Here is a 57,671-nt window from a genome sequence, read left to right as displayed (position 1 = left end):
AGAAAGAAGCACAAGAATGACTAAATAATGTTTCGTAAGTGGGAATCCCTTCCAATTTTTCGAGGAAAAATAACTTCTGCTCATAAAGAACAGAACGTAAGATATGCCAGTGGCCAAACCGGCACCAATCGCACCATAGCGAGGCACGATGAGCACATTCAGGAACAGACAAGGGATCAGTGACAAGATACTGACCCAGATACTCAAATAGCTTTTTCGTGAAAAAACAATGCCTAAAGTCGTGGTTTCGCTGATCGTGTAAAGCACGGGTTGAAGGCAGAGTAAACCAAGCAATCCCGCAGCAGGGATATATTGTGGAGATAAGAGGAGCATCAGCTGATCTTTAAAAAAGAGAATGCCAAAGTAAAGTACAGACATTAGAAGGAGTACACTATCACTGACTTTTTGAAAATATTGAATCGGCTGCTTTTCGCTATACCACCGATATGCAGTTGGTACCCAAAAGCTCGTAAAACTGGATTGAACAACCGCCAGAATCGCAGCAATTTTCATAGCAGCCGTAAACATACCGATCGCGTAGAAACTCCCCCAACTTCTGAGCGCAAGCCGTCCTGCCGAATTAAGCAACGTAGAAGCAGATGCAGCGACCACAAGCGGCAGACCGAAGCGCACCATACGTATGAATAGTGCGCGATCAAAGCGAAATCCGCGCATGACAAAATAAGAACGGTGACGAATCATCAAATAACTGTCGCCGAGCATTTGTCCAAGCGCCGCAGAGTAGACGACAGCTAGAAAATCTCTTCGTATCATCAATACGAAGCATAATGTTGCTGCTAAGATTGCAAGCTTGATTAAAATGGTAAACAAAGAATAAGTTAGTGCCTTTTCTTCCATTCGAAGCGACAGCAAAATAAACCGTTCAAAAGTGGTGAAAATGAGCAGAATCCCAAGCAATACAGAAGCTACGAACTGATCATTTTCACCAAATAAGAATAGAGAGGTCATTTTAAGATTGAGCATAATCATGAAGAGAAGAACTAAGGAGAACAGAAGCGGCAAAATCAGCGCATGCAAAAAAAGGGAATGGCGATCCTTAACCTCATTAAATTCACGCGTATAGGCTTGATCAATGCCGAGATATTGAAAAGTCGAAAGTATCGTTAAAACAAGCGCAAACATGCTCGCCTTTCCAAATTCTGCAGGCGAGACAAAATGTGTCGTAACCGGAATTGTGATCAATGCAACCATTGCGCCGCCGGCAGGTCCAATCGAAAAAGCAAGCAGTCGCTTGATAAATGCCTTCATGGGATCCTCTTTTCATCAAAAAGTTGAATCAGTTGCTTATTCAGCTTATGAATATTGAATTGTTCATGAATCATTTCATGTGCATTTTGCGTAATCATACGCCACGATTCAGGAGATTGGATGATCTGCGCCAAGGTTTCGGCCAAAGCAGTGGTATCCTTTTCTGCAACCAAATAACCATTTTGTTTACTTTTTATCAGTTCAGGAATACCACTATGCTCCGTGGAAACAACCACCTTACACATCGCCATCGCTTCCATAAGCTGGACGGGAATACCCTCCATATCACCATCAGAAGCCGTAATACTTGGTGCGAGAACAATTTGGGCATTTTTCATCCGTGCAATCCACTCATCCTGCGTTTGCCAACCAAGCAGCTGCACGTAACGATTGAGTTTCTTTCTTTCGATCAACGTTTGTAGCTCGTCCTTCAGCGGACCATCGCCGGCAATAAAATACTGAAGAGAATATCCTTTCTTAACCAAAAGTCCAATTGCTTCAATGGCATAGTCCAGCCCTTTTTTTTCAACAAGTCTAGCTGCTGAGACCACAGTTATCGGTTTTCTAGGTTCCGAAGGATGACGATCGAACCGAAGCAAATCGATGCCCATATGATGCACAACAGTTCGTGAGGGATCAGCACCAAGCTCAAGACAACGCCTGCGCCAATAATTGCTGATCGGAAGAATGACTGCCGTTGAGTGAAACAAATCACGATAAGCCCCCGCTCCCTTTTGTTTCACGTAGCGAAGCATGTCATATCCATGGAAAGCAGTAAAAAGTTGGCCCCGCAACAAGCCAACCTCAATGCATTTTTGTGCCAAGATACCATTTGGCCCAAAGTGTGCCATAATAATTGTGCGTTCAGATAAATCGACCTGATTGAGTTTTCGAATCAGTAAAATCAGGTTGGGATGACGCAGCAAGATTCGTAACGGTACTGCACCTTTATATCTTCTTTTTAAACACCGTGCGATGAGATGCGAACCTAAGGCTTTGGCAAAAGATAACCCCTTTTGCAAACGGGTTTCTGTAGCTGAATCGCCATAATAGATCACACGATTCAGTAGTTCATAACGCAGAACATCCGGATGGACCTTGTGTCCCTCACCGCTTTTTTTCGCCAAGATCATGACGTCGTGCCCAGCATCGATCATACCGGTTATTTGATTCAAAATGAAAGTTTGAGAAAGCTTGGGAAATTCACCCACAACGAACAGAATATTCATAGATTTTCTCCATTATTGATCACATCGAGACAGGGCATTGATTGCGCTCCTCTAACGGCATCGATCAATGGATCGTCTCCGGAATCACGCTTGGCCGCCCAACCGAATAATATTCAATTTGTGCTTGCTTAACATCTGAAATACTGTAGCAATTCCGACCATCGAATACAATCGGGCTTGCCATTAACCGTGCATAGGTGTCTGGTTCCATTCGCTTAATGTCCGGCCAATCTGTGATAATGATGGCACAGTCGGCCCCACTTAATGCCTTTAAAATATTTTTTGTATAGACAGCCGGCGCACTAATCCAACGTGTGCCCTGATTGGCCGCAATTGGATCATAGCAAATCACATCGGCACCCAAGTCAACAAGTTTTGGAATGATGACGAGTGCAGGAGACTCACGCAAATCATCCGTATTCGGCTTGAAAGCAAGCCCAAGTACAGCAACGCGTTTTCCTGCAAGTGATTCAAACCGAGTGATCAATTTTTCAATAAGCATCCGCTGTTGATGATTATTCACTTCAATCACAGACTTCAATAAGTTGAAATCATGATGATGATTGCCTGCAAGTTGAACCAATGCGTTGGTATCTTTAGGAAAACACGAACCACCGTAACCAATGCCCGCCTTCAGAAAAGCAGTGCCAATGCGGTGATCAAGGCCCATACCCTTAGCGACCTCCTCCACATCCGCCCCGAGTTTTTCACAGAGATTGGCAATTTCATTGATAAAACTAATCTTCGTTGCCAAAAAAGCATTGGAAGCATATTTAATCATTTCACTGCTGGAAATGTCAGTCTTCACAATAGGAATACCAAACGGTTTATAAACCTGCTCAAGAATATTGCCGGTTTCCGGATCCTCTGTACCTACGACAATGCGGTCCCCTTTAAAAGTATCACGTAAGGCGGAACCTTCTCGCAAAAACTCTGGATTCGATGCAATCCGCACCCGTATTCCCGGTGCAACATTTGCATTAATGATTTCCTTGATATGATGATTCGTGCCAACCGGAACAGTACTTTTTATCACAACAATTACAGAATCACGAAGAGTTTCAGCAATATCGCGTGCCGCCTGTTCAACGTATTGAAGATTTGCTGAACCATCTGCACGCTGTGGTGTACCCACTGCGATATAAATTACCTCCACACCATCGAGCCCTTTTGCATGTTGATCTGTGAAGAATAAACGATTCGCATTTTGATTTCTTAGCATCATTTCACCAAGTCCAGGCTCATAGATAGTCGGAATGCCTTGGTTTAATTCCGCGATTTTATTACGATCAACATCGATACAAGTAACATCATGACCGATTTCAGCCAGCGCAACCCCAGTAACCAATCCCACATAACCAGTACCAATCACTGCGATCTTCATTTACGTCCCCTCACATTCTTCCTCTATAATCACTAAAATATCCCTGGACAAGACCTTTCATGCATTGTTTTCATTATCCGGCCTGTACGTAAAGCGAATATTAAGAAACCACATAGATTACGTTAATTTTTTTCTGATTGGTTGGCACCTACCATCGTACGATCAACTTTCCCGGTCTTATGTTCTATTTCACTCTAATTGGGTTCGATTTTCCATCGATTGGGTTCGGTTTTTCTCGCGTTAGGTTCGGTTTTCTCCCTCTTAGGTTCGATCTATTCTCTTAGGTTCGATTTCCTTCTGATTGGGTTCGATTTTCCATCGATTGGGTTCGGTTTTCCCCTCGTTAGGTTCGGTTTTCTCTTTCTTAGGTTCGACCTCTTCTCTTGGGTTCGATTTTCCATCGATTGGGTTCGGTTTTTCTCGCGTTAGGTTCGGTTTTCTCCTTCTTAGGTTCGTCCATATGGGAATGTAAATTAATTTATGTGAATGAATGATTTCCTAAATCAATCAACTCAGATAAAACGGTTACCTGACAGGGGGATTGAGCGTTGTTTGCTTTTTTACGAAAAAAAGCCTCCATTTCTCACAGTTGTGAAAAATGGAGGTTAAGGTTCAATCAGCTCACCGTACTTCAGCATCCGAATGTAATAAATGAATGAGCTACTTTGCCCAATGATGTTGCTTCTTTCGAAATACACGCGCATGTCGTCTTCCGGCAGCTCCTCGAAATGCGTAATTTCTAAATTATGACGGAGTGAAAACGCGTTAACCGCATCACGAATCGATGCTGCTTCAACAATTTTCTTTGGTAACTTAATATCAACAGGCATCCTTTGCCTACCGTTATATTCTTCATAAATCGCGTATCGATTCATCTCTACCCCTCCTTATCATTCGTTATTTTTGTTATTTTCTCCCGATCATGTTGTCCTATAAGCAAAAAGTCCAAAAAATTAATGTCGCTACAGCTTGTACCCTCTGCTTTCGGATACTTTTCTTTAGACAAACAACTAAGAAGAGGTTCTTTCTACTCTATAATATACGTCCTGGAAGATAAAGCAAAAAACCTTTCACGATTTATTATTCCCTCCCAAATCCTTTTTCATGGATTCACATTTTTATCCGTATGGAAAATGTCAATTGACGGCAAAATGAAAGAGAAGTTTTAATTCTTGCTGTAGGTGGACGCATGAACACATTGATCAAAAAGTTAATTGGCTTTTCGATGGGGCCGGTCATTGGCGCGATGATTTCCTTTATCACGATTCCTGTGACCACCTATTTTATTAATCCTGCCGAATATGGAAAAGCAAGCATGTTCTTACTTTTTCAAGCAATGGTTGGAACATTTCTCTTTCTTGGGATCGATCAAGCCTATACACGCGAATATCACCCTGCTTCCGATAAAACTCAGTTGTTTCAAAATGCGTTGTTGCTGCCTTTGGCACTGGCAATGATTGTTCTGATCGCGACGCTACTCGTACCGACCCTATTTTCCAAAGTACTGTTCGGAAGCCAGCATTATATTCTCCCGACAATACTCTTTGGGATTATGACCATTTTCATGGTGCTAGAGCGTTTTCTCTTGCTCTCCATACGAATGCGCGAAAAAGCGTTCGAATATTCGCTGCAAACTATTCTTGTAAAATTGGCCGTCTTGCTGCTTACGTTATTCTTCATTTTTTTCATCCGTCGGGATTTTCTAGCCGTTGTTTATTCTGCCGTGCTGGGTCAAATTAGCGGAGATCTTTACTTATTCTGGCGTTACAGGAACTTGCTGAGGATGAAAGATTTCCATCTCGATAAGACATTGCTTGTAGCCTTAACCAAATTCGGTTTGCCCATTGTCATCGCGACCTCACTCTCTAGTCTGCTTAATGGCATGGATCGGCTAGCACTCCGTTTGTGGAGTGATTTTGATCAGATCGGTATTTTCTCCGCAACCTTGAAAATAGCTGCCGTTCTGTCTGTCATTCAAACGAGCTTCACCAGCTTCTGGATTCCCACTGCATATCGTTGGTACTCAGAGGGACGATCAATTGATTATTTTAAAAAAGTCAGTGACAGTCTTCTTCTTATGATGTCTCTGATCGCTGCTGGAATCTTCTTATTTAAAAACAGCATCATCATTCTCTTATCTGAGCAATACGGTCAAGCACAATTTCTTGTCGGCTTTCTTTGCCTCCAGCCTTTAATTTACACCGTCAGTGAAACGACATGTTTGGGGATTGTATTCACAAAGAAAAGCTATTTAAGCATATGGGTCGGATTGTTTGCGTTGATTCCTGCAGTTGTTCTTGACATTCTTCTCGTTCCACCGTTTGGTGCGGCGGGTGCAGCAATTGCCACCGCGATCGCTTATATCTTCTTTTTCATCGCAAGAACCTATTTTTCCGGAAGATATTGGCAGAAAATACCCGTATTGAAGCATTATGCTGTTTTGTTATTACTCATTGTCGGTGCATTTGTGAATCTCTTCCCACTTTCCAATATGCTACTCATCAACATATGCTTAATCGCCTTGATACTTATTGTCCAGCAAAGCACCTTACGTCAGCTCTGGCTGCTTTGGAAAAAAGGTGTGTTCACGAATAATGGGGGAATCTAAGTGAAGATTGCAATCATTTGTACGGAGAAACGACCGATTCCGGCCGTTCAAGGCGGCGCCGTCGAGACATTGGTTGACTTATTAATCCGCGATAATGAAATGGATCACAAAGCGTCGATTGATGTGTACTCGATTGAGAACAACAAAGCCAAACGTGCTAGTCGCTCCTTGCAGCATACTCAATGCATATACATGGCACCAACAGATACTTGGCAAACCTTGCGTAATTTCATCAATCGCTTTTGCTTTAAAACACATCTTCCGTTCTATACCCACACGTTCTTAACACAAACAATCCGCAAACTAAAGCACAGGCGGTATGATTGGATTGTCGTTGAAAATCGACCGCTTTTTATTCCACCATTGCGTAAGCATCTGGGCAGCGCGGCACAGATCGCATTGCACTTGCACAATGACACATTGAACCAGCAATGTTACTACGCTGCTTCAGTCATTCGTCAGTGTGACTGCATTCTTTCAGTCAGCGACTTTATTAATCACCAAGTCCGTGGAGCAGCGAAAAATGTTCATGATCACACTAAAGCACATGTTCTTTATAATCGTATTGCACCCGAATTCTTTCGTCTTAAGAGAAATTATGCTCATGATCTACTGAGAAAACAATGCGGAGTCATGAGTGAGAAACAGATCGTGCTTTATTTTGGTCGTCTGAGAATCGATAAAGGCGTGCTGAACCTGATTCAAGCTTTTACGCAGGCGTTACAAAAAAATAACCATTTATTTCTTGTCCTGATTGGCAGTTTTACAAACGATGATGATCAACTGCACATTATGAGTGCTCTCGACCGACTTCCTAGTGGCACATTTTCACATCTTAACTACATCCCCCATGATCAGTTACCGAATTACCTCTCTGAGGCAGATATGATTGCACTTCCTTCAATTTGTAACGAAGCATTCGGCTTAACAATCGCTGAAGCCATGGCGCTTGGTAAAACCGTCATCACAACAGATAGCGGTGCCATCCCCGAGCTGATTGGTTCCAATGCAGGCATCATTGTGAAACGTAATCAACGGCTCAATGATCAACTGGCCAAAATAATTTTGACATGTGCTGCAAATCCAAAGCTACGCATGCGGATTGGTAGGCATGCACGCGAAACGGCGCTGCGCCGCTTTCAACCTGAAGGATATATGGAAGAAATGATGATGAAATTAAATCGGCCAGATGCTGATCCCCGCTCTATACGCCATGAAAATCGAAAAAGACATGTCGACCAATAAGCAGTCATCCACGTGATGTGTGGATTCATAGACACAAACACCCCCGGTCTCCATGTGTCGAAGTCCGAGGGTGTTCATTCAAAAAAATGATTTCAATGAATCATATTCCGTAGTTTAAGTTCACAAATTTCACATTCACGTAGTCATCAATACCTTGGTGTCCGTTTTCTCTGCCGAAGCCTGAATGTTTCACTCCGCCGAATGGTGTTTGGGTGAAGGCAACCGTGTTGCTGTTGACGCCAACCATGCCGTATTGCAAACCTTGACTGACCTTGGCAATCGTTTTTAGATCTAAGGTATAGAAGTAGCTGGCGAGTCCATAGTTGGTATCGTTAGCCATGCGAATAACCTCATCAGTATCGGAAAAAGCAATCACCGGGATGACCGGTCCAAAGGTTTCTTGATAGAAAATGTCCATTTTGTCGGTGACACCGGTAAGAACAGTTGGAGCAAAGAAATAGCCGTTACGGTACTCGCCTTCGGTTAATCGTTGACCGCCTGTAGCCAGAACAGCACCTTTCTCCACACTATCTGTGATTTGGTGCTGAATTTTTCCAATCGCGTCTTCACGAATCAGTGGACCGGCATCAACACCTTCTTTCAAGCCGTTGCCGACCTTCACCTGTTTCACAGCTGCGACGAGCTTCTCCGTAAAGGCATCCAGAATCGATTCTTGAACGAAAATCCGGTTTGGCGACGTGCAGACCTGTCCGTTATTGCGGAATTTGGCGGTAACCAGATCACGAACGACTTTATCGATCGGTGCATCTTCAAAAACAATGAATGGCGCATGACCGCCAAGCTCGAGCGACACTTTCTTCAACGTTTCTGCAGACTGTTCAAACAGCAACTTACCCACAGCAGTCGAACCTGTAAAAGTAATTTTGCGTACACGATTACTGGAGGTCAGTGTTTTACCAATTGCCGGTGCATCACCCATTACTAAGTTCACTGTTCCATCAGGAACACCGGCTTCTTGGAATAGTGCCATTAAAGCCGTTGCCGAGAGCGGCGTTTCCGGTGAAGGTTTAAGCACAATCGTATTTCCACCTGCAAGCGCCGGTGAAATTTTACGCGTGATCATTGATGAAGGAAAGTTCCATGGCGTAATCGCACCAACGACACCTAATGGTTCTTTCTGTACAAGGAAGAGATGACCATTAGGTCCCGGAATGGTTTCGCCATAAATACGCCTCATTTCCTCTGCGTACCAGCGCACACTTTCTGCTCCGCCAAGCACTTCTCCTTTCGCCTGGGCAAGCGGCTTGCCTTGTTCCACGGTCATAATCGCTGCTAACTCATCGGCATGTGTAACAATGAGATCAGCAATCTTGCGCATAATTCTTGATCGATCATCTACAGGCATCGATGACCACACCGGGAAGGCTTTCTGTGCGGCTTCAATCGCCTTCTCAGTATCAACAGCACCACCTCGAGCAACCGTTGCGATTACTGCTCCTGTTGCTGGATTGATGATCTCATCACGTTCGCCGCTCTCGGCATCAATCCACTCGCCGCCGATAAATAATTGTTTCGGTGCGTTCTCTATAAAAGCATCGAATTCTCCCATTCTGCATCCACCCCACAAGTATCTTGAATTCTTGGAATCTATTGATTTATGTAATTATAGATCAAGCATACCTGATCTTATGTATACTTTCCACCCAAATAACAGATGGAATCCGCCCGACCTTAACTGAAAAAAGAAGAAAACACCGAACGGCTCGTCCCTTCGGTGTTTTCTCTCTTATCTAGATCAATGAGCACCTTCGATAACTCGCCATCTAAATACTCAAAAGTTTATTTAGTTATCCGTTTTGCCAAAAGCAGTCTGGTTCGCCAAGAAATCCGGCATTTCGTTGCGCATGAACTTGCTAATGTTGTCTACTGTGACTTGCGCCACGCGCGCAATACTCTCACGCGTTGTTCCACCAATATGCGGAGAAACAATCAAATGGTCCAAATCAGGAACCGATTCGGGCGGTTCGGTTTCAAATACATCAAGTGCTGCGCCGGCAATTCTGTTCTCACGTAATGCCTTAAAAAGTATGGGTTCATCAATCAATGCGCCTCTTGAAATATTCACCAAGAATGCCGTCGATTTCATGAGATCAATCGCCTGCTGATCAATAAGATGATAATTCGACGCGGTCAATGCTGTACTGATTACAATGTAATCAGCTTCCGTAAGCAGCTGATTAAATGCAACAAATCGTGCACCAAGACGCCCAGCTGCCTCAACATCCTGATAGTTTCCATAAGCAATAATCTTCATTTCAAATGCACCGGCAAATCGAGCAATCTTTTTACCAATTGCGCCAAACCCAATAATGCCCACAGTTTTCCCGGATAACTCGTGACTTTCTCCCCTTGGCCAATCGCCACTTTTGGTTTTTCGATCCAGCATCGGGATCATCCTAGATAAGCTGATCATTTGACCAAACGCGAGTTCAGCGACTGAGGTTGCATTCTCTCCGGGTGCATTGCTGACCAAGATGCCCTTTTCTTTCGCATAATCCAAATCGACATTATCAAGTCCGGTTCCCGTTTTTAACACATAGTTCAATTGAGGGGCGGCATCCATCACTTCTTTATCGCAAGGCGCAATTGCTGTTATATACACTTGCGCATCTTCAATTGATTTTTTAATCAGCTCTTTATCCAATGCTTGGTCAAACATTAAGCATTGGACATGCGCCCCCATGGCTTCAAGATGTTCCACCATGCTTTGGTAAACAGGCACATAAGATTTCCCAACACAGAAAAGGATACGCATGGCTAATCCCCTCCCTCAATGATTTTATAGAGTGCTTTTATTATTTTCGGCGCTTATTTTGCATTCAATTATTAATATACCAAATGCAATGGTTTGTTCCTAAGCAAATGACTCCCTAATTAGAAAAAATTAATATGTATCGTTCGTCCGTTGAAAAAATAAAAGCATCATGCTAAATTATGAAGAACAATAAAAATATGAATATTTAGAAAGAAAGGACTCTTTTAATGGACTTAGAAATTAATGAGCAAATCGAATCAAAAGTGATGGCATTTTTCAACCACTTACATACGCATGCAGAAGTCAGCATGAAGGAGTTTGCAACCACCAGATTCATTAACGAACAACTAAAGAGTCTTGGCTTTCGGACACGAACATTTGAAGATTGTCCTGGGGTGATTGGAGAAATCGGGACTGGAAAGCCAGTGGTCGCTTTGCGTGCAGACATGGATGCACTGTGGCAAGAAGTACACGGTAACTTGCAGGCCAATCATTCTTGTGGTCATGATGCGCATATGGCGATCGTTCTTGGTGTTGCCATGCTGTTAAAGAATAAGAGCAAAACCTTTCATGGTACGCTCCGACTTGTCTTTCAGCCAGCTGAAGAAATCGGTCAAGGTGCGCTGGAGTTGAGCAAACGTGGTGTACTTGACGATGCCGACTACTTGTACGGCATCCACCTTCGGCCGGTTGAAGAAACCAAAGACGGGCGCGCCCGACCTGCGATTCTTCATGGTGCTTGTGCAACGATTCGCGGAGTAATCGAGGGTGAGGACGCACATGGCGCACGCCCGCATCTTGGCACCAACGCCATTGAAGTTGCAGCATCAATTGTAAGCGCACTGGGACATCTCCATGTCAATCCAATGATTCCAAGTTCCGTAAAGATGACCAACTTGCATGCAGGTTCCGCAACAAATATCATTCCTGGTCGTGCTGAATTCAGTCTAGATATCCGTGCACAATCTAATGAAGTGATGCACACACTTAAAGAGAAAATTGCGCAAATTATCAAAGGTGTTGCTGAGAGCTATGATGTCCGCATTACTTTAGATGGATCACATGGCAGTCCTGCAGCGGTCTCAGCACCTGAGGCAATAGCAATAATGGGCGAGGCTATTAAAGACGTTTTAGGCGAAGATCATTTCGACCCTGCCTCGAGTTCCAGCGGTGGTGATGACTTCCACCAATATGCCATTCGCAACACAAATCTTAAGTCAACAATGCTTGGACTTGGTTGTCATTTGTTGCCTGGTCTTCATCATCCATATATGACGTTTAATCATGACGCGCTGTATAACGGGGTGCTCATTTTATCCACTGCTGTGCTCAAAACTTTTGAGAAACTGAACCAGAACATCGATTAATCATCCAGTAATGAACGATTCGGGAGAAACGCGTAAAACTCGACCAAAATTCAAAAACAGGAATCTTCACGTTGTGAAAGGTTCCTGTTTTATTTTTCCCGAAAGAGAATGATACATAGTGTCTTATCAAAAAATGTAATTACACTTCAAGATTTGCCTGTTTCTTTCTTGAACAGGTATTCACAAAAAACTTGAAAAGATCAAGCATTCGCTGATCCCCACCAACAGTCATCGATTCCGGGTGCCATTGTACACCCATCACCAATCCATCATCCACCAAATCCACAGCTTCAATAACTCCATCAGAAGAATATGCAGCTGTGTGCAAACCATCACCTAGCCGATCAATCGATTGATGATGGAGGCTATTCACCATCATCGAGTCTTGACTGCTCAGCAACTTATATAATTCTGTATCAGAATGAATGCTGATCCGGTGGCTTCCTTGTTTGCGTGACACTTTCTGATCATGCTGAATAGGATGATCCACTTCGCTTGGAATATCCTGAATCAGTGTACCGCCCAATGCCACATTGATCACTTGCAGTCCGCGGCAAATACCGAATACCGGCTTACCCGCTTTCATTGATCCACGCAATAATTGGAATTCAGCCTCGTCACGATCCGTGTCAAACTCACCGCAGTTCAATGCTGGATCTTGATCAAAGAATTTCGGATTAACATCGCAGCCACCACTGAGGACAAAACCATCGAACGACTCAATATACTGATCGACACACGGACCTGGGACAATCGGCAGGATCACGGGGACCGCACCAGCTTTCATCAATGATGTGATATAATCTCGATGGCAATAGTCACCTTTTGAAAAAGCGGTAAGTTTTACAAAACCACTCGTGATTCCGATGATCGGTTTAGACACTGTCCTGCTCCTCTCATAAACTTTCTATCATTCATATTAAAGTTCAATATAGTCAACTTTCATATACACGTCAATGGTGTAAAACAATCACTTATCATTTCCGGATAAAAATTGCACCTTTATTGGCAATCCTAACTGATATTCCATTCATCTTACTCAAACAACTGTAAATCGTTGCTTCTGATGTACCACATTCATCCATCACAAGAATCATTTGTTTATTGAACTTATTTTCTTGCTTTTGAAAAGATAAGTCAATATATTTTCAGATGGAAACAGCAAAAAAAACGTGGCTTTGCCAACCTTGATCGGTTAACTAAATCCACGTTCCCGTTCCATCTTTTTTGTCAACTATAGAATTTCAAAATGCGAGATACTTATTCTGTTTGGCTACTTTGAATCAGATCTTGGATCGCCTGATGTCTGTCACTACAGTTAAATACTGCCGACCCGGCAACAAATAAAGACGCACCGGCTTGCAGACAAAGTGGAAGTGTCTCTGGATTAATACCGCCGTCAACTTCAATTTCCACAGACAGGTTCATAGACAGGATCATGTCATGTACAGCCTTTATTTTATCAATCATCGAATAGATAAAGCTCTGCCCACCGAAGCCGGGATCGACAGTCATAATGAGTACATAATCAATATCTTTAATAATGGATGCTAAGGAGGAAACCGGGGTTGATGGATTAAGAACAACACCCGCCTTTGCACCGCCATCCTTGATGATTTGAATCGCTCGATGCAGATGTTTGCAGGCTTCAATGTGAACCGATATCATATCTGCTCCAGCCTCTAAGAAAGAGGGCAACAGATCGATCGGCTCTTCCACCATTAAGTGAACATCCTGAGCAACCGTTGTCTCTTTTTTCAATGCTTGGACAACGTTGGCACCCATCGTAATATTTGGAACAAAATGGCCATCCATCACGTCAACATGAATCATGTCAACATCTTTTGCGATATCTTGGACATCCTCCGCTAAACGCGCAAAGTTGGCGGATAGAATTGACGGTAGAATTTTCATCGAACGGTTTCCCCTCCCACTATTGTAAGCGATTTCTAATCAATATAGTTTATACTACGACTTCATATTTCTCATGTCAAAGAACAAGAACGTGAATTTCGGTGCAACAGTACATCTGTTTTGCATAATTAACCCTATTCCATTATTCTAATGAGTGGATGCTTTGTAACCCATTATTCTTTCTCTAGTAATCGCTTACATAAAAGGAGGGAAACTTTATGAAGACGATTTATTTTGTCAGACACGGCCAGACACTATTTAATAAGTTAGGAAGAGTTCAGGGCATTTCTGATTCTCCTTTAACTCAGTTGGGTGAAACTGCTGCTGATCAATTAGGGACCCTATTTAAGGAACAAAATATTCGTTTTGACGTTGCTTATACAAGTGACCTTGGCCGTGCGAGACAAACAACGAAACGGATCATCGATCATTCCAATGATCCCGACACGCCAATTATGGAAGTGACCGATCTGCGCGAAGTATCTTTTGGATCGTTCGAAGGCGGTTTAAGTGAAACCATGTGGGCGGAAGCAAGTCAAGTATCAAATGGTTTGGTTGTCCGCGATGCATCCTCTGATGAAAACAAAATGAAAATACTTGCAACAATAAAAGCTATTGATACAGTTGATCTGGCTGAAAGCTTTGAAGATGCAACAGAACGCGTTAATCGAGTACTCCAAATGATTCGCACATCAAACGCTTCAAATCTTTTGCTTGTCAGCCATTGTCTTTTTATCGATTGCGTGCTTTGCGTTCTGCATGGTCAAGACTATCACGCCACCTACATTCCAAACACCAGTGTCACAAAGATTGTCTACGATCAAGGAACATTCACGGTAAAATACATCGGCGAAGTCGAACATTTTTAACCTTTCTCGATTCGACGAGTGATCTGCTTTGTTTCTCCTAACTCGCTTGGAAATAGAACTTTTACTGGCATAGCGTCGCAGTTATAACCCCTGAATTCATTCAAAATCATAGAACCGTGGTCTGCTGTAAGGACAGCGAATCACGGTTCTTCACATATTGTTTATGTTCTAATAAATAGTTTCTGCATGTTCAGGAACATATTCTTCGACGAGCTTGATTGGAACAATACGAGCGTTTTCATTTTAATTTTACAATTGCTTCGTTCAGAAATATAATGGCAATAAGAACCTGCACATATTTTTAATTGCTGATCATTTGTGCATATCGTGAGGTGTTTCTATGGATAATCAGGAGTTAAAGAAAAAATACATTCAGATCGCACAATTTTATTACGAACAAAATATGACACAAAATGAAATTGCCCAAAAAACAGGCATTAATCGAACCTCGATCAGCCGGATTCTTAAAAAGATTCGTGAGGAAGGTATTGTTAAGATAACCATTAACTATGATTTGAAGGATCTTTCACTTGCAGAACAACTGGAGAATCGTTTTCAATTAAAAAAAGCGATCGTTGTTACGGTAGAACAAGAACAATCGGAACAGGTGAAACGAACAGCTATTGGCCAAGCCACAGCGCAATTATTGAACACAATACTCGAGGATAATGATGTCATCGGGTGCTCGTGGGGCAGCAGTATGGCTTCGGTCGTAGAAGCTCTTGAGCCAACCGAACGATGGAAAAATATTTTTTGTGTGCCGATGGTCGGTGGTCCAGCAGGAAAGCTTGAGAGTCGCTACCATGTGAACACGATTTGTTTCCAGACAGCAGAAAAACTTAAAGGGAAATCGTTAATGATTGACGTGCCAGCAATCGTTGAACGCCCCTCAACACGCGATGATTTTATCCATTCACATTATTATAAAGAGATTGCTCAAATGTGGGATAAAGTAAGCATTGCATTGTTTGGTATTGGGTCAATAAATAGCACCGGCCAATCGACTTGGCATGCATTCTACGGAGAAAGTGCCGTCGAGAAGCTCAAAAATGAACAAGTCGCAGGCGATATCTGCTCTCGTTTCTACGATATCAAAGGTCATGTGGTTCGTACTCATCTTACAGAACGAACACTTTCAATGCCGCTGGATTGCTTAAAAAAGACACGCTATTCGATCGGAATAGCAGAGTCAAAGGCGAAAGTACCTGGAATCCTTGGCGCGTTACATGGCGGACATCTGAATACACTCATCACCACTGCAGACACTGCACATGAATTATTAGCTGCAAATTAACCTGAAAATAGATAAAAGATAGATTGCAGGAATGCTGCAATCTCTTTTCTCTATTATTGATTTTCATTGATGATTCATTATGTTCACAAAATCGGCAGAATTAATAACTGATTTTTGAAAATGATTTCACCATTTTGTTCAATTTTTCTGTATAGTAGTGACTAGATAGTCTTAATAGCCCAGTTCTATCCACCCAAGATCCCCCTAACATACACTTCAAAAATTTATTGAGAGGATATTGATCCATGACCTATTCCCAACACTTGAGACCAGACATTTCGAATTCGAAACAAGCCTTCGACCATTTGCTGAGAACGTGTCAACCACTCATCCGGTCATTGACAAAGAAATACGCATTTCTGCTGCATGAACGAGTCACCCACGAATTGATCCTTGAATGTCAAAGAATAATCAGGGAGGTAGATCAAATCTTTGACCCTACTCAAGTGCCAAAGGGGATCACTTCTGAACGTTACTTTTTCAATTTGCTTCGTCAGCGCATGAGAGAACAGCTTAAACACTATGTAAAGAAAAAGTTAGCGACCTCCTATTGCGACCTCGTTCAAGAAACGCAGAGTCCGTACAAGATTCGCCGCAAACACATTTCTTATCATCCAACACCTCATGTTCCACCTTTTTTCCCTTCATTTACAGAAAACCAATACACCTTTTACCGCATGCACATCATTCATGGTTACTCGATCCAACAGATTGCTGCAATGCATCGTGTTTCACAACAAACCGTTCGTCGATGGAAGCGGCAAACACAGCATGTCCTCAAAAATCATTTTCAAAGATAGAGATATTAGAAAAAAATAGTATTTATGACCTCCTTAATAGAATTATGCAGGGGCATTCAGAGAACGATCAAATGACACTTATTTCCCCGGAAATTGTCAATTTTTCACACAACAATCAATCCCGCAGGCGTCTCACATTTTCGTTGCATTTTTTATGCAATAATTTTTTACTTCCTATTGTATAAAAAAACAGCCTTCCAATTAAGGAAGACTGAGTGGGATCAATAGCGTTCATTACTTTTTATTTAATGTAAAACGGGTCACAATTTGCCGTAATTCATCTGCTAATGTTGAAAGGTTTGTTGCATTGTTTGCAATTTCTTCCATGGATGCGGATTGTTCTTCAGCTGCTGCGGACACATTTTCTGTCAGGCTGCTCGTATTTTCAGCAAATTGTGCAATATCTGCAATGCGCCTTACGATTTCACCAGTCTCTCCAAAAATCGTCTTCACTGAATGTGTCACATCGTCAGACGCTGCGGAAACTGAAGCAACAGTCTCTTCAATATTGTTAAATGAGCGTGTTGCTTCATCGGCAACTTTAATGCCTTTATCTACTTGCTCAGTGCCACTTTCCATCGATTGAACAAGTCCCGAAACTTTTTCTGAGATGGAATGCTCTATATCAGCGATCTTCTTGGTTGATTCGGACGATTGATTCGCCAACTTCTGAATTTCTTCCGCGACCACACTGAATCCTTTGCCGTGCTCTCCTGCTCGAGCCGCTTCAATAGCAGCATTTAATGATAATAAGTGTGTCTGTGCTGCGATATCATTGATGAGATTGTTGGTATATTGAATCAACTTCATTTTTTCAACCAATTCATTCAACGAACGCATAACCTCGGTATTTGTTGAACGAATCATTTTAATTTGTTCGGTCATTTGTGTTAATGAGTGCTTCCCATCAACTACTGTAGCGATTGCAGCACTTGATTTATCATGCAAGTTTGTCGCTTTTTCTGAAATGTTTTCAATTTCCTTATAGATCGCTTCAACATTTGTTCTGGACGATTCGACTTTATGGTTTTGCTTCTGCGCGTCCGTTGCAATTTCCTGAATTGAACGCGCAACTTCATCAGAGGTTGCCTTACTCTCTTCAGTTGATGCCGTTAATTCTTCCGAAGATGCGGCAACAGCAGCCGCTTTGTCATCCACATGTGTCAACACTTCGCCTAAAGAATCAATCATGTGATTAAATCCTTGACCAAGTTGTTTGAACTCGTCGAATCCATCACTTTGCGCATGTGCGGTTAGATCTTTGTCGGCAACTTTTTTCGAGACATCGATAAGATTCTTAATCGGTCGAATGATGAAGAAGACAGCGCATATGGAAATGATAACACCGATTAGTGCAGTGATGACGCCAACTAGGATCGATCGAAAAAGAATACCATTCGTATGATCCGCAACTTCGCTATGCAGAAGTGAGCCAACGATAATCCAACCGGTTTCTTTATTTGTCATGAAGATGTCCCGCTTTGGCATACCTTTGTACACCGTATCAAATGCCCCATGATCACTTTTTTTCGTTTGGGCTAATAGTTTCAGATCAGGCGCCTTTACCCCAGGTCTCAAATCCGGATGAGCAACAATATAACCTTTTTTGCTCATAATAAACGCATAGCCTTTCTTCCCCACATTAACCGCATCAGACATTTTTTGAATATCATCCAGTTTCAAATCAAGGCCGACCACACCTTTTCCATCACTTGTCGTCTCTGATAAAGACACCACATAATCTTGAACTAATTCTGAGTTATAGGGTTCATTAACGATCATTCGATAGGGTTTTTTCATCGCTGCTTGATACCAAGGACGAAGCGTAGGATTATATCCTTTTGGTTCTACTAAAGATTGTGGAGTGTAGATAAAATTGCCCTTTTTGTTCGCTGCATACACTTGTGCGAGTCCGTTATCCGATTGTTGCTGAGACAGTAGTCGATCCATCATTTCATTTTTTATTGCTCCAGTCATCTCTGCACCTGAGATATGGCTCGATAAATAATCAACCCGCGTTTTTTCCTTATTAATCATCTGTGTTATATTCTGATTCAACAACGTGACACTGTTTTTTGCGCTGTTTTCCATTTGTTCGGTAACAGCTTGTTTTGCATTAAAATAAGAAAATACACCAACGATCACAGATGGGATGATCGTGAAGAAGACTGCGCCTATGATCAGTGTTTTCCTTAAATTCAATTTCAATAAGTTCATCGGATTATACTTTTTCTTATTCGGCATTATTTGACACAAACCCCTTCTATTCGCTCTTTTCTATTTATCGGAATAAGAAGTAGACTTTGTGAGTAACGAGCATGGAAAAATTAACTGTGAAAAAGTTAACAATCAAAGGAATTCTATCTTCTATGAAATCATCATGAAACCCAACACTGCCCAGTCAATAGCCAATCAAAGATAATAAATTGATGCATTGACCTTAACACGTGGATGTAACGTTTGAATCACTTGACAGTTTTCTGCAATCTGAAAGAAAACATGTTCAATTTCTTCTCGATCATTTAAGTTCGATTTAATATAAAATTGGACATCAATCTTTGACACGGGATTGGGGTAGTATACGTCGAGTTGATACTCGAACAGCACTTTTTTTATTTCATAAGGAATCCCTCTCTCGTCCAACATACTCTCAAAGACATAGGTACTGCATGCCGCAGCAGATGCCGCTACCATCTGAACCGGGGAGAACCCTAATTCGCGATTCAGTAACCAATTTCCATTTTCGTGCACAAGTTCAAGCACGTCCGATGTTTGAACAAGTTCCATGGATTCAACCTCCTTAATTATGATCTTGAAACATTATATGGTATTGCCTAATTCATTATGTTTTTCAATACCATGATGATGTGCATCCTCATTCCCTTGTAGTTCTGAGCGAGACACCCGCTCTTCATCTAAAGGCTCAAAATAAACAAATAGTTTCCGTCATATTTTGGAACATTATATCGAAATTTTTGCTATACTGATTGAAAGGAATTGGAAAAAATCGGACGTTGGAACGATGGCTTTCCTACTTCACATTCACATTCATACGCACTGCGCAGTAAAAAGGAGAAAATCATGGCTAAGAAATTAGATCCTGTCCAGTCAAGAAGCGACTTTAGAAAAACGAGAAAAAAGCATCGGGTGCTCCGAATTTTTTTGTTAACACTGGCAATTCTTCTTGTCGGCGGCACAGCACTTGGCTTTTTTGCTTATCAGAAACTGAAGCCAACGGCCCATTTCAACAATTTGAAAGCTGTCGGTGCTTCGGGAACAAACAGTAACGTACAGAACTATAAAGAAAAAGCCGGTGTATTTAATGTGCTGCTGATCGGTTCAGATGCACGAAAAGGCGACACGGCAAGCCATACGGATTCGATGGTCTTGATTCATGCCGATCTGAATAATCATACGTATAACATGCTCAGTATTCCTCGAGACACGCGTGTTTCCATGGCCGGCTATGGACATACGAAGCTCACAAGTGTTCAATACATTTCACAGGTAAAAAAAGGAACGAAACAAGGAATCGTCGATGCGGTAACAGCCGTATCCAACTTGACCGGTGTGCCGATTCATTATTATGCAGAAACAAACTATTGGGGCTTGAAAGATATGGTTGATGCGATCGGCGGCATTCAAATGAATCTTCCGTTCAAAGTCACATTGACACACGCTTGGTATAAAAGGAATCAAGGGAAGACTTTCGCTCCAGGCGTTCATGAAGTAAATGGAGAGATGGTTGCGGAGCTTACTCATGAACGTTATTCACTTCCCGGGACAGACTATGGCCGCCAGCAGCTTCAAGAGGCTGCGTTAATAGGCATTGCCAAGAAGATGATGCAGCCTTCGAATGTCACACGTTTTCCTGCACTGTCACGTTCATTATCTAAATTCCTGGTTGCAACCAACATGTCAACCGGAGATATGGTCAGCATGGGCTTAGGCGTTAAGGGTGATTTCCATCCGGAACAACAGATCAAATATCGTCAAGTTAAAGGACGCGGGGCAACAATGTATGACGATCTGCTCAAAGCAAATAACAGCCAAGTCATTCTCGATCAAAATCAACTTCAAAGCACGATCAAGAAATACTTCTCAAATTAAGTATTCAGAAGTGAAGAAGCTATCTCATCAGTTAAACGGCTGAGATAGCTTCTTCTTATTAGAAAAAAATATAGCGGAGATGTGAGATACCAGTGAGACCTCGCAGGCTTTTGCCTGTTCGAGGAGGCTCGCGGTGCGCCCCGGCAAGCGAGCAATCAAAGCAAATTCGATGCTAGATCAAGGATCGGGCGCTTTTGGCTCGGCTTTTCTTATTTCGTTAAAATCCATAAAACCATTGAGCTGGGCAAAGCGCCAGCTCAATGGTTTATTATTAATAGATATTTACTTATTAATCATTTGAGTGGACAAGTGTTCGTAAATCATTTTCAGCCGTTCTTTTGTGATTTCCACCGGATTATTTTGCATGTTGGGTGCAAAGCTCTTGCTCACCAGTTCATCCAATCCTTCACGCGAAATGCCGGCGTCTTCAAGCGTCATCCGCAGCTGCATCATCTTTTTCATTTCGTCGATGCGATCAGCAAGATCTGCAGCATCTCGAAATCCAAGCCGTTTACTGAACGCTTGTAATCGACCGGCTTCAGCTCCTTCCGAGCTATTCATCCGCCAAAACGAAGGTAGTGTGAATGCACATGCTTCACCATGCGTAATCCCATAATCCTGAGTAAGTGGATAGGAACATGCATGTGCAGCAGCCGTTTGGGTGAGATTAAATGCCAACCCTGCGGTAACAGAGGCCTCGCCCATTTTTGACCGTGCTTCTTTATCCCCTGGTTCTTGGTATGCCTGCGGAAGATAATGGAAAACGAGTGATGCTGCACGTTCTGCAGCAAGATCCGTAAGCGGTTGATGCTTCTTTCCATAATAAGCCTCAAGCGCATGGGCTAATACATCAAGGCCACTCGCAGCAGTGACCTGTGCCGGACAAGACAGAGTCAGTTCAGGATCAACCAATGCATAGATTGGGTATAGATAACGACTAGCAAGCAATGCTTTTACGCCGCGTTCCGTGTCGGTCAATACGGATGCGGTTGTCACTTCACTCGCCGTTCCGGAAGTTGTTGGTACAGCAATCAAAGGAATTCCTGCATGATCGATCTGTTGATTTCCAGATAGAAATTCAGCCGCACTATACGGTGTGCCTGCGACAAAGCATGCCGCTTTTGCGCAATCCATGACACTCCCTCCGCCAAGCGCAATAGCAAACGCACAATGATTATCGCGCAAAATCGCTGCACATTGATCTGTATTCAATACCGTAGGATTCGGTTGAATATCAGAAAAAACGCCAATTAATCGTCCCTCTGATTGTTCCACTATGCGTTTGGCAACACCTGCACGTACCATTGAAGGCGCACTAATCAGCAGCCCTCGCTTCAAATTCAATTGCTTCAATAGTTCGGGTAACCGGCTTAACTTGCCAAAACCAAAGTCAATCGGCACCGGGTTATTATAAAAAAAGTTTTCCATATACTCCTCCTTGTTCTTTACTACATTGGATGGATATCCATTAGTTTTTTTATTAAAAATCTGGGAATCCAAGGGCATCATTAAAAAGGCCACTTCTTCTTGCCACGGCCATTGAAATTACTTTCATAGTAATTCATCCTGAACATATAACAATAGCCATGCGAATAAAAATTATTGTGCAATTGCACAAAACAGATCCTAAGCTCAAGAATAACATGGTCCTTTTGGCCATTACTTTAAAAATCTTTTCACTCATCGTCCAACATTAAGAAATCAGTGGCGCCACGCTTTTTCAATCACTCTGCAGCGATTGTACAATTTGCATGACATCATTCGGGTGATCCGCAATATAGTCCGGTTTTGCGTCACGGACATTTTCAATACTGTCAAAGCCCCACTTTGCCCAAATGACCGAAATTCCAGATTTCCGACTTGCTCGAATGTCCCGCTCTTCATCACCGATATAGAGTGCTTCTTCGGCTTTTAATTGATGTTTTTTCAGATATTTGCGCATTAATCGATCCTTTGCAAACAACTTCCTCGAGCACATAATCGTTGAAATGCAATCCGTCTCATGACTTTGAAGGAACATACGTATATTTTTTTCTTCATTCGAGGAAATAATTGCTAAATCAAAGCCCGACTTGCTAAGCTGATTAATCATATCCATGACCCCGTCCATGAGATGAATCTGCATTAATGATTGCCGATAAAGACGGGTAAGCTCACCAATCAAAAATGGAAGTTTATGCATGGGGATGCTCAGTGCTGCACAGCGTTCTTTCATCGTACATCTTCTTAGCCGATCAAACGATTCCAATGTTAAATTATGAAAATGGTGATGCGCTGCCATCTGATTATAAGCTGAAAGAAATGCTTGCTTAGAATCTACTAATGTACCATCAAAATCAAAGAGTATTGCTTTTATCATCGCCAAGAACCTCTATGTATTAAATTCCTCGCCACAAACGTCAAGCACATCGTCATATTTTCAGACTGAAGGCTGATCGTTTCCTTGGGACTTGTCTTATTCCTGAAATAAATTTGTTCAATTCTTTCTTTTAATGACTCACTTCATTGTGAATTCGCTTTTGGTTATCGTTTTCCTAACCACGGTACCAATAATCTATGATCATCAGGTTAAAATAAATAAAATCTGTTAACCTTACTATACTATACGATTCGAAAGAAATAGGTAATTCAGTAGGTTATTTTTTGGGGCATCCCATAATCTCCAAGAATCCCAAAAACAACCTGCATCCATACCCAGGCCCATAAATCGAGAACATCGAAATCAATTATTTGATTTCAATTTCTTCGCCAAATATCCCTTTGAGATGATCATCAAAATGTTCGTGGACTTTTTTGAATTTCTCATCAAATTCTTTCTCTGTAATGACTCCTTTTTCCATCAAAAGGTAAAACAGAGTCGTAATTCGTTCATAATTAAGCACTGCTTCTGATCCAAGTTCGGTCATGATCTCATCATTAGTCATTTTGAACACATCTCCTAGAGCAAATTTGATTACACGAGTTGTTTTCTCAATCTATGATGAGCCAAAAACATCAATCTTATCAAAAAAATGTTAAAAGAAGATCCAGCGATAATGCACTGATCACCGTTGTAATCAATGTACAGCTTGAAACAAATTGTGGCTTAGCGTTGAATTGAATCGCATAGAGGGTCGTATTCGCAGCACTTGGCATGGCGGCCATGACCACAATAACATTTCTAAGCAACGGATCAATCGGAAAGAGTAGACAGACACTATAGGCAATCACAGGTGATACAATCAAACGAATGCATGTTGCCCAGCTAATCCGTCCCCAATTCATGTTCGTGACCGTTACATTGGCCAGCTGCATTCCTAATATAACCATGATAATCGGAATCGTCGTGTTACTAATCAGATCAATACTTTTCAAGAAATTTACCGGAATATGAAACTGGAATTTCTGTAAGAGCATTGCAGGGAGAATCACGTAATTCATCGGCTGCTTGAGTACGGTCTGAATGGCCCTTTTCGCACCGCCTTGCCCATTTGCGGCAATGTAGATCCCGACGAATCCCATTAAAAGCGTATGAAAAATCATGAGCGGCATCGCATACGCCACCCCTTGCGTTCCAAAGGCGAAGAGGATGATCGGCACACCATAATTACCGCTGTTTGGAAAAATAGTAGAGAGCAGAAAGGCATTCATATCACTTTTGCTGTAATGCAGACATTTACACACAACAACACCAATGATGATTAAGAGCACCATAATAATCGTTGACGTGATCACAATATAGAAGAAACTCATATTAAGCGGTGTGGTGTAGAACGTATCAAAAACAAGAAACGGCACCAATAGATAGACAGCAAGTGTCGAAATAGGCTTGATATCCAGCTTGAAAATTCTCTGCAGAATAAAGCCACTGAGGAAAATGAAAAAAACAGGTAAAATAACGTCAACGAAAATACGCATGATCAGCCACTTCTTCCCCTCTAACTTTTCTCTTTAATAAGTCATGCTCCTTGTGTAAAAAAAGGGTGCCGGTTTACGCCGGACACCCGTCTATTCTACTTGTTTTTCTAATCAAAGATCAAGATAACCAGGTCTGGCGATCACATGGAACCGATCCGCTAAATCCTGTAATTCCTGATCTGTAATTTCCTGCTTGATGGCACCGCCTTGTGCCTGAACAACCGTCCAGATTTGCGCCGCTTTTTCAACGGTTTCAATAAGACCAAACGTTTCCTCAATACTCGTACCCGCCGCGAAAATACCATGATGAGGCCAGGTAACAAGATGAAATTCAGCCATTTTCGACGCAGTCGCTTCACCAATCAGGCTTGTTCCCGGTACCATCCATGGAATAACGCCTACTCCATCAGGAAAAACAACCAGCGATTCACTCTGCATTTTCCAAAGTGTTTTGGTAAGTGCCTTCTCATCAAGATCATGAGTAAAGGTCATACCGATAAAATGTGTTGGGTGACAGTGCATGATGACACGCTGCTCTTTATCATGCTTCATTCGTTCAAGATGACTCATCAAGTGTGAAGGAAATTCACTTGTCGGATTCCCTCCATCATTATATCCCCAAAGCAAACTAACGTCGCCTGATGGTTCAATCCGAACAAGACCCAAATCCCGTTCCGGTTCATCACTAATGTCACTGAAATATTTTCCTGTTCCAGTAACGAGAAAATAAGCTCCGGTGAGTTGCGTACAATCAAAATCAACCGATAACGTCCGTTTCACTTCTTGATTATCTTCAAAGCCGTGAACATCATCTTCCGTTAATCGATAACTAATATTTCCGCCATTACGCTCATCCCATCCAAGGCGATACATGTTCGCTGTTACCTTGCACATTTTCTTCACGAAAATGGAATCTACAAATTTTGTCATTAGAATGCCCCCAGTGCGTCATTGTCCTTGTTTATCGAGTGATCAAAATGCTCTTTTCAAAGTGGTCGACTTCTTTAATCCAATCTTCACCAACCGGTACATTGTTTTTCAGACAGTAGTAATCCCATACGGCACCGAATGGATAGGACTTTAATTCCTCAGTTAATGCAAGACGCTTTGTAAAATTATGCTGATTCTCCGCATCCTTCAATGCATCAATCGGAGCGAGCATCGCCATTAGCAGCGCCTTCAACGTATTTCGAGTTCCGATCACCCAAGCAGCCACGCGATTAATTGTTGCATCAAAGAAATCAAGTCCGATATTTGTCCGATCTAATAGATTGTCACGAACCAAAGAACGTGCAATCCGAATCAATGCGTCATCCATAATAACTACATGGTCGCTGTCCCAGCGTACAGGACGGCTAACGTGAAGCATCAGGCCTTTGCCAAAGAGCAAGTAGGAACTGAACTTATCAGAAATATCTTCAGTAGGGTGGAAATGTCCGGCATCGATGGTCCACAGGATATCTCTTGTTAATGCATAGAGCATATAGAATTCATGTGAGCCAACTGTGTAAGATTCCACTCCGGTTCCGAAAAGTTTACCTTCAACAGCTTCAATCGTGTAGTTCGTATCAATTTTTTCTTTAAGAATTTCATCCAGTGCTTCCATCAGTCGTTCACGTGGAGAAATCTTATCAATTGGATTATCTTTAAATCCGTCTGGGATCCAAATGTTATCAACACTTTGCTGCCCTAACTCTTCCCCGAAATAGGCAGAGATTTTGCGGCAACGCTTACAGTGTTCAATCCAAAAATCACGAATGTTTTTATCAGTACTACTCAGACTGAATCCGCTCTCAAACATTGGATGAGAGAATAGTGTTGGGTTAAAATCTAAGCCCAACCCCTTTTCTTTCGCCCATTGCACCCATGAAGCATAGTGACGCGGTTCAATGCTATCGAGATCAACCTTTTCATCCGTATCAACATAGATGGAGTGGAGATTCACTTTATGTTTTCCAGGGATCAGGCGAAGTGCTTCATCCAAATCTGCTCTCAATTGTGATGGAGTCGTCGCTCGACCGGGATAATTTCCACTTACTGAAATGCCACCAGTTAGTTCTTGCCCAGGATTCATAAAGCCGAGTACATCATCGCCTTGCCAGCAGTGAATGGAAACTTTGATTTTCTGTAGTGCATCCAAAACATGTTCTGTATCGACACCAATAGCAGCATAGCGTTCTTTTGCCAGTTCATAGTTCTTCTTTACAAATGTTTCGCTAACCATATCGTTTCCCCCCAAGTGCGTTTTCTCGTTCAAAGTTACGCTAAGTAAAAGACTTCTTTAAGATCAAGATGAACAGGGCTGTTATCCGGATTCGTTTCCATCAACGGCTCCATATACGCCCACCATTTCTTACAAATCTCTGTTTCTCCCATTTTCCCATAAACTTCAGGATCATCGACTTCAACATAGGCGAACAATTGACCGGTTTTTTCATTGAGAAAGATCGAGTAATTCTGAGCACCATGGTTCTTCAATTCTTTTTTCATTTCCGGCCACAATTCAGCATGACGTTTTTGATAGTCATCATAGTACTCCTTCTTTAAATACATCACTGAACCTAATCGAGTCCTGTTAAATGATCTCCTTTGCTTCATCATTTAGAAAGGACTGATAGTCTGCCAGCACTTTTTCCCACTTAGGATTTTGTTCCGGATGATAAACCTGAATTGGGAAGGATTCACCAATGATTTCACGGGCTTTATGCACATCGTCAATGTCTCCCTCAGCAATCATCTGCACCATCAGATTACCAATTGCAGTTGCTTCAGACAGACCCGCGTAGACGGGAATACCGGAAAGATTGGCCGTTAATTGATTCAATAAGTCGATATTACTTCCACCACCAACGATATAGAGAGCGTTTATCGGATGATTTGTAATTTGTGCGAGTTTCTTAATCTCTGACGCATAGCATAGCGCCAAATTATCATAGATACAGCGCGTGAGTTCTCCGGTTGTCATGGGTACTTTTTGTTTTTTCTTCTTACAATAGTTTTGAATCGCTTGGATCATATTACCGGGATTTGTAAAAGATTGATCATTGATATTAATGTATTGCTGAAACGGTGTAACGTCTGAAGCCATTTCCGCCATCTCAGAAAAATGATGCCGATAATCCTGACTGCGAGCAATTTCTTGGATCAGCCAAAGGCCCATAATATTTTTTAAAAATCTATAGGTACCAAAAGCGCCCCATTCGTTCGTATAGTTTTCATTAAACGCTTCATCACTAACAACCGGAACATTGCGTTCCATTCCAAGAAGCGACCACGTGCCACTGCTGAGGAAAGCCCAATGATGACCCCTTCCAGGTGTTCCTACAACTGCAGATGCTGTATCATGTGTGGCTACGGTAATAATCTTGCATTTTTCCGGCAAGTCATAGTGATTCCGCCATTCCTCCTTGATCTCACCAAGCACTGTACCTGGCTCAACAAGCTTAGGAAACTGGCTGTCTTTCACATTTACCTTCTTTAACAAATCAGAATCAAATAAACGTTGGCGAAAATTAAGCATTTGTGTTGTGGACGCATTAGTCACTTCAGCAACCATTTTCCCTGTCAATCGATAGCCAATATAATCCGGAACCATGAGGATTTTATCCGTTCGCTCAAGTGCATCCATATCTTCACAATACAGTTGGTACAGTGTGTTCAGTTCAAGAAACTGAATACCCGTTTTCTTATAAATGTCCGACCGTGACAAATCACTTGTCAGCTGATTGATTGCACCTTCTGTTCGGGCATCGCGATAACTGATTGGATCCTGAATTTTGTTCCCGTCTTTGTCAATCAAACAATAGTCCACTGCCCATGTATCAATGCCAACTGTGCACGCATCCACACCACACTTTTTGGCTTTTTCCAATCCAATCAGGACATTGTTGATAATGTCATCAATCCGCCAATGATCATGACCTTCATTTCGAACAAAACCATTTTTAAATCGATGAATTTCACGAATAACCAATTTCTTATCTTCACTCAGCAATCCGAGTATTAGCCGACCACTGGAAGCACCAATATCAATTGCGATATGCGCGGTCATAGTGATCCCTCCCTTCAATTGATCGTATTCATTAAGCGCTTACAATTATATTAAAAGCCTCTTTAAAGCCTTCATCAATATCAGATAATCTATATTTTAGTATCATTTTTACAGTTTTTTCGATCAGAGACTTGCACGACCACTCTATCGTTCTTCAGAAATTTGGGTCAGTGACTTTCCACGGGGATGCCAAACAGCTGCACCTATGACAATTCCAGTTATCAGGAATCCTGCAAGTAGCTTAACCCACTAGCACCAGCGACAATCAATCCGGGATCAAGATAGTATTCTAATGAACAGAAATCGTTGCCTTCCAGCTTTTCTGTCCTGTTATTTGGCTTAAATTTTTCCATTTTATCTTGCCACTAACATATTTCGAGTAAGCGTTTACCAATTAATTCAATCGTTTTCATAAATATGTTACACTATTAGCAGATAAGAATAATCGTATCAATAGAACAGGAGTGAGCAAATGATCGATTCACCTATTGATCAACTAAGAGAAAAATTATTTCAGCTTACTTCGATTGAAAAAGAACAGAAGGTAAAAGGAACCCATCTCCAAGACATCCCAAATTACACAACCAGTACCGCTGATGGAAAGGTGAAACTGCTCGACAAGTACTTTTTCCAAAATAAAGAGATCTATATGAGCAAGCATGATCGTTTTGCCGACTATCCTTTACACTCCCATCAATTTTTTGAAATTAATTACATGTATTCTGGGTCATGTGAGCAATTTGTCGATGGCTATCCGGTAACACTCAGGCAAGGAGAACTGCTACTGATGGATGCAGGAAGTAGTCATGAAATTAAAGCGCTCGGGGAAGAGGATATTCTCATCAATATGCTTTTCAGAAATAACAGCATAAGTATTCAGTGGCTAAACAGCGTGAAACAAAGCAGAAGCCTTCTCTTTGACTTTCTATTGAATTCGATTACAGGCGTTAATAATGTTAGAGATTATATTCTTTTTCATGTCAGCGATGTCAATCACATCCAGAACATTATGAAGCAAATGATCATCGAGTACTTTTTGTCCAAGGATTATTCCAGTGAACTCGTCGGACTTTATTTACCGATCCTTTTTACTGAACTGGTACGCAATTACACTTTTTCTGATTTTAAGGAACCCTATCCAAGCAACACAAAAATCATCTCTATTCTGCGATTGATTGAAGAAAATTATCGTGATGTCACTTTGTCCAAAGCAGCCAATCAATTAGGCTACAACAAAAATTACTTGAGTAATGTTGTCAAAGAGAAGACTGGGCTCACCTTCACACAGCTCGTTACGAAACAACGTCTTTACCGTGCCCGCCTTTTACTTGACACAACAAATCAAACGATTAGTGCCATTGCTCAAGATGTCGGTTTTACAAATAAGACCTATTTCTATGAAGCATACAAAAAAGCATTTAATCGATTACCTAGTGAAGAGAGAACAAAGCAAGGCTTATGAGAATCAAAAGGATACTAATAAAAAAATTACATTGTTTTTCTAAAAACAACGTGCTATATTGGTAGCTAAAGAAAACGCTTTCTTATAAGTTTTCTAGAACTATTAATCATGTAGCGCTTTAAAATGTAAATGCTCGTTTTCAATCTATTCCTCAATCATGCACTATTTTCATGATTGAGGAGGAACTTGAGGGTTAGACTTTTCCCTAAAAACAGAAGTCTTTTCATAGAAATTTATGTGAATTAATTCACAAGGAGGGTTTACTATGGTGAACAGAATGATTTTAAATGAAACATCTTATTTCGGCAAAGGCTCTATCGGCAAAATTGTAGCTGAAGTAAAAAATCGTGGATTTAAAAAAGCGCTGATCGTAACGGACAAAGACTTAATCAAATTCAATGTAGCGACAAAAGTTATGGATTTATTGGACCAAAACCATAATGAATACGAGGTTTTCGATGGAATTATACCCAACCCGACGTTGGAAGTTGTGCGTGAAGGACTAGCGGCCTATAAAAAAGCGAATGCAGATTATATTCTTGCCATTGGTGGTGGTTCATCCATTGATACCGCTAAAGCGATTGGAATAATCATTACAAACCCTGAACATGAAGACATCGTAAGCTTAGAGGGTGAACCAGGAACTAAGAATCCGAGTGCCCCTATTCTAGCCGTTCCTACGACATCTGGCACAGCTGCAGAAGTAACGATCAATTACGTGATTACGGATAAAGAACATAACCGTAAATTTGTTTGTGTTGACCAACATGATATTCCAATCGCCTCTTTTGTCGACAGCGACCTGATGATGGGTATGCCGAAGTCGTTATGTGCAGCAACAGGAATGGATGCCCTAACCCATGCAATCGAAGGCTATATTACGAAAGGTGCTTGGGCGCTTACCGACATGATGCATCTCAAAGCAATTGAAATAATCAGCCATTCCTTAAGAGCATCAGTACGTGGCGATCAATCAGGTCGAGAGGCAATGGCTTTAGGACAATATATAGCAGGCATGGGTTTCTCCAATGTTGGTCTGGGTCTCGTTCACGGGATGGCGCATCCATTAAGTGCATGGTATAACGTTCCCCATGGTGTAGCATGTGCATCCCTTTTACCAACAATTATGGAATACAATAAAGCATTTACCGGAGAAAAATATCGCGACATCGCAAGAGTAATGGGTGTAAAAAATGCCGATAGCTTATCACTGGATGCGGTGCGCGATGCGGCCATTGCAGCTGTAAAACAACTCGGTAAAGACGTGGGGATCCCTCAAAACATTACAGAACTAGGGGTTAAAAAAGAAGATCTGCCATCGATTGCAAAAGATGCACGGGCAGATGTATGTACAGGAGGAAATCCTCGAGACACGAATCGAGAAGAAATTATTGAACTTTATCAATCGTTATTATAAGTTTAAAGTTGATCTTAACTGAGTAATTGAGTGATCAGATTCTAATTAAGGATCAAGCTGTTGCCTATCAGCTTGATCCTCTTTATTCTAGTAAAGTAACTTAGGACAAATATTTTTCTGGATTCATGATCGCACAGAGCGTATCAAAAAGTATGTAAATAAAAATGGCCACAACGCTTAGAAGTTGCGGCCAATCTATGCCCATAACGCTTACTTTTTGTCCCGCTGCTTGACCAGAACGGTCAGTTTGTGCAGTGCCGTTACTCCCGCAGCATTAGAAACGGAATAGTTTACACGATAAATGCCCGGTTTTTTCGTGTTTATGTTATCCCCCGATACCTTCATAGCTGATGTTAGATCACCATCTTTGGGATCTTGCGCTTGAATGCCGTCTAATGCATTAAAGGGTGAACCATAGTCTAGTGCCTTGTAGCTGGGACCCATTATCGTCGGATTGTTGCCCCAGATGCTTTTAAAATGTGATCCAATCGCATTGGTGATCTTCACTTTCCCACTTCCGGCAAAGAAGGATAACTTCTTCGTATCGAGCGGATGTTCAGGATTCGGGTAGGCAACCTGCGTCAAAACTTTTTCGCCATCGTTAACAAACACTTCAATCGAGGATGCATCCACATAAGCGGTCAGTTTCACTGACGTTGGATCGCCATTTAATTTCACTTGGCTGTTTTTCCGAGGGATGTTTTCCCCGTCTGTCGTCCGGTCAATATACACCAACTGATTCCGCGGATCATAGCCCACTTCAATAAATTTTGAACCATCTTCAGATTCTCTGAGTTTAAACCCAAGGCGATTCGGTTTCTGATTGTTTTTCCAGGAGAAGTGAGCACTCACCTTATATTGTGTACCTGAGAACTCCGTAATCGGCGACGTCTTATCGAGTTTAGCCACTGCATTTATTTTTCGATCACCGAGTCGCACAGTTCCTTGACTCAGTTTATTGACTTCTTTGACCGGAGTCTGTTTCAAGACATAACCCTTTTCCCCATTCTGAACAAGAGTCAATTCACGCGGCAATGTCATTTCACCATGCCATGGTGACGTTTTCTGTTCACCGACGTAATTCCAATTGGACATCCAGCCCAACATAATCGTACGTCCTGGCGTTTCGCCAAACGTCACACCCGCATAGAAATCTTCACCATAGTCCAGCCATTGGGGATTCTTTATCGTCTCATTGGTTTCCGGAATAAACTTCTTTCCATCAAAATCACCGATAAAATACTGCATCCCCGAACCGCCTGCAGGAGCACCTTGCTGCACGCTTAGGGAAAGAACCCACTTCGTCTGATTCGTTCCCTTTACCTTCATAGGAATTAATTCGGGACACTCCCAAACTCCGTTACCGACGTCATGTTCCCGCTGAATTGCCGACTGGTACGTCCAATCTTTTAAATTGGTCGAAGTAAAGATATCGACTTCCTGTCCGGACACAAGCGGCATCACCCATTCTTTATTCGCCTCATCATAAACCACTTTCGGATCACGGAAGTTTCCGGTGTCTCCCGTCGGCACTTGAGTTACGGGGATAACGGGATTTTGGTGATTATATTTTATGAACGTTTTTCCCCCATCCGTGCTGTATGCCATGTTCTGTTCCTGAACTTCACGAATCCCTAAGAGATTTCCCCAAGGATCGTTACTATAATCATCGCCCCTAACGGCAACCTGATAGGTACTTGTATAGTAAGCAATCAACGTATTCTTCCCAAATCCTGCAACGTTGTCTTTATCTAGAATTACAGATCCGCTGAAGATATACCGTTTTCCGTTCGGGTTCCATACGTCCCAGTTGGTTGTTGGTCGCCCAATGTAATGAACCGGCTTCGCATCGTCCTTCGTCTTCATCCAGAAATCAACCCATGCATTGTCATCACTTTCCGGAATCGCAACATCCTGTTCCTTCCAATGCACCAGATCCGTACTCGTTGCGTGGCCCCAAGACATATTGCCCCATTCATTGCCGTTCGGATTATATTGATAAAACATATGGTAGACACCGTCATACTTGATCAATCCATTCGGGTCATTCAACCAATTTTGTTGCGCAGAATAATGATACTGATCCCGGTAAGCTTCCTGATAAGAAGAACCTTCCGCTTTTGCCTGGGAGGGAAGATTTGGTAATGTGATGCCGATAATCACAATGAGTGCGACACAGATTTTAATAATTTTTTTATTCACGTAAAATCCTCCTTTTTGTAAAAACGCTTACATTAAAATGAATAAGCTATTGATCGATCTGTCTACAAACTCAACCGATCACGAACGACTAGTGAAAGAAGTCATTAGTTTTCGCAGATCCCAGCTTTCTATACGTCCTTGCTCCCCTCGCTGGAATTCTACAAGTTAGTTCAAGCAACTTTCGTTCCAATTTGTGTGTCAACAAATTTAATTGCTCAGAAACCTGCTAAATTGGGAAAAAAGCTAAGGACGACAGATTAGCCGATAACTATTTCGATCACTAAATAATGAATTTTAAAACACTAATCCAATTTTTGTAAGATGTCCGGCACACTAAACAAAGAACGAGCGAATTTTTAACACACTGATCGCCCAACTAACACACTAAATTTTGGAATGCACCGCATTATTAAGCAGTTTGAGATACACTTGCATGAAAAAAATGGAGCTGTTCAAAAAAGGAATCTAACTTATACTGCGCGAGTGGGACTAGCAAACTTGAAGCAATCATGTTATGATCAAGGCAATTGAATAGTCTATGTTCCTTCGGGGTCGGGTGAAATTCCCAACCGGCGGTGATGACTGAGCGAATTAGTCTAAGCCCGCGACCCGCTGCTTCGTTTTTGCAGTGGCTGATTCAGTGAGAAACTGAAGCCGACAGTAAAGTCTGGATGGGAGAAGGATTAGATAATGCTCAATGAACCACGCTACACGTGTCAACACAGAGATTTTTTAAATTGGTATTGCTCATCGTGTTCTTTGTGTACATCAATTTTTGTACGGACTCTAGCGTTAAGTTCAATGGACGTTTCTTCATTCTGTCATCATGCCCTGGGGATTTACCTCCAGGGCTTTTTCATGTGCAATAAATAGTTTTCAAAGAAGGTGTCTTCATTGGATGAACAGTATATGAAATTGGCCCTTGATTTAGCGAGAGCAACGGTGGGTCAAACAAGTCCTAACCCTGCTGTTGGCGCGGTCGTTCTCAATCACGGTGAGATCGTTGGTGTCGGTGCCCATCTTAAGGCGGGAGAAGCGCATGCCGAGGTCCATGCACTTCAGATGGCGGGAGATCGTGCCGAGGGCGGAACACTCTATGTAACGCTAGAACCTTGTTCACATTTTGGAAAAACGCCGCCGTGTGCCGATCTCATCATCAAGAAAAAGTTGAAAAAGGTGGTCATTGCCTCCAGTGATCCAAATCCGCTAGTGTCTGGTCGGGGCATCGCTAAAATGCGCCAGGCAGGAATCATCGTCGAGACTGGCCTATTAAAAGAGGAAGCAGATCAATTGAATCCTTTCTTTTTTCACTATATAAAAACCGGCTTGCCATTTGTTACGCTCAAAATTGCATGCAGTCTTGATGGCAAAACAGCAACAGCCGCTGGAGAAAGCCAATGGATAACGAGTGATGGCTCCCGTCTGGACGGATATCAGCTTCGCAAGACGCATGATGCCATTCTTGTTGGCATCAAGACCGTACTCGCGGACGACCCAAACCTAACGACCCATACGGATGGTGGCGAGGGCAATCCTCTTCGAATCGTTTTGGATACGCATTTACGTATTCCAGAAGATGCGCAGCTGATCACCGATCAACTGGCACCGACATGGATCATCACAGGTAGCAAGATTAATGCCGACAAGAAGCAGCGTATGCAAAGCAGGCAGGTCAGGATCATCTCTATGCCCTCAGAACAGATCATGATTAAAGATGTCCTGCGCTATCTAGGCGAACAGAAAATCACGGCGCTGCTTGTTGAAGGTGGAGCAACGATTCATGGAAGTTTCCTTACGGCAAGTGCTTATCAACAAGTGATTACCTATCTCGCCCCCAAACTGATTGGCGGACGGGACGCAACACCTGCAATAGGTGGCCAAGGCATTCCGAAACTTGCAGATGTAGAACAGATGACCCTAACTCATGTTGAACGCATCGAAGACGATCTTAAGATCATTTTGACTCCGAAAAGAAGGTGATCCACCCTGTTTACCGGTATCGTTGAAGAAATCGGCAAAATTATTTCCATTAAGAAGCGCCGAGATCAAATACGTCTTACTGTCCATGGTCAAAAAGTTCTCGACGAGACGCAGATTGGAGACAGTATCGCGATCAATGGAATTTGTGTCACAGTCACAGATTTATCGTCAACTTCATTTTCGGCAGATATCATGCCTGAGACAATACACGCAACAACATTAAAGAACCTAAGAACAGGAGATGCTCTGAATCTGGAACGAGCAATGCGCGCCGATGGTCGATACGGCGGACATTTCATGACCGGTCATGTGGATGGAACTGGACGGATTGTCTCGATTCATCCAAAAGGAAATGCACGTTACCTGAACATCCAAGCATCACCTGAACTATGCAACACCCTTGTAAAAAAAGGATCTGTTGCTGTCGATGGAACGAGTCTGACTGTTTTTTACGTTGATGTACAGTCATTTACCCTATCGCTCATCCCCCATACTAATGCTCAAACAATACTGGGGAACAAAAGGATCGGAGATGAGGTCAATATCGAAACGGATATTCTGCAAAAATATAGCCAAAAAGAACAAAAAATGGAACATACTTCCGTTTCAGGTGGACCATTGACATACCAAACACTTTGGGAAAATGGATTTATTTCCTAGTTGAACCTTAACTCGCAAAAACAAAGAAACACGGAACAATGCAACCAGAAAATTGAATGGAGGAAGATAAATGCTTGCATCAATTGATGAAGCCATTGAAGACCTCAAGGCAGGAAAACTCGTGATTGTTTGTGATGATGAGCATCGCGAGAATGAAGGAGACTTGATTGCTCTAGCAGAAAAAGTAACCCCTGAGACCATTAATTTCATGATTACACAGGGCAAGGGGTTACTCTGTGTACCGATAAGCCAGTCATTGGCCAAATCACTTGCATTCACTCCTATGGTTGAAAAAAACACCGATCAACATGGTACTGCATTTACAATCAGTGTTGATCATAAAGACACAACAACCGGGATCAGTGCATTTGAACGTGCAAAGACAATTCGGGCCATTTCTGCTGAGGGTACGTTACCTTCTGACTTCCATCGTCCCGGACATGTATTCCCGCTCATTGCCAAAAACGGTGGTGTGCTTGAACGAGATGGGCATACGGAAGCAGCCGTTGATTTGGCAAAACTTGCCGGTGCTCGACCGGCAGGCGTCATTTGTGAAATTATTCGTGCTGACGGCCAAATGGCACGGTTTCCGGAACTCAAAGAAATGGCAAAGACTTTCGATTTGAAAATGATTACCGTGAAGGACTTAATCGCTTACCGCCAACAACATGAGATCAAGAGAATTGTGTCGACCCGTTTACCCACCGCATTTGGCGATTTTACCGCGATCGGCTATACAAGTCCCTTTGACGATAAAGAAACCGTTGCCCTTGTCAAAGGCAAAGTTGGCGGAGATCAGCCTACGCTTGTACGCCTTCACTCGGAGTGCTTGACCGGCGACGTCTTTGGCTCGAAGCGTTGTGACTGCGGGCCCCAGCTTCACGCTGCTCTAGAGATGATTGAAAAGCACGGTTCAGGCGTCGTGATCTATTTACGGCAAGAAGGCCGTGGAATCGGGCTTATTAACAAATTGAAGGCGTACAAATTACAAGAAGCCGGAAGAGATACTGTTGAGGCCAATGAGGAACTTGGCTTTCCGGCAGACCTAAGAGACTATCATACAGCTGCACAGATTTTAAATGATTTAGGAATTAAACACGTACAGCTCTTAACCAATAACCCTTTGAAAATTTCAGCTCTAGAAGAATATGGTCTCTCCATTCATGAACGGATCCCACTTGAGCTGCCACTGAACCAAGATAATCAAAAGTATATGCAGACAAAAGCAGAAAAAATGGGACACTTGCTCCATCTGTGAACACCAACCTATGACTATCAGGAGGAATAAAAATGGGTAAAATATTTGAAGGAAAACTAATCGGTCAGGGGTTAAAAGTTGGCATTGTTGTCAGTCGTTTTAACGAATTCATCACCAGTAAACTCTTATCAGGAGCGCAAGATGCATTGATCCGTCATGGCGTTGACGAAGAAGCGATTGATATTGCCTGGGTTCCCGGCGCTTTTGAAATCCCGCTCATTGCAAAGAAAATGGCTGCAAGCGGTCGCTACGATACAATTCTGACACTTGGCGCTGTGATTCGCGGTGCTACTTCGCACTATGACTATGTATGTAACGAGGTATCGAAAGGTGTTGCACACATCGGACTAGAAACAGGCGTCCCAGTCGCTTTTGGCATCGTCACGACAGAAAATATTGAACAAGCAGTTGAACGTGCCGGTACGAAAGCCGGAAATAAAGGATGGGATGCCGCAGTATCCGGAATTGAGATGGCAAACCTTAACCGTATGATGGACTAATTGAAGAATAAACGAGTAAGAGGCACCTTTGCGTCACACAGCAAAGGTGCCTCTTGTTTTTGACCCACAAACATATTTTTCGTTGACTATGTTTTAATTATCTGTATTTCGGTATATCGAACTTCAAAGAATAGGTAGAGAGCAGATTGTAATAGTCTTTCAGCATGCGCGCCTGCTTAACTGCCCAACCAATATCGGTTGCATATTGATGCGCAGCAGCGCCGGTATTCGCTGGGTTCCAGCGCATTTTATACAATGTATTCTGATGATAGACAGAGCTGTTGATATAATTGCTAGCGATAAATTGAGCGCCGCCGATAATTGCCGCTTCGGGGGTAAACCAACCTTGCTGATACGCAAACTCAGCACCCTTTTCGTTAGGATCTGAATCAACTGCGCCAATGCCGTACATATTGTAGACGACTTTTTGATCAACTGGCTGCCCATTCACACTGGAAACTGAATACCCAGTTGCCAACGGTGAAGATCCGTTTCCTGTTTCGAGTAATGCATGGACAATTAAATAGATTTCGTTAATATGCTGCTGGTTGGCTGCTTGAATGAAAGTCGCTGCTTTCCCTGCGAGAATCCCTCTGCCTTTTAAAAGTTTATTATTAACCTCATCCGGATTAACAGCAGTGGGCACCGATAGATCCAGAAACTGATAAGATTCAGCAGATCCATTTTGAAAGTTATTCGGATCCAGATTGTACTGAACATCTGCAGGAGATGCATTGACCCACCCCGTTTTGAAGCCGACTTGATCCCAGTCACTATTGTCCAGTGACCGAACCAATTGAACCACTTTTCCCTTCGCTATCTGAGTAACCACCCATGATTGGTTATCCGGACCACCCCAAACATTAGTTGCCGTATTCGCTTCCCATTGGATTCCGTTATAGGTAAGATTATTTTTCGGAACAAACAAACTGTACGTCGCATCGGTCAGACGCAACGTCTTCAATTGTTTATTCACCGCATCACTCAGTGAATACGGGTACTGGGTTGTCATATATCCAAGCGTAGGTGGTGGGGTTGTGCCAAGATACTTCGCCTGAACATAGCCGATTATTCCATTCGCGTTGACTTGTGCATACTTTACGCCTTTTCCGGTAACCGTCACCTGATCCCGAAACTGCATGGTCCGAAGCACATGATAATGTGTGCTCGCATGATCACGCAACTTAAGTGTGGGCGAAGTGACATAAACTGTGTAAGAGGGAAATGGTGTTGTCAACAAATAGGCGTTTTGCACATAGCCTTTAAGACTACCGAAACTTACTAGTGCATATTTGTTTCCTTTGCCGATCACTGTGACTTGATTGCCCATTGCTAAAGTTTTTTTCACCGAATAATGCGTGCTCGCGTTGCTCCGCATCTTCAATGTGTACGATTTGACAAAGGCAGTGTACGAACGAAATTTCGTGCGACTTAAATTTTTTGCTTGAACATAGCCAGTCGTTCTTCCGTAAGTGACTTTGGAAAAAGCACCAACATTTCGAGTGACCTTGACCTTATTTCCCATTGTTAACGTGCGTAGCGTTCGATACTTCGTACTCGCCTTGTCACGAACTTTCAGCGTATAGGATTTGACATACGCATAATAAGTGGAGCTTGCATTTGCCCGATCTGCTGTTGGCAAACCAAAAGATGCAAGGATCAACACGAACGCAAAGATCCCGATCATAAACTTTTGCATATGTATCTCTTAATCTCCTTCCTAATGGCAAAAATAAGTAAATCAGAAAATACTAGAATAACAGTTCGACCACATGTTCAGTAAATCCGTTTGTTTCGACAAATAATACTCTTGTAATTTTCTCACATTGGATAGAAAGCGTCTATCTATGATTAATGATTTGATGCTTAAAGTTACTAACAAACTGAGATCACGGTTCTCTATTATTTTTGCTTGCGCATAGCAAACGCTTTCTGTGATGGCATAAAAAAATCCGCCTAATCATGGAGATTAGGCGAATCATCCGTTTGATGCAATCACGTGAAACGATGAGTACGAACCGTTATTCAACATCCTTCATCATTTGTTGAAAGATTGGCGCCGTTAGAAATAACACCATACTGATGACCAGGACAGTACTCCCCATCACCGTGAAATACGTGACTTCTGTATGGCTGTTGTAGAGCGGCACAACTTTCGCATTAATCGCCTGTGCGGTGGCATCGGAAAGCAGCCACAAACTCATCGTTTGGGCAGCGAACGCTTTAGGCGCAAGTTTTGTAGTCACGGACAGCCCGATTGGTGACAGGCACAATTCGCCAAAAACGACCAGCAAGAAACTTACAACGAGCCACAGTACGCTCACCTTAACCGATGTGCCGAACAAGAATCCAGGCAGCGCCATGATTAAGAAAGAGACAGCAGCAAAGAACAAGCCCATCGCAAACTTTTTCGAAGTTGATGGTTGCTTCTTTCCTAACTTCATCCATAAGTAAGAAAAAATTGGAGCAAAGAGGATAATAAAGACCGGATTCAGCGATTGGATCCAAGAAGATGGAATCGTAAAGTGCCCAAGTGACAAATCCGTTCGTGTGTCCGCAAAGGTTGCTAAGATAACGGCACCTTGCTCTTGAATCATCCAGAAGAAAATGGATGCAATAAAGAGCGGAATATATGCATAGACGCGCAGTCGCTCCTCCGGTTTTGTCTTAGCACTCCGGATCATCATCGTAAAATAACAAATCGGTAGGATAATGCCAAGCAGCGTAATGCCTGAGACAAAGCGCGGCACCGTAAGCCAATGTGCAATGCTCAGGATCACCAGCGTCAGAATAGCCAGAACAAAGACAATCAGCCAAATGCCCATTCTCTTTTTCTCAAGATCATTAAGAGGATTAACTGGACCGCCGCCTGTCAATCTTTCATTTTTCCGGCTATTGATAACAAAGATGAGCAAGCCAATGGCCATACCAATTGCAGCACAACTGAAACCTAAGTGATAATTATAGTTTTGGCCCAGCGTTCCAACCACATAGGGTGCCAGAAACGCACCCAAATTAATCCCTGTATAATAAATACTAAATCCTGAATCACGGCGCAGATCACCCGGTGCATATAATGTTCCGACTGTGGTCGCAATTGTTGGCTTCAGCAAACCGGTTCCTATGATAATTAATGCCATCGATACAAAGAGTGCAGGTACCCCTGCTGGAATCGACAGAACAATATGACCAAGCATGATTAACACACCGCCAAAGAGAATCGTTCGACGTAATCCGAAGATACGATCGGCCATCCAGCCGCCTGCAATCCCCGACATAAATACGAGTGCTCCATAGATACTCATTAAGGATGCGGCAACACCCATCGATAAGCCTAATCCGCCGTTCCGGATCTGATCATACATATAATAGAGAAGAATCGCGCGCATTCCATAATAGGAAAACCGCTCCCATAACTCCGTAAAAAACAGTGTAAACAACCCTTTAGGATGACCCAAAAATGTCCCTTGTGATGATCGTTTCGAGACTTTTGCAAACCCGCTATTGGTGCTCATGATGTCTGAAACTCCTTATCTTAATTGTGATTTTTCAAAAGAGAATCCATTCTTCTGAAAAAGAGAAATTAATGTATCGAACACAACAACGTTCCATTTTACACAATGCACCAACAATAATCAAAGGAAAGAAATAGCAGAGCACGATGCACAGTCACTAGGTTTCCCAGATAAAAAGTACTTAAGCCATGCCAGGTTTTGATAATGTTCCGGTTGCTCGCATCTGCTAGGACAGCCGCGAGCGATCTGTGAGCCTCCTCAAACAACCAGCAATCTGCGGTGTCTCACTTGGCTCGTATCATCTGGAATGGTCCCGCAGAAGTCTCGCACCGACGCATTTGGTTCATAACCTCTTGCTTTAAAAACAGTTACTTTCTTTACTTGCAAAGAAAACCCGATCAGATTTACGTGCTTCACGCATCTGATCGGGTTCTTTAATACTTTCAATAAGTCTAACTTATAGATTTTTATCCATGTTAAATGTCAGTTTTGATAAAGACATAGATTGTGTCGTTAAATTCTTAAGTAATTCACGTGTTTGTTCAAGCGCCAATTCAGCATTCTGTTTGCTCGCTTCTGTTAACAGTTCAGCAATTTTTTCCGAATCTGTACTTAATGCTGCTTCATCAGTCTGGGCAATCTTGCCTAAGAATTGGCTGTGCAGATGGCCTTTATAATCGAGGACCTGCTTCAAGAACGTCGTATAATGCGGTTCGACAATCACAGGGATTGTTTTATAAAGCCAATAAGCGGATGAAAGATCCAATTTAAGCGGCGTGACTTCATAGGCTTCCGGTACGGATGTGATGTTCGTATAGAACGGAACATAAGGACTGAAGGTACCGGCTAGCGATACCCATTGAACACCTGCCAGCGCATCTGGAACATCCGGACGGATCTGCAAAATATGCGAATCCTGTGTCCGGTTCAGCGAAATTGCCCGGAACATTGTTCGCTCTGCTTCGCTCCCGCCACCGAGCGGATCGTAAACAGTCTCCTGATAGTGGGAGTCCAGAATATAGGCAATGTCCTCCACACCAATTTTACGATTCGCTTTGCGCAGAAACGGCAGGTCATTCGACATCGGATCCTGTTCGCATTCCGGATTCAAGTATTTCTGTCCGTACCAGACGCGCGGCGTATTGTAATGATGATCGAATACTGTCTGTGTCCCGAAAATAGAACGGAAGTTGATCGTGTCAAATCCGGTATTCAAGTGATACTTATTGATAAATTCCATCAAATGTGAAGCCAACATAAAATTATCTTGATCATCTGGGTCGATTTCTTGAATTGCTGTCTGGTTTGCAACGACTGCATAGGAATCATCGGGAATACGTTGCGCAACCCATTGATGCCCGGTCGCAATTTCCATATACCAAACTTCGTCTTTATCCGAGAACAAGACACCGTTAGATTCTGCCGCGCCATAAGTCTCAACGATTTCACCAAGTCGACGCACACCATCCCGTGCCGAATTTATGTACGGAAGCACAACCGTAACCATGCAATCTTCAGCAATACCGTTTTCAACGAGCGGATCGTACCCCAAGACGCGCGGGTTACCGTAGATACTTTCCGTTGCGCTCATCCCGACATTTTTTTCATTAATTCCTGCGTCTTCAAACGTGACATAGCGATCCTCCCGGTCCGGAATCGCCGTATAGCGATACCGTTCCTTCGGCAAAGTGATCGTGAAGCGATTGTTTGGCGATACATACACTTCATCTTTGTCGAGCATCTGATGAGGATGCACCGTCACTTTCTTCGGAACAAGCACCTCGTAGCTGTCCCCATTCCGAGCAATCATCGTTGAACCATCAATGGTTGCGCCTTTGCCGACTAACACCGTCGTGCAGGCTTTGTGTGAATTCTTTAGTTGCATTATGCCATCCCTTTATTTGTGTCATCGTATAGATCTATTTTAGCACTGCTCAGCCATTCGAGCAGAGAAATAATCTACTCATTTTTCTTTTCGATCATAGGATGCGTGTTTTCACGTAAATGAAATTTGTTAACACCCACCACTCCGAGGACCACCATCAACGCACCAATATAGTGATAGTAGAATAAGTGCTCATGCAGAAAAAGTACACCGGAAAAAATCGAAATGATTGTTGTCAGATTCGTGAATACGCCAAATTTGGAAGCTTCTAATTCTGATAGAGCAAAATTGGACAGAAAAAAGGTCGTAAATGAAGCCATGATGCCTAGATATAAAATAGAAATAAGAGCGATCGGATCTGTAAACGGAACAAAAAGATCAGAAAGGTTGCCGTGGATGAGATGATTTCCAATCGCAAGTCCATTAAAGGAAAGAAAGCCGCCAAAGATCATTAAATAAGTCATGTCCACCATCCGAAACTTTTGCGCCATGGTTCGTGCACGCACATTATAACCTGCGTACGTGAATGTACTGATGAACAGTACGCTCATCCCGATCCATTTCGCACGTTGAAAATGCACACCGTTCATGACGAAAATGAGTACAACCCCAAGGACAGATACGGCTGTCGCTGCTTTTTGCATGCCATTTGTTCGCTCACGAAGAAAAAGAGCAGCCAAAATGAGTGTGAACACAGGTAGCATCGCTTGAATGATTCCTGCTTCCGAAGCTGGAAGAAAGACAAGTCCCAATGCTTGGGTCAAAAAGTAGAGACAAGGATTAAGCAGTGCAAGAGGTAAGAGCACCCCAATATCTCGCCAATGAAGCGTTAACTTTATTCGCCGAACCACAAGAACAACCATCGCGAACACGAAGGCGATCGAAAATCGATCGGCAAGAACATCGAGCGGATCCGCATAAGTAATACTCAGTTTAACAAACATGAACGAAAGACCAATAATCACTGAAAATAATATCGCTGAAAGATAGGCTAGAAATGTTCTTGAAAAACCCAATAACGCCCCCTCCTCTACGCTCATTATCTTACAATCTCAGGAGAATAAATAGAAAAAGAGGATCTTCAACAGTACGTGTTGCAAAACAACGTACTGCCAAAGGCCCCCCACATCAATACATCATATAAAAGTCACATTCTTATTCATGCAGACTCCGCAATCGTTCAGTTTTTTCCCATACGATTTGATCATCGGCAATGACAACACCGTAATCGGATTTCGCACGTTCAACGGAAAGATAATCATCACGTACATCAGCGAGCACTGCTTCCGGATCACGTTCATAAGGATCGCCGTAGCCACCACCGCATGGCCCCACAATGCGCAATGTTTCACCAGCATGCGTTTTCTTATACGGAACTTTCGAAGGTAATGACGTTTCTTTACCCTCACGATCCGTAAAAATGAGTTGGCTCGGGGTGCCATCGTAGCCACCATCAAAGCCCCAAGGTGCATACTTTTGACCTTCGCCTTCGACCGAAAAACCGCCCTCATTGGTAAATTCAATAGCGCGGATTGGTCCGACTCCGCCTCGGTATTTGCCTGATGCCGCAGCATGATTGGGAAACTCATATCTGGTCACACTGAGCGGATGGTGAGACTCAATATCTTCAATAGGATTATTTCGTGTATTTGCGTACAGGACATCAATTGCGTCCATCCCGTCTTTTCCATAACGACCACCGGAACTGCCCGCCATAATGTCCATGTATACCCAATATTTTTTATCGATCATCCCGCTGTAAGCAACCATATACAGGTTGCCAATCCCTGCACAAATTTGATCAGGAACCGCCTGACCTAATGCGTGCATAATCGTATCCGCAAGTGCGTTTCCAGGACAAAATCGTGAAATCGTCGGCGCAGGATAAGTGGGGTTCACCAAGGTACCCTCCGGAGCGACAATCTTGATCGGTTTCATTAATCCGGCATTCTGAGGAATGTAGCCAAACTTCTTCGAATCAAGCAAAATAGTCCGGATCGTTAAATAGACTGCCATATCCGTGGTCCCCAGAAAAGGCATATTAATCGGCCGATCGTCGACTTGATCGGAAGTTCCGGTTAAATCAACAATCATGTCATCCCCCTTAACAGTAAGGTTAACATTCAATTTCAAATCTTTTCGTTTCGGATCCTGACTATCCAAATAACCATCAATATATCCAGCCGAATGATAGGTACCATCCGGTATTTTCGAGATTTCATGACGCAAAATACGTTCGGAATAATCCATTAAGTAGTCACGCGCCGCACGTACGGTTTCAAGACCGTATTTCTCGACCAACTCCAAATACCGCTGCGCACCTATGTTACACGTCGCGATTTGTGCTTCCATATCGCCAACGACCATATCGGTCGCACGCACATTATCGCGAATCAGCCGCCACACCATATCGACAGGCTTGCCTTCTTCATAAACCTTTATCGCTTTAAATTGAAGTCCTTCCGCAAAACAATCCACCGCATCAATAATTCCGATCGATCCCGGCGAGAGTGCCCCCAAATCTAGTTGATGCGCAGTAGAACACGAAAAACCAATCAATTCACCTTTATAATAGACCGGAACGAAAAAGCCACAGTCCGGTTGATGTGTCGCACCGTAAAAAGACGAGTTGTGTAGAATGACATCGCCAGGTTTAAAATCGTACCCGCGCTCCGCCATGATTTCTCGAATCCCACGAAGATAGCCTGGAATAGGCCCAGATTGCAGCGGAGTGCTATTCACCGACTCACAGAGCTGCTGTCCATTTTCATCGAGCAACGCACAGCCGAAGTCATTCGATTCACGAATGATACTCGAATAAGACATACGCGCAAGCTTATGGCCCATTTCAATCGCGATATTTTTCAGCGCACCGCTTAGAACTTGAGCAGTAATCGGATCGATTCCTTTCTTTGTCTCTACCATTACGCCTCGCCTCCTATTTTTACGATGATGCTTCCGTTCGCCAGCATGGTTGCTACACAATCAGGAGGGATCACTGATGTTGTATCCTTCTGAAGAATAATACATGGACCAGCGATTTCCTCGCCGATCGGTAATTTACTTTTCATGTAGTGTGGTGTATCGAACGTCTTCAATTCACCATCGGATCGGAACCATGCCGGTGCGCCAGTGACGAGTGCTTCTTCGAGTGAATGACTGCCCTCAGCAAAATCAGGATCACCAATTTTCGGCATTTCACCGACACCGGTCACACGCATGTTCACAATTTCGATCGGATTGTTAAAGAATGAGTGGCCGTATTCCCGTTTATGAACGGTGTGAAATGTATTCCAAATGTCCATCACGTTTTGTTCGTCGATAATCCCTGGTTCAACCGGAATCCGCAGTTCATAGCCTTGCCCGTCATAGCGGCAATCAAAGAAGCGCAGAAGCGAAATTTGTTCAGATTCAAAGCCCGCTTCTTCCAATTGAGCCGTTATATCAGCCTCAAGATTTGTGAAGCGCTGATTGATATAATCCAGATCCACTTTGTCACTGGACATGAAAATCGTTTGTACAGCGTCGTATTTCAGATCGGTCGTGAGCAGTCCGGTTGCCGAGGTGATGCCCGGATAAGGAGGAATAACAACTTCAGGAATATCGAGAATTTCCGCAACTTCAATTGAACACATCGGACCGCCACCTCCTAACGCAGCCAGACTGAACGCACGCGGATCAAAGCCCTTTTGAATCGTTCGCGAACGAATCGCATTGGCCATATTGTTGTTCACAATCGTCAGAATACCCTCTGCTGTTTCATAAAGTCCCAGCCCTAGTTCATCTGCCAACTTTTGCACGGCCTGCACAGCTTTCTCCGGATAGATTTCCATCTCACCATCCAAGAAGTGATCAGGATCAAGCCGTCCAAGCACCAATGTCGCATCGGTTACCGTTGGCAATTCGCCGCCGCGTCCGTAGCATGCTGGCCCAGGATAGGAACCGGCACTTTCAGGTCCTACTCTGAAAGCACCACCAGCATCCACATAGGCGACACTGCCGCCGCCTGCACCAATGGTATAGATATCAATCATCGGCACCTGAACGGGATACCCGGCAATTTCGGTATCACCAGCCGATGATTCCGAAAATCCGTGCTCCGTCACAATCCCAATATCCGCACTGGTTCCACCAACATCAAACGTGATTAGCCGTTGATGATTCGATAACTTTCCTGCCCACTGCCCACCAAGCACTCCAGCCGCCGGACCGGATAGAAGCGTCATTACCGGTTTTTCAGCAATTGTCTCAGAATTAGCGACCCCACCGTTTGAGGTCATAATCAAGAGATCACAGGCCACACCGGCTTCACGAAGCCTCGTCTCCAAGCTTTCAATATAGCCCTTCATTTTAGGGCCAACAAAACCATTCATACTCGCTGTAGCAAAACGTTCAAATTCACGAAACTGCGGGGAAATGTTCGCTGAAGTGGTCACATAAAACTCGGGGAATTTTTCATGAATGATTGCTTTGACACGTTCTTCATGTGAAGGATCTAAATAGGAAAAAAGAAAGCCGACAACGACCGATTCCACACCTTCTGCCTTAAAGCCATCCAATATTTTAACAACCGCATCTTCATCAAGCGGAACTTTTTCATAAGCTTTTCCATCAAGGACGCCGATCCGTTCAGAAACCGTCTGACGGTAGCGTCGTTCAACCATGGTGCGGTCCTGCCACGGAATTTCCTGGGCAATCGAGTAATTTTCCGGGCGCTGGTGCCGACCAATCTGCAGAATATCCCGATAACCCTTTGTCGTAATCAAACCAGTTTTCGCACCTTTATGTTCCAGTGCGGCATTGGTCGCAATTGTCGTTCCATGAAACACGTGATCCACACTCTCCCGATCAATGCCATAGCGGGTACAAATCTCCGCAATCCCATTCACCATACCAATTGAGGGATCTTGTGTGGTCGTCGGCGTCTTATGAATGCGCGAAACACCGGTATCCGTATCCGTATAGATCACATCTGTAAACGTACCGCCAATGTCTACTCCAATAAGTTTCATATAGCTTCAGCCCCCATCCACAACTCGTCTTTTTGATTATCTGCAATTATTAAAAAGTTGAAGCGATTGGATACCTGCTCACTGTTGGATCAAAAGTCTTAATGCTTACTTAGAATGATTGATTTTTAGTTTAGTAGGTTCAATTCATTTTCTTGGGTTCGGGTTCTCTCAAATTGGGTTCGGTTTCTCTCAAATTGGGTTCGGGTTCTCTCAGATTAGGCTCGGTTTCACCTAGATTGTGTTCGACTTCAGGTCTTCGGTTCGGGTTCACTCAAATTGGGTTCGGTTATTCACCGATTGGGTTCGGGTTTACCCAGATTAGGTTCGGCTTTACCCAGATTGGGTTCGACTTCAGGTCTTCGGTTCGGTTTCACCCAGATTGGGTTCAGTTTTACCCAGATTGGGTTCGGCTTTACCCAGATTAGGTTCGGTTTCACTCAAATTGGGTTCGGTTTACCCAGATTAGGTTCGGGTTTACCCAGATTGGGTTCGGTTTCACCCAGATTGGGCTCGGCTTTACTCAAATTGGGTTCGGGTTCCCTCAGACTGGGTTCGGGTTTCATCAGATTAGGTTCGGTTATTCACCGATTGGGTTCGGTTTACCCAGATTAGGTTCGGTTTCACTCAAATTGGGTCGGGTTTACCCAGATTAGGTTCGGTTTCACTCAAATTGGGTTCGGGTTCACTCAGATTGGGTTCGGTTTCTCTCAGATTGGGTTCGGTTATTCACCGATTAGGTTCGGTTTCACTCAAATTGGGTTCGGGTTCACTCAGATTAGGCTCGGGTTTACCCAGATTGGGTTCGACTTCTGGTCTTCGGTTCGGTTTTTCACCGATTGGGTTCGACTTCTGGTCTTCAGTTCGGTTTTTCACTGATTCGGTTCGGTTTCACTCAAATTGGGTTCGGGTTCCCTCAGATTCGGTTCGGGTTTACCCAGATTGGGTTCGGTTTCCATCAAATTGGGTTCGACTTAACCAGATTAGGTTCGGGTTCACTCAGATTAGGCTCGGTTTCATTCAGATTGGGTTCGACAATTCGTTACGATTCACCATTTCTGTTACGACGATTTTTTCACAATTGTTTTTAACATTGCTTCGATGATTGAATGGTTCTCCTTCTTTACGTCATCGTCCGATTTAATCGTTTGGCACTTAATTGGTTGGTTAAATATTTTCGTCCGTCTGGAGTGCGTATGTGTAATGTGATGGTCTGATCATCCTGTGTAAATTGAATGAAGGCGCCATCGAGATTCTCTTGTACACGAACAATTGAGCAATCCTTGTTTAATAACTCGTCAATCTCTCTTTTTTCTTCAGTAAAAAGTTTAAATTCGTGCATTGCTTACCCCCCAAACGTGCTGAGCAGCCGTTGCCGTTCATTCCAGGTCATCGGTGCGCTGGTTGGCTGCTCGATCATCGTGATTGCGCCTTCTGCAGGACACACAATGGAGCAAAGGTTGCATCCGACACAGTCTTCCTCACGAACCTTTAGAGCGACCTGACCTTCTGTATCGGTAAAAAATTCGATACATTGATGGGCAGTGTCCTCACAGGCAATCTGGCATTTATTACAATGGATGCAATGCTCTTGATTGATCTGGGCAACGACTTTATGGTTCAGGTCAAGGTCGCCCCATTTCATGTATTTAGAAACGGTTTGCCCAACCAGATCCATGGCAGATGTGAGTCCTTTTTCATCAAGGTAATTATTCAATCCGTCAATCATGTCTTCCACGATTCGGAATCCATGGTGCATTGCAGCGGTGCAAACTTGCACGCTCGATGCACCCATGAGCATAAATTCAGCCGCATCGCGCCAATTTTCGATTCCGCCAATGCCTGAAATCGGGAGATTCATATCGGGTTGACCGGCACATTCCGCAACCATACTTAACGCAATCGGTTTAACGGCCGGACCACAATACCCGCCGTGTGTCCCTTTGCCTGCAACATTGGGAATCGTGTTCCATGTATCGAGATCAACCCCCATTAAACTATTAATCGTGTTAATCATGCTGACTGCATCAGCCCCGCCTTGGGTTGCCGCATACGCCGTCGCTGTGATATCCGTAATATTCGGCGTCAATTTGACGATGACCTGTGTTTCGGCCGCTTCTTTCGCCCAATATGTTTGCTTTTCAACGAGCTCCGGCACCTGTCCGGATGCTGAACCCATACCGCGCTCAGCCATGCCATGCGGGCAGCCGAAGTTGAGTTCCAGCCCGTCGACGCCAACATCCTCGACTCGCTTCACAATTTCATGCCATTTTTCCGCTTGCGGTTCGACCATCAGCGAGGCGATGATCACATGGTCCGGATACTTTCTTTTCGTTTCACGAATTTCACGTAAATTGACTTCAAGCGGACGATCGGTGATCAGTTCGATATTATTGAAGCCGGCAACACGCTGACCCCCGTAATTTAGTCCCGCAAAACGTGAGGTCACATTAATAATCGGATCCCCCAAAGTTTTCCAAACAGCGCCACCCCAGCCTGCTTCAAAGGCGCGCTGCACCTGATAACCGGTATTCGTTGGTGGACCTGAGGCCAGCCAGAACGGATTTTTCGATTTAATGCCTGCAAAATCGACGTGCAAATCAGCCAAGGCGATCCCCCCTTATACTTTACTAAGCAAATGTTTATGAATGGCATACGCAGCTTGCTTTCCTTGTTCGGCAGCTGCAACAACCATCGCCTCACCTTTACCATTGCCAAAGATGACGTCTCCGGCAGCGAACACCTTTGGATTTGATGTTTGCATGGTCTCAGGGTCAATCTTTACAACACCTTGCTCATGTTCAAGATCAAATGCTTCGATAAACGATGAATACCGTTGTTGTCCAATTGCTTTCACAACAACATCCGCATTCATATAAAAATTTGAATTTTCAATCTCTATAGGTCGACAACGCCCACTGGCATCTGCATCGCCAAGTTTCATGTGCATACACTCCAGCTTTGCCACCTGATTTTTTTCATCGCCAATCATCTGCACCGGTTGTGTTAACCATCGGAATTCAATACCCTCTTGCTTTGCAAAACTGAATTCAAATGGGTAAGCACTCATCTCTTCTTCTGTACGACGATAAATGATTTGAACACGTGAAGCGCCTAAGCGTTTCAAGCAGGTTGCCGCATCAATGGCCGTATTACCCGCACCGATGACCACGGCATTTTTTCCAATAAACTGATCACGAACATGACCATCCTTGACGCGTTCAATCAGTTGAATGGCATCATAGACACCGTCCAAATCTTCACCTGGGACCGTGAGCGGTGGAACATTAGCCATGCCAACGGCAAGGACAATTGCATCGAAGTCGTTTAACACCGCATCAATTGGAATATCTTTCCCCACTTCGGTATTCGTTTGGATGGTAACCCCAAGTTTTTCAACTTGCTCGACCTCCCAAAGTGCGATGTCCTGCGGCAAACGGAATGGAACGATACCATAAGTATCCAGCCCGCCAGCTTTCTCATTTTTTTCATAGATCGTGACTTGATAACCTAGACGTGCGAGCTCTCTTGCCGATGATAGGCCTGCAGGACCTCCACCGATAATAGCAACCTTTAATCCATTGGGCTCCGACACTTCAAATAATTGGGAATGATTTTTCATTGCCCAGTTGGTCGCATGCCGCTGCAAGTCGCCAATCATGATTGGCAGTGATGCATCATTGAGCACGCACGCCCCCTCACACAATTCTTCAGTTGGGCATACCCGTGCACAAGTCGCCCCCATCGGGTTTGCCTCCATAATCACACGTGCAGAACCTTTCATATTGCCGGTTGTGATCTTTTTAATGAACAACGGGATATCAATTCCAGTAGGACAGGCTTTTACGCAGGGTGCATCGGAACAGAATAAGCAACGATTTGCTTCCTCCATCACCTTTTTCGGCTTTAGATCAGGTTTTACCTCATCAAAGATTTTCCATAACTGAGCGTCAGACGGCAAACTCATCGTGCAGATCACCTCCATCAATCCATTGCTTTTTAAGTCGCCGCATCTCGATCAAATATTTTCCGGTCCTTGTTTGATCATGTTTCCGGTGACGTCACTCGCTGTTTTCGGAGCATTCATGATCACGGTCATCGATGCATACTCTTCATCACTCAATTTGCTTGGATCCTGTCGCATCAAATAAGTGTAGATACATCCGGAAATGATTAAGCCAAAGGTCCAGGCGTTATCCCATAAGAAGCGTAAGCCAGGAACAAACAACCCAAGAAGTGGAATGATAATCCCAATTACCAGTGCATAAATACTGTTCCGATTAAAACCTGATGCATAGCTGTAACGTCCGGTACTTGAATACAGTTCGGTTAACGCAAGTTTCCGTTTGCGGACGAGCCAATAATCAGCAATGGCAATGCCGTCAATTGGACCAAGCAGTGCGCCATAACCGCCAAGGAAAACAAAAATGTAATTTGAAATATCGCCAACGAGGTACCACGGCTGCATCACTAAAGACAGTAATCCGGTAATCACAGCACCGCCGGCAAACGTGATTTTTCGAGGCCACAGATTCTCTGCTGCACGTGCCGGAGCCACAACATTTGCGGCAACATTCGTGGTTAATGCGGCTAAGATAATGCCAATTGTTCCAATGAAAATAACGAACGGAGGAAAATGTGCCATCAGAGCAGCCGGATCCCAGATCGCTTGACCATAGATCACAACGGTTGCTGAAGTAACAGCGACACCAATGAATGAGAAGAGTCCCATTGTACCTGGAAGAGCAATCGACTGGCCAATGACCTGAGCCTTTTGACTTTTCGCATAACGCCCAAAGTCAGGAATATTCAATGCGAGTGTCGCCCAGAAGGCAATTGTACCGGTTAATGCTGGGAAGAAGATGGTGAAAAATTCACCGGCCGATTGAAACTTAGAAGGTGCGGAGAGCATTGGGCCCATACCTCCGGCAGCAGTGATCGCCCAAATCAATAAAGCTAATCCCATAACAATCAATACAGGAGCTGCCCAAGATTCCATTTTTCGAATACTTTCCGGCCCGCGGTAAGCAACAACCACATTTAAGAGCCAGAAGGCGAAAAATGCGATGAAGAGATGCCCACCAACGTGTTCCCATCCGGTCATGGATACGAGCAGCGTGTCAATCGCCGCCCCACCATACCAGCAGTTAATACCAAACCAAGCGGCAGCAACGATTGCACGAGCGATTGCAGGTATATGGGCACCTTTTGAACCAAACCATAGGCGTGCGAATACCGGATATGGGATTCCAAATTTTGTTCCGGCATGGGTATTCAGAAGTACCGGTATAAGGACAATCAAATTCCCGAGAATGATCGTCACAATAGCCTGCCACCAGTTCATACCTAGGGCAATTAATCCGGAAGCCATTGTGTAGGTGGGAATACAAATACACATTCCGACCCAAAGGCTAGAGAAATTATAAGCGGTCCAATGATGTTCTGCTCGGGTTGTCGGGCGCAAATCTTCATTCAACATGTGGCTATCTTTCAAGCTTTCGGCGGCTTCGCCGGTCAATGTAACAATTCCGTCTTGTTCAACTTGAGTTTTCATCATCTGAATTCCTCCCTAAGATAAGTGGCGTTGCAGACAACCATCAGATTACTCTACTTAAGTATCCTCTATCGAAGCAGAAGCTTCTTATCTATCTTTTTCATGTACGATCGTAAAAAGAATAAATGATCATGATTGCAAATCATGGCTTAATGGCCGTTAAGTATGGAAAGTACGGTATCTAAGGCCACATTCACCCCCTTTATGCAATCCTCATAACTTGTGCATTCTTCTTCACAGTGACTTTTCCCATGAATACTCGGGACAAAAATCATTGTTGTTGGCATGTACTCTGCAATGTATTGCGCGTCGTGCCCGGCACCGCTGTACATCTTTTTGTAGGAATACCCCAGCCCCTGTGCCGAACATTCAAGTTGATCACAGAGATTCCTGTCGAATTGAACTGTATTGCGTCCCCACAACTTTCGCGTACGCACCGTGCAACCCTCAAGCTGCTCCGGCAGATCATTGATCGCTTGGACCACTTGCGCAATCACTTCCGGGTCCTTGTGGCGCGCCTCCAATGTAAAAACGACTCGATCCGGTATCACCGTGTGAATATTTGGTGTGACCACCATCCGGCCAATCGTGTAGACCAGTTCTCGATCCAGATGGCTCAGTTTCTCACGCAATGCCGAAATCACATCATTTGCTGCAAACAGTGCATCTTTGCGCATGTACATGGGTGTAGTGCCGGCATGATCCGATTCGCCGGTCACTTCAATTTCATAATTCACCATCCCGACAACACCTTCAACAACACCGATTTCCAAGTTCTCACTTTCAAGAACCGGACCTTGCTCAATGTGCATTTCAAGATAAGCGGTTGCTTCTTGCAATCGATTTGCTGCATCGCCTTCATACCCACTCGCAGTCAATGCCTCACCGAATGTCACACCTTCTGAATCCGAACTCTGAAGCATTTCCGACTTCTTGAATTTGCCGGTAATAATGCCGGAACACATCATTGCAGGATCAAAGCGGGCCCCTTCTTCATTTGTAAAATCCACAAGCGTAAATGGAATCTTCGGCTTAATATGATGATCATGCAGTGTCCGTGCCACTTCCAATGCAGCAAGAACCCCAAGTACGCCATCAAACCGTCCACCTTTTTTCACCGAGTCCAGATGCGAACCCATCACCAGAGGCGGACGATCCTCAAGTCCTTCCATCGTCGCGTAGAGGTTAGCGACATCATCGATCTTGATGCTCATGCCAATCGCTTTACAACACGAAACAAGGTAGTCCCTTGCTTCGACATCCTCCGCTGAAAGGGACAAACGTGTCACACCGTTATGGTCAGTTCGGCCGAAATGAGCGAATTTTTCGATTGTTTTCCTCAGACGTTCCCCATTGATTAATACTTTCTGTTCCTGCAACAACGATCACCTCCCACCCCACTCGATTTGAGAATCATCTCATGAGCGGCACTCCATTGGTTTCGAATAAACTTCCTTCACGTTCGCCAATTTTCAAAAAAATTATCTTTCACCAGTAACAAAAAGAATCCCTAAGTTTACTTTGCCACCACTGGATGATCAGAAAAAAGCTCTTTTTCAAACTTGATCAGTGCAAGTTCAAACAGATCCATCGCTTCATGTATTTGCTGCTCTGAGATGATCAACGGTGGTGCAATCATCACATGAGAGTCATGAGAATAAGTATAGAAACCTTGTTCCATAAGTAGACCAACAAATTTTTTCATCAAGCCTTCAGTATCCTTGCCATAGTCCTTTCCATAACCCATCAAGGGTTCTTTGGTTTGCTTATCCTTAACAAGCTCTACCGCCGCAAACAAACCAAGATGGCGCACCTCACCGACCGAAGCAAAACGCATGAGTTGCTCTAACCGCTCCGCAAGCACATGGCCCATTTCCGCCGCATGTTCTACTAAATGTTCGTTCTTATAAATATCGAGTGTTGCGCAACCGATTTGTGTGGATACGGTATGCCCGCTATACGTCAGTCCGGTCAAGAGCACATGATCATCAAAATAATCGGCAATGGAGCTGCTGACAATGACACCTCCGAGCGGGTTGTACCCACAAGTCACACCTTTGGCGAATGTCATCATATCCGGTTCCAAGTTAAAATGATCGACTGCAAACATTTTCCCTGTTCGCCCAAAACCCGACATGACCTCGTCACAAATCATCAAAATGCCGTATTTTGTGCATAGCGCGCGTACACCTTCCATGTACCCCTTTGGCGGGATCAGAACCCCATTGCTTCCGGGAATCGTCTCCATGAAAATTGCGGCAATCGACTCTGGACCTTCATAAAGAATTTGATGTTCCAATCGATCAAGATAAAAGTCAGATGCTGCTTCTTCGCTTTCAAAATCTATTTTTTCATGATAGAGATGAGGAGTCTCAAATTTAATAAAACCAGGCAGTCCGGGTTCAACGGCGAAGCGACGATTCTCTCCCGACAAATTTCCAGCGCCAAATGTTGCCCCATGATAAGAACGATAGCGCGAGAATATTTTATAACGACCGGTGACCATGCGTGCGATCTTGATCGCATGATCATTAGAATCCGCTCCGCCGTTCGCAAAGAATACTTTCGCCATATTTTTAGGCGCCACTTCAATAATCTTGCGCGCCAATTCAGCAGTTGATGCGGTCGCAAATCCTGGAGATGCAAACGGAATATCCCCAATATGTTTAAACTCTTCCATTAATTTCGGATGGTTATGGCCAACGTTCAGATACACAAGTTGTGCACTCATGTCATAGAACTTCTTACCGGAATCATCCCAGAAAAAAATTCCCTCAGCTTTTTTTATGATGCTCGGATGAATTGCTTTTTGCTTTGACCAAGAGTGTAAAACATAGCGCCGGTCGTCTGCTTTAATCTGCTGGTCATCGATTTGTTCCATGAAGCACCATCTCCAATCCATTGTCTAAATAATATAATACAATGATAAACCTACGTAGATTGAATTCAATGAACATTCTGACAAAAATTAATGTGCATCTGCACAAAGCAAATGCACATTAATCCCTCAGATCTTCAATCATAAAAGCAAGGAGTAAGTTAGTTTTCACAAATGGCCGACACAGATCTGCGCCAAGAATCGATTCGATTTTTTTCACTTTATAAAGAACTGTATTTCGATGAATGAATTCTCGATGTGCGATATTTGCCGTTCTCCCATCCTCTTCAAGGAAGACGCGCAAGAACGGAACGTAATCTGTCTCGTGTATTTGATCATACCGACTTAATAAGCCCAGGTATTTCTGATAATGACGTTCGAGAACACGACGATCGTGTACATCCATGAGCATTTGATACGCGCCAAGTTCGCTAAATTCATAGACACCAAGATTTGGATGGCGTCTAGCGAGACGAATCACCGTCAGCGCTTCTTGATAACTTTTCGCAGTTTCCATTAACGTGTACGCATGCCCTGA

Annotated in this window: 45 protein-coding genes and 1 riboswitch (2 of these 46 cut by a window edge); of the genes, 13 read left to right on the top strand and 32 right to left on the bottom strand. The window is 43.4% G+C overall.

The features are described from left to right. The 4 genes from NIE32_RS02270 to NIE32_RS02255 form a co-directional block, all read right to left on the bottom strand. Nucleotides 1–1,269, bottom strand: partial view of a lipopolysaccharide biosynthesis protein gene (locus tag NIE32_RS02270; RefSeq protein ID WP_253052587.1) — the 5' portion only. It extends 162 nt beyond the left edge of the window; only the first 1,269 of its 1,431 coding nucleotides appear in the window; the start codon lies at nucleotides 1,267–1,269; the stop codon falls past the left edge of the window. Further along, on the bottom strand, nucleotides 1,266–2,498 hold the full coding sequence (locus NIE32_RS02265) for a glycosyltransferase (RefSeq protein WP_253052585.1): 1,233 nt from the start codon (nucleotides 2,496–2,498) through the stop codon (nucleotides 1,266–1,268). The genes NIE32_RS02270 and NIE32_RS02265 overlap by 4 nt, the downstream gene beginning before the upstream one ends. A 64-nt stretch (nucleotides 2,499–2,562) precedes the next feature. Next, a complete protein-coding gene (locus NIE32_RS02260; protein WP_253052583.1) occupies nucleotides 2,563–3,882 on the bottom strand; it encodes a UDP-glucose dehydrogenase family protein in 1,320 nt (439 codons plus the stop codon). Between the two features lie 605 nt (nucleotides 3,883–4,487). Then, nucleotides 4,488–4,757 carry a hypothetical protein gene (locus tag NIE32_RS02255; protein ID WP_253052581.1) on the bottom strand — a complete coding sequence of 90 codons (270 nt, stop codon included), beginning with the start codon at nucleotides 4,755–4,757 and terminating at the stop codon, nucleotides 4,488–4,490. A 314-nt stretch (nucleotides 4,758–5,071) separates the two neighbouring features. On the opposite strand from NIE32_RS02255, the gene NIE32_RS02250 reads away from it, so the two are divergent. Then, the gene (locus NIE32_RS02250) at nucleotides 5,072–6,490 is read left to right on the top strand and encodes a lipopolysaccharide biosynthesis protein (RefSeq protein ID WP_253052579.1); all 1,419 of its coding nucleotides are present in this window, start codon (nucleotides 5,072–5,074) and stop codon (nucleotides 6,488–6,490) included. Beyond that, on the top strand, nucleotides 6,491–7,735 hold the full coding sequence (locus NIE32_RS02245) for a glycosyltransferase family 4 protein (RefSeq protein ID WP_253052577.1): 1,245 nt from the start codon (nucleotides 6,491–6,493) through the stop codon (nucleotides 7,733–7,735). Between the two features lie 100 nt (nucleotides 7,736–7,835). Here the strand turns inward: NIE32_RS02245 and NIE32_RS02240 are convergent, their stop codons facing one another. Together NIE32_RS02240 and NIE32_RS02235 are read right to left on the bottom strand one after the other, a co-directional pair. After that, nucleotides 7,836–9,305, bottom strand: coding sequence for an NAD-dependent succinate-semialdehyde dehydrogenase (locus NIE32_RS02240; protein WP_253052575.1), 1,470 nt, complete (start codon nucleotides 9,303–9,305; stop codon nucleotides 7,836–7,838). Nucleotides 9,306–9,539: 234 nt separating this feature from the next. Further along, nucleotides 9,540–10,511: a phosphoglycerate dehydrogenase gene (locus tag NIE32_RS02235; protein ID WP_253052573.1), complete on the bottom strand. Its 972-nt coding sequence runs from the start codon at nucleotides 10,509–10,511 to the stop codon at nucleotides 9,540–9,542. Between the two features lie 227 nt (nucleotides 10,512–10,738). On the opposite strand from NIE32_RS02235, the gene NIE32_RS02230 reads away from it, so the two are divergent. Further along, nucleotides 10,739–11,878, top strand: a complete 1,140-nt coding sequence (locus NIE32_RS02230) for a M20 peptidase aminoacylase family protein (RefSeq protein ID WP_253052571.1) — start codon at nucleotides 10,739–10,741, stop codon at nucleotides 11,876–11,878. 139 nt (nucleotides 11,879–12,017) lie between these two features. Here NIE32_RS02230 and NIE32_RS02225 read toward each other — a convergent pair whose 3' ends face one another. Then, nucleotides 12,018–12,761 (bottom strand): gamma-glutamyl-gamma-aminobutyrate hydrolase family protein, encoded by a 744-nt coding sequence (locus tag NIE32_RS02225; protein WP_253052569.1) that lies wholly within the window; start codon nucleotides 12,759–12,761, stop codon nucleotides 12,018–12,020. A 377-nt stretch (nucleotides 12,762–13,138) separates the two neighbouring features. Next, a complete protein-coding gene (rpe, locus tag NIE32_RS02220; RefSeq protein WP_253052567.1) occupies nucleotides 13,139–13,792 on the bottom strand; it encodes a ribulose-phosphate 3-epimerase in 654 nt (217 codons plus the stop codon). 218 nt (nucleotides 13,793–14,010) lie between these two features. On the opposite strand from rpe, the gene NIE32_RS02215 reads away from it, so the two are divergent. The 3 genes from NIE32_RS02215 (at nucleotide 14,011) to NIE32_RS02205 (ending at nucleotide 16,755) form a co-directional block, all read left to right on the top strand. Then, nucleotides 14,011–14,661: a histidine phosphatase family protein gene (locus NIE32_RS02215; RefSeq protein WP_253052565.1), complete on the top strand. Its 651-nt coding sequence runs from the start codon at nucleotides 14,011–14,013 to the stop codon at nucleotides 14,659–14,661. A gap of 340 nt (nucleotides 14,662–15,001) precedes the next feature. Further along, the gene (locus tag NIE32_RS02210; RefSeq protein ID WP_253052563.1) at nucleotides 15,002–15,955 is read left to right on the top strand and encodes a sugar-binding transcriptional regulator; all 954 of its coding nucleotides are present in this window, start codon (nucleotides 15,002–15,004) and stop codon (nucleotides 15,953–15,955) included. 245 nt (nucleotides 15,956–16,200) lie between these two features. After that, the gene (locus NIE32_RS02205) at nucleotides 16,201–16,755 is read left to right on the top strand and encodes a helix-turn-helix domain-containing protein (protein ID WP_253052561.1); all 555 of its coding nucleotides are present in this window, start codon (nucleotides 16,201–16,203) and stop codon (nucleotides 16,753–16,755) included. A gap of 234 nt (nucleotides 16,756–16,989) precedes the next feature. Here the strand turns inward: NIE32_RS02205 and NIE32_RS02200 are convergent, their stop codons facing one another. Next, a complete protein-coding gene (locus tag NIE32_RS02200; RefSeq protein ID WP_253052559.1) occupies nucleotides 16,990–18,999 on the bottom strand; it encodes a methyl-accepting chemotaxis protein in 2,010 nt (669 codons plus the stop codon). A 168-nt stretch (nucleotides 19,000–19,167) separates the two neighbouring features. Beyond that, nucleotides 19,168–19,542 (bottom strand): OsmC family protein, encoded by a 375-nt coding sequence (locus NIE32_RS02195; RefSeq protein WP_253052557.1) that lies wholly within the window; start codon nucleotides 19,540–19,542, stop codon nucleotides 19,168–19,170. A 294-nt stretch (nucleotides 19,543–19,836) separates the two neighbouring features. Between NIE32_RS02195 and NIE32_RS02190 the strand changes: the two genes are divergently transcribed. Beyond that, the gene (locus tag NIE32_RS02190; protein WP_253052555.1) at nucleotides 19,837–20,865 is read left to right on the top strand and encodes an LCP family protein; all 1,029 of its coding nucleotides are present in this window, start codon (nucleotides 19,837–19,839) and stop codon (nucleotides 20,863–20,865) included. A 282-nt stretch (nucleotides 20,866–21,147) separates the two neighbouring features. On the opposite strand, the gene NIE32_RS02185 is transcribed toward NIE32_RS02190, so the two are convergent. The 8 genes from NIE32_RS02185 to rhaB form a co-directional block, all read right to left on the bottom strand. Beyond that, the gene (locus NIE32_RS02185) at nucleotides 21,148–22,293 is read right to left on the bottom strand and encodes an iron-containing alcohol dehydrogenase family protein (protein WP_253052553.1); all 1,146 of its coding nucleotides are present in this window, start codon (nucleotides 22,291–22,293) and stop codon (nucleotides 21,148–21,150) included. 292 nt (nucleotides 22,294–22,585) lie between these two features. Continuing rightward, the gene (locus NIE32_RS02180; protein WP_253052551.1) at nucleotides 22,586–23,224 is read right to left on the bottom strand and encodes an HAD-IA family hydrolase; all 639 of its coding nucleotides are present in this window, start codon (nucleotides 23,222–23,224) and stop codon (nucleotides 22,586–22,588) included. A 367-nt stretch (nucleotides 23,225–23,591) separates the two neighbouring features. Continuing rightward, nucleotides 23,592–23,789 (bottom strand): hypothetical protein, encoded by a 198-nt coding sequence (locus tag NIE32_RS02175; protein WP_253052549.1) that lies wholly within the window; start codon nucleotides 23,787–23,789, stop codon nucleotides 23,592–23,594. A 79-nt stretch (nucleotides 23,790–23,868) separates the two neighbouring features. Next, nucleotides 23,869–24,762 (bottom strand): AEC family transporter, encoded by an 894-nt coding sequence (locus NIE32_RS02170; protein ID WP_253052547.1) that lies wholly within the window; start codon nucleotides 24,760–24,762, stop codon nucleotides 23,869–23,871. 111 nt (nucleotides 24,763–24,873) lie between these two features. After that, on the bottom strand, nucleotides 24,874–25,692 hold the full coding sequence (gene rhaD / locus NIE32_RS02165) for a rhamnulose-1-phosphate aldolase (protein ID WP_253052545.1): 819 nt from the start codon (nucleotides 25,690–25,692) through the stop codon (nucleotides 24,874–24,876). A 31-nt stretch (nucleotides 25,693–25,723) separates the two neighbouring features. Continuing rightward, nucleotides 25,724–26,986 carry an L-rhamnose isomerase gene (locus tag NIE32_RS02160; RefSeq protein ID WP_253052543.1) on the bottom strand — a complete coding sequence of 421 codons (1,263 nt, stop codon included), beginning with the start codon at nucleotides 26,984–26,986 and terminating at the stop codon, nucleotides 25,724–25,726. A 35-nt stretch (nucleotides 26,987–27,021) separates the two neighbouring features. After that, nucleotides 27,022–27,360 (bottom strand): L-rhamnose mutarotase, encoded by a 339-nt coding sequence (rhaM, locus tag NIE32_RS02155; protein WP_253052828.1) that lies wholly within the window; start codon nucleotides 27,358–27,360, stop codon nucleotides 27,022–27,024. Beyond that, entirely contained in the window at nucleotides 27,338–28,813 is a 1,476-nt protein-coding gene (rhaB, locus tag NIE32_RS02150; protein ID WP_253052541.1) for a rhamnulokinase, read from the bottom strand. The genes rhaM and rhaB overlap by 23 nt, the downstream gene beginning before the upstream one ends. A 472-nt stretch (nucleotides 28,814–29,285) precedes the next feature. Between rhaB and NIE32_RS02145 the strand changes: the two genes are divergently transcribed. Together NIE32_RS02145 and fucO are read left to right on the top strand one after the other, a co-directional pair. Next, nucleotides 29,286–30,275 (top strand): helix-turn-helix domain-containing protein, encoded by a 990-nt coding sequence (locus NIE32_RS02145; protein WP_253052540.1) that lies wholly within the window; start codon nucleotides 29,286–29,288, stop codon nucleotides 30,273–30,275. Between the two features lie 265 nt (nucleotides 30,276–30,540). Continuing rightward, on the top strand, nucleotides 30,541–31,692 hold the full coding sequence (gene fucO / locus NIE32_RS02140; RefSeq protein WP_253052539.1) for a lactaldehyde reductase: 1,152 nt from the start codon (nucleotides 30,541–30,543) through the stop codon (nucleotides 31,690–31,692). A gap of 210 nt (nucleotides 31,693–31,902) precedes the next feature. Here fucO and NIE32_RS02135 read toward each other — a convergent pair whose 3' ends face one another. Next, the gene (locus tag NIE32_RS02135; RefSeq protein WP_253052538.1) at nucleotides 31,903–33,894 is read right to left on the bottom strand and encodes a GH32 C-terminal domain-containing protein; all 1,992 of its coding nucleotides are present in this window, start codon (nucleotides 33,892–33,894) and stop codon (nucleotides 31,903–31,905) included. A 538-nt stretch (nucleotides 33,895–34,432) separates the two neighbouring features. Continuing rightward, nucleotides 34,433–34,581, top strand: a riboswitch (FMN riboswitch). Between the two features lie 207 nt (nucleotides 34,582–34,788). Here NIE32_RS02135 and ribD point away from each other — a divergent pair. The 4 genes from ribD (at nucleotide 34,789) to ribH (ending at nucleotide 38,292) form a co-directional block, all read left to right on the top strand. Next, entirely contained in the window at nucleotides 34,789–35,874 is a 1,086-nt protein-coding gene (gene ribD, locus NIE32_RS02130; protein WP_290443395.1) for a bifunctional diaminohydroxyphosphoribosylaminopyrimidine deaminase/5-amino-6-(5-phosphoribosylamino)uracil reductase RibD, read from the top strand. A gap of 6 nt (nucleotides 35,875–35,880) precedes the next feature. Further along, nucleotides 35,881–36,534: a riboflavin synthase gene (ribE, locus tag NIE32_RS02125; RefSeq protein WP_290443407.1), complete on the top strand. Its 654-nt coding sequence runs from the start codon at nucleotides 35,881–35,883 to the stop codon at nucleotides 36,532–36,534. 70 nt (nucleotides 36,535–36,604) lie between these two features. Further along, nucleotides 36,605–37,792 (top strand): bifunctional 3,4-dihydroxy-2-butanone-4-phosphate synthase/GTP cyclohydrolase II, encoded by a 1,188-nt coding sequence (locus tag NIE32_RS02120; RefSeq protein ID WP_253052537.1) that lies wholly within the window; start codon nucleotides 36,605–36,607, stop codon nucleotides 37,790–37,792. Between the two features lie 32 nt (nucleotides 37,793–37,824). Continuing rightward, a complete protein-coding gene (gene ribH / locus NIE32_RS02115) occupies nucleotides 37,825–38,292 on the top strand; it encodes a 6,7-dimethyl-8-ribityllumazine synthase (RefSeq protein ID WP_253052536.1) in 468 nt (155 codons plus the stop codon). A gap of 97 nt (nucleotides 38,293–38,389) precedes the next feature. Here the strand turns inward: ribH and NIE32_RS02110 are convergent, their stop codons facing one another. The 13 genes from NIE32_RS02110 to NIE32_RS02050 all read right to left on the bottom strand — a co-directional run. Continuing rightward, complete coding sequence (locus tag NIE32_RS02110) at nucleotides 38,390–39,991, bottom strand: SH3 domain-containing protein (RefSeq protein WP_253052535.1); 1,602 nt, start codon at nucleotides 39,989–39,991, stop codon at nucleotides 38,390–38,392. 322 nt (nucleotides 39,992–40,313) lie between these two features. After that, the gene (locus NIE32_RS02105) at nucleotides 40,314–41,807 is read right to left on the bottom strand and encodes a peptide MFS transporter (protein ID WP_253052533.1); all 1,494 of its coding nucleotides are present in this window, start codon (nucleotides 41,805–41,807) and stop codon (nucleotides 40,314–40,316) included. Nucleotides 41,808–42,264: 457 nt separating this feature from the next. Further along, on the bottom strand, nucleotides 42,265–43,692 hold the full coding sequence (locus tag NIE32_RS02100) for a C69 family dipeptidase (protein WP_253052531.1): 1,428 nt from the start codon (nucleotides 43,690–43,692) through the stop codon (nucleotides 42,265–42,267). A 74-nt stretch (nucleotides 43,693–43,766) separates the two neighbouring features. Beyond that, entirely contained in the window at nucleotides 43,767–44,708 is a 942-nt protein-coding gene (locus NIE32_RS02095) for a DMT family transporter (RefSeq protein ID WP_253052529.1), read from the bottom strand. A 139-nt stretch (nucleotides 44,709–44,847) separates the two neighbouring features. Next, a complete protein-coding gene (locus NIE32_RS02090) occupies nucleotides 44,848–46,617 on the bottom strand; it encodes a hydantoinase B/oxoprolinase family protein (RefSeq protein ID WP_253052528.1) in 1,770 nt (589 codons plus the stop codon). After that, entirely contained in the window at nucleotides 46,617–48,704 is a 2,088-nt protein-coding gene (locus NIE32_RS02085; RefSeq protein ID WP_253052526.1) for a hydantoinase/oxoprolinase family protein, read from the bottom strand. The genes NIE32_RS02090 and NIE32_RS02085 overlap by 1 nt, the downstream gene beginning before the upstream one ends. 1,120 nt (nucleotides 48,705–49,824) lie before the next feature. Next, nucleotides 49,825–50,043 (bottom strand): hypothetical protein, encoded by a 219-nt coding sequence (locus NIE32_RS02080; protein ID WP_253052524.1) that lies wholly within the window; start codon nucleotides 50,041–50,043, stop codon nucleotides 49,825–49,827. Nucleotides 50,044–50,046: 3 nt separating this feature from the next. Further along, nucleotides 50,047–51,309, bottom strand: a complete 1,263-nt coding sequence (preA, locus tag NIE32_RS02075; protein WP_253052522.1) for an NAD-dependent dihydropyrimidine dehydrogenase subunit PreA — start codon at nucleotides 51,307–51,309, stop codon at nucleotides 50,047–50,049. Between the two features lie 12 nt (nucleotides 51,310–51,321). Further along, on the bottom strand, nucleotides 51,322–52,668 hold the full coding sequence (locus tag NIE32_RS02070) for an NAD(P)-dependent oxidoreductase (protein ID WP_253052520.1): 1,347 nt from the start codon (nucleotides 52,666–52,668) through the stop codon (nucleotides 51,322–51,324). 51 nt (nucleotides 52,669–52,719) lie between these two features. Then, on the bottom strand, nucleotides 52,720–54,255 hold the full coding sequence (locus NIE32_RS02065) for an NCS1 family nucleobase:cation symporter-1 (protein ID WP_253052822.1): 1,536 nt from the start codon (nucleotides 54,253–54,255) through the stop codon (nucleotides 52,720–52,722). Nucleotides 54,256–54,404: 149 nt separating this feature from the next. Beyond that, nucleotides 54,405–55,634: a Zn-dependent hydrolase gene (locus NIE32_RS02060; protein WP_253052518.1), complete on the bottom strand. Its 1,230-nt coding sequence runs from the start codon at nucleotides 55,632–55,634 to the stop codon at nucleotides 54,405–54,407. Between the two features lie 137 nt (nucleotides 55,635–55,771). After that, complete coding sequence (locus tag NIE32_RS02055; protein WP_253052516.1) at nucleotides 55,772–57,136, bottom strand: aminotransferase class III-fold pyridoxal phosphate-dependent enzyme; 1,365 nt, start codon at nucleotides 57,134–57,136, stop codon at nucleotides 55,772–55,774. Nucleotides 57,137–57,254: 118 nt separating this feature from the next. Further along, nucleotides 57,255–57,671, bottom strand: the 3' portion of a protein-coding gene (locus NIE32_RS02050) for a PucR family transcriptional regulator (RefSeq protein ID WP_253052514.1). 735 nt of this gene lie beyond the right edge of the window; only the last 417 of its 1,152 coding nucleotides appear in the window; its start codon lies off the right edge, out of view; the stop codon is at nucleotides 57,255–57,257.

Source organism: Sporolactobacillus kofuensis, assembly GCF_024125425.1.
Classification (GTDB): Bacteria; Bacillota; Bacilli; order Bacillales; family Sporolactobacillaceae; genus Sporolactobacillus; species Sporolactobacillus kofuensis.
Note: the sequence above shows the minus strand (reverse complement) of the source record. Positions and strands in the feature narration are given on the sequence as shown.

Coding starts and splice junctions, on each gene's coding strand:
- NIE32_RS02145 (WP_253052540.1), top strand. CDS start 29,286: ATGATCGATTCACCTATTGATCAACTAAGAGAAAAATTATTTCAGCTT.
- NIE32_RS02180 (WP_253052551.1), bottom strand. CDS start 23,224: ATGATAAAAGCAATACTCTTTGATTTTGATGGTACATTAGTAGATTCT.
- NIE32_RS02260 (WP_253052583.1), bottom strand. CDS start 3,882: ATGAAGATCGCAGTGATTGGTACTGGTTATGTGGGATTGGTTACTGGG.
- rhaB (WP_253052541.1), bottom strand. CDS start 28,813: ATGACCGCGCATATCGCAATTGATATTGGTGCTTCCAGTGGTCGGCTA.
- NIE32_RS02065 (WP_253052822.1), bottom strand. CDS start 54,255: ATGAAAACTCAAGTTGAACAAGACGGAATTGTTACATTGACCGGCGAA.
- NIE32_RS02120 (WP_253052537.1), top strand. CDS start 36,605: ATGCTTGCATCAATTGATGAAGCCATTGAAGACCTCAAGGCAGGAAAA.
- NIE32_RS02055 (WP_253052516.1), bottom strand. CDS start 57,136: ATGGAACAAATCGATGACCAGCAGATTAAAGCAGACGACCGGCGCTAT.
- NIE32_RS02195 (WP_253052557.1), bottom strand. CDS start 19,542: ATGGAACTTGTTCAAACATCGGACGTGCTTGAACTTGTGCACGAAAAT.
- NIE32_RS02105 (WP_253052533.1), bottom strand. CDS start 41,807: ATGAGCACCAATAGCGGGTTTGCAAAAGTCTCGAAACGATCATCACAA.
- NIE32_RS02185 (WP_253052553.1), bottom strand. CDS start 22,293: ATGGAAAACTTTTTTTATAATAACCCGGTGCCGATTGACTTTGGTTTT.
- NIE32_RS02085 (WP_253052526.1), bottom strand. CDS start 48,704: ATGAAACTTATTGGAGTAGACATTGGCGGTACGTTTACAGATGTGATC.
- NIE32_RS02110 (WP_253052535.1), bottom strand. CDS start 39,991: ATGCAAAAGTTTATGATCGGGATCTTTGCGTTCGTGTTGATCCTTGCA.
- rhaM (WP_253052828.1), bottom strand. CDS start 27,360: ATGAAGCAAAGGAGATCATTTAACAGGACTCGATTAGGTTCAGTGATG.
- NIE32_RS02190 (WP_253052555.1), top strand. CDS start 19,837: ATGGCTAAGAAATTAGATCCTGTCCAGTCAAGAAGCGACTTTAGAAAA.
- NIE32_RS02205 (WP_253052561.1), top strand. CDS start 16,201: ATGACCTATTCCCAACACTTGAGACCAGACATTTCGAATTCGAAACAA.
- NIE32_RS02255 (WP_253052581.1), bottom strand. CDS start 4,757: ATGAATCGATACGCGATTTATGAAGAATATAACGGTAGGCAAAGGATG.
- NIE32_RS02210 (WP_253052563.1), top strand. CDS start 15,002: ATGGATAATCAGGAGTTAAAGAAAAAATACATTCAGATCGCACAATTT.
- NIE32_RS02250 (WP_253052579.1), top strand. CDS start 5,072: ATGAACACATTGATCAAAAAGTTAATTGGCTTTTCGATGGGGCCGGTC.
- NIE32_RS02175 (WP_253052549.1), bottom strand. CDS start 23,789: ATGACTAATGATGAGATCATGACCGAACTTGGATCAGAAGCAGTGCTT.
- NIE32_RS02100 (WP_253052531.1), bottom strand. CDS start 43,692: ATGCAACTAAAGAATTCACACAAAGCCTGCACGACGGTGTTAGTCGGC.
- NIE32_RS02090 (WP_253052528.1), bottom strand. CDS start 46,617: ATGGTAGAGACAAAGAAAGGAATCGATCCGATTACTGCTCAAGTTCTA.
- NIE32_RS02215 (WP_253052565.1), top strand. CDS start 14,011: ATGAAGACGATTTATTTTGTCAGACACGGCCAGACACTATTTAATAAG.
- NIE32_RS02230 (WP_253052571.1), top strand. CDS start 10,739: ATGGACTTAGAAATTAATGAGCAAATCGAATCAAAAGTGATGGCATTT.
- NIE32_RS02080 (WP_253052524.1), bottom strand. CDS start 50,043: ATGCACGAATTTAAACTTTTTACTGAAGAAAAAAGAGAGATTGACGAG.
- rpe (WP_253052567.1), bottom strand. CDS start 13,792: ATGAAAATTCTACCGTCAATTCTATCCGCCAACTTTGCGCGTTTAGCG.
- rhaD (WP_253052545.1), bottom strand. CDS start 25,692: ATGACAAAATTTGTAGATTCCATTTTCGTGAAGAAAATGTGCAAGGTA.
- NIE32_RS02170 (WP_253052547.1), bottom strand. CDS start 24,762: ATGCGTATTTTCGTTGACGTTATTTTACCTGTTTTTTTCATTTTCCTC.
- ribH (WP_253052536.1), top strand. CDS start 37,825: ATGGGTAAAATATTTGAAGGAAAACTAATCGGTCAGGGGTTAAAAGTT.
- NIE32_RS02200 (WP_253052559.1), bottom strand. CDS start 18,999: ATGCCGAATAAGAAAAAGTATAATCCGATGAACTTATTGAAATTGAAT.
- fucO (WP_253052539.1), top strand. CDS start 30,541: ATGGTGAACAGAATGATTTTAAATGAAACATCTTATTTCGGCAAAGGC.
- NIE32_RS02265 (WP_253052585.1), bottom strand. CDS start 2,498: ATGAATATTCTGTTCGTTGTGGGTGAATTTCCCAAGCTTTCTCAAACT.
- NIE32_RS02240 (WP_253052575.1), bottom strand. CDS start 9,305: ATGGGAGAATTCGATGCTTTTATAGAGAACGCACCGAAACAATTATTT.
- NIE32_RS02235 (WP_253052573.1), bottom strand. CDS start 10,511: ATGCGTATCCTTTTCTGTGTTGGGAAATCTTATGTGCCTGTTTACCAA.
- NIE32_RS02070 (WP_253052520.1), bottom strand. CDS start 52,668: ATGAGTTTGCCGTCTGACGCTCAGTTATGGAAAATCTTTGATGAGGTA.
- NIE32_RS02160 (WP_253052543.1), bottom strand. CDS start 26,986: ATGGTTAGCGAAACATTTGTAAAGAAGAACTATGAACTGGCAAAAGAA.